This is a genomic window from Streptomyces silvae (genome assembly GCF_016745505.1).
Lineage (GTDB): Bacteria > Actinomycetota > Actinomycetes > Streptomycetales > Streptomycetaceae > Streptomyces > Streptomyces silvae.
On sequence record NZ_JAERUC010000102.1, the window covers coordinates 1 to 56,399 of the forward strand.

A 56,399-nucleotide genomic window follows, 5' to 3' on the forward strand; every position below is an offset into this window, starting at 1 on the left:
ACCGGCCGGCCGGGTGTGCGCCGACCCCGTCCCCACGGTGCGGCGCGCGGGTGGACCGCCGTCATCCGCTCGGGCGACGGTCCACGTTCATCAGGTCCCGTTTCCTTCGGGAGCGGGCGGGGACGCGGGGATTCCGAGTGCCGGAAGCACGGCGCACTCGATGAAGCGGGCGAGGAAGGTGTCCTCCGGGTAGCGCCCCTCCAGGAGCGACCGGGCGCGCATGATGCCGAGCACCTGGGCCGCCACGTACTCGGCCGCGGGGTTGTCGGCCGCGATCTCGCCGCGCCGCACGGCGCGTTCGACCATCTCGTCGATCGAGGCGATGGCCGGGGTGATCAGCGTCGAGTGCAGGGCGCACAGCAGGTCGGGGTTCTGGAGGGCGGCGTGGCTGAGCGCGTGCATCAGCGCGGTGTCCTTGCCGGACGTGGCGTCCACCACCCGCGCCGCCTCGTGCAGGTCGCCGCTCAGGGTCCCGGTGTCGATGTCCGAGAACAGCGTTCTCCGTGTGCCGTGCAGCGCCGCCACGACCAGCTCGGGCTTGGAGCCCCACTGGCGGTAGAGGGTGGACTTCCCGCACCGCGTCCGCGAGGCGACGCCCTCCATGGTCAGGGACTCGTAACCACTCTCACGCAGGAGGTCCAGCACGGCGGTGTAGAGCTCCTGTGCCCGCTCCGGTGTGATCTTCGACCGGCGTGACGTGGCTGCTGACTCCTGCGCTGAACCGGGCGACGGCATCTGCTTCCCTCTCTGCGGCCCTGTGGCTGGGGATCCTCGATACGACAGTGTACCGATACGCCAGTGTACCGATACGCCGCCGTATCGGTACACTGGCGTATCGATACGGCATGGAGTCGCCATGCCGACGTCGTCACAGCGCATCGTCAGCAAAGGGGCACGGGGTGATGTACACCCGCAGGGAGCCTGCGGAGCGGGAGCCGGACGCATCGGCCCGACCGCCCCTCGTCCGGGAACTGCTTCTGACAGCCGGACTCTTCCTCGTCTACAAACTCGGCCGGCAGGCCGCGAACGGCCATGTCGATGAGGCCTTCCACAACGCAGGGGACGTCTGGGGCTTCGAACGAGCCCTCGGCCTTCCCGGCGAAGGAGCGGTACAAGGCCTCCTGCTGCACAGCCACACGCTCGTCCAGGCGGCGAACACCTACTACGCGACCGTGCACTTCCCGGCCACGGTGGCGTTCCTGGTGTGGCTGTACTGGCGCCGCCCGCGCCACTACGTCTGGTCACGCCGCGTCCTCGCCGCGCTCACCGGCGCCGCGCTCGTCCTGCACCTGCTCTTCCCGCTGGCCCCGCCGCGCATGCTGCACGCCGCCGGCCTCGTCGACACCGGACAGGTCTACGGCCCCACGGTGTACGGGGACACCCCGGCGACCGACTCGATGGCCAACCAGTTCGCGGCCATGCCCTCGCTGCACTTCGGCTGGGCCCTGGCGGTCGCCGTCGGGCTGATCGTCGCCACCCGCTCGCGGTGGCGCCTGCTGTGGCTGCTGCACCCGCTGCTCACCCTGGTCGTCGTGGTGGGCACCGCCAACCACTACTGGCTCGACGCGATCGCGGTCTCCGCCCTGCTCTCCGTCGCCTACGCCGCGCTGAGGCTGCCGCGTGAACCGGTCCTCACGCACCTGCCGTGGCCGGCGTCCTTCCCGGTCCAGCGCGGCTCCACGGAGCCGGCCTACGTGCCGTCGGAGTCCGCCTACGCACCGTCGGGAGCGCGCCGATGAACGCCACGCTCATAGCCGTCGCGCTCTCCCTCGTCTCCGCCGGCGCCTACGCGGCCGCCGCCGTGGCACAGGCCCGGCTCGCCGGCCGGACCGACCCCGCCGCCGGAGCGCTGAGCATGATGGGCCGCGGCGCCTGGTGGTCGGCGGTCGGCCTCAACGCGGGCGGTGCGCTGCTGCACGTCGCCGCGCTGAAGTACGGACCGCTCACCCTCGTCCAGCCGCTCGGCGCGCTCACGCTCGTCGCCGCCGTACCGCTCGGGGCCCGCTCCGCCGGCCGCCGGGTCAGCCGTACGGAGTGGCGCGGCACGCTCCTCACCCTCGTCGGCCTCGCCGCGCTGCTCCTGGCCGCGGGCGGCGCCGCGCCCCACGACACCCTGAGCCTCCCCGAGGCCCTGGGCGTCGGGGCCGTCACCATGGCCCTGGTCGCCACGCTCGGCCGCCCCGGCGCCCGGCCCGGCCTGCGGCACGCCGCCGCCTCGGGTATCACGTCCGGGGTCGCCTCCGCGCTCACCCAGACCCTGACGGTCGCCGCGACCGACCATGCGGGCCCGCTGCTGAGCTGGCGCCTGGTGACGGTGGCGGTGCTGGTCTCCTTCTTCGCGCTGGGCGGCCTGATGCTGTCCCAGACCGCCTACCGGGGCGGCCTCGGAGCCCCGCTCGCCGTCGTCACCCTCGCCAACCCGGTCGCCGCCGCCGCGATCGGCCTGATCCTCCTCGGCGAACGCGTCCAGGGCGGGGTCCTCGGCCTGATCCCGGCGCTCATCGGTGCCGCGGCCGCCGTCCAGGGCGTGGTCCTGCTCAGCCGGGCGCAGGCGCGCACCGCCGACGGGGCGCCACCGGACCCCGCCGGGCCCGCCCCCACGGCGGCCGTCACCAGGCCGCCGTCGCCGTCGAGGGTCGTCATCACCGCCCCGTCGGTCAGCGCTCCACGGCCCGCCGAGCCCCTGACGCTGCGCCCGGAGCCCGTCGGCACCGCGGGCGGCCCCGGCTAGGGCGTGGGAGCGTCCGGGGAGCCGCCCTCCGGTCCCGGGCCGTCCAGCTCGTCGATCGCCCTGGTCAGCCAGCCCGTCCAGAACGTCTCCAGGTCGATGCCCCCGCGCAGCACCAGACGGCGCAGCCGGTCCTCGTCCGCGGTCCGCTCCGGCGGGAAGTCCCGCCGCTCGATCTCCAGGTACTCCGCCAGCTGTTCCCGGTGCAGCGCCAGGTGCCTGCGCAGCTCCCCGGCCAGCCCCGGGGCGCCCACCACGGCGGCCGCCCGCATCCTCAGCAGCAGCGGATCGCGCACCGGCCGCGGATCCTCGGCGAGCGCCACCCACTCCCTCAGCGCCTCGCGTCCGGCGGGCAGCACCTCGTACTCCTTCTTCTGCCCGCGGGCGGGCCGCGCCGCCGGCAGCACCCGGATGTGGCCGGCCTGCTCCAGCTTTCCCAGCTCGCGGTAGATCTGCTGGTGCGTGGACGGCCAGAAGTAGCCGATCGACCGGTCGAACCTGCGCGTCAGCTCCAGACCCGACGACGGCTTCTCGAGCAGGGCGGTGAGGATCGCGTGCGGGAGTGACATGGTCAGCATCCTAGGGACGGCGCAGGCGGCGGCTCACAGCCCGGCGGCGAGCTCCGTGCCCTGGCGGATCGCCCGCTTGGCGTCCAGCTCGGCGGCCACGTCGGCGCCGCCGATCAGATGCACCGCGCGGCCCGCGGCACGCAGCTCCTCGTACAGCTCGCGCCGAGGCTCCTGACCCGCGCACAGCACCACGGTGTCGACCGGCAGCAGGTGCTGCTCGCCGTCCACGGTCAGGTGCAGGCCCTCGTCGTCGATCAGGTCGTACGAGGCGCCCGCGATCATCGTCACCCCGCGGTGGCGCAGCTCGGTGCGGTGGATCCAGCCGGTCGTCTTGCCGAGCCCGGCCCCGACCTTGCTCGCCTTGCGCTGGATGAGATGGACCGTACGCGGGGACTTCGGGCGCTCCGGGGCCCGCAGCCCGCCCCGGTCCGCGTAGTCCGTGTCCACACCCCACTGCCGGAAGAAGACCTCCGGGTCCAGGCTCGCCGCGTCGCCCCCGTCGGTCAGGAACTCGGCGACGTCGAAGCCGATGCCGCCCGCCCCGACGACCGCCACCCGGTCGCCGACCTCGGCGCCGTCCCGCAGGACGTCCAGATAGCTGACCACGCTGGGGTGCCCGACGCCGGGGATCGCGGGGGAGCGGGGCTCGACACCGGTGGCCAGGACGACCTCGTCGAAGCCGTCGAGCGCCTCGGGCGTGGCCCGGGTGCCGAGCCGGAGCTCCACCCCCTCCTCGGTGAGCCTGGTGCGGAAGTACCGCAGCGTCTCCGCGAACTCCTCCTTGCCGGGGACCCGGCGGGCAACGTTCAGCTGGCCGCCGATCTCGTCGGCCGCGTCGAACAGGGTCACCGCGTGCCCCCGCTCGGAGGCCGTGACCGCGCAGGCCAGCCCGGCGGGACCGGCGCCGACCACCGCGACGCGCTTACGGGTGCGGGTCGGCGAGAGCACCAGCTCGGTCTCGTGGCAGGCGCGCGGATTCACCAGGCACGAGGTGATCTGCAGGCTGAAGATGTGGTCCAGGCAGGCCTGGTTGCAGCCGATGCACGTGTTGATGGCGTCGGCGCGGCCCTCGGCGGCCTTGGCGACGAAGTCGGGGTCGGCGAGGAAGGGCCTGGCCATCGACACCATGTCCGCCCGCCCCGAGGCGAGGACCTCCTCGGCCAGCTCCGGGGTGTTGATGCGGTTGCTGGTCACCAGCGGCACGGAGACCGCGCCCCGCACCTTCTCCGTCACCCAGGTGAAGGCGCCGCGCGGCACCGAGGTGGCGATGGTCGGGATGCGGGCTTCGTGCCAGCCGATCCCGGTGTTGATGATGGTCGCCCCGGCCGCCTCGATCTCACGGGCGAGGTGGACGACCTCCTCCAGCGTGGAGCCGCCGGGCACCAGGTCCAGCATGGACAGCCGGTAGATCAGGATGAAGTCGGGGCCGACCCGCTCCCGGACGCGGCGCACGATCTCGACGGGGAAGCGGATGCGGTTCTCGTACGAGCCGCCCCAGCGGTCCTCGCGGTGGTTCGTCGCCGCGACGATGAACTCGTTGATCAGATAGCCCTCGGAGCCCATGATCTCGACGCCGTCGTAGCCCGCGCGACGCGCCAGCTCCGCGGCCCGGACGAAGTCCTCGACGGTCTCCTCGACCTCGTCGTCGGTGAGGGCGTGCGGGGTGAAACCGCTGATCGGGGCCTTGAGCGCGCTCGGCGCCACCAGATCGGGGTGATGGGCGTAGCGCCCGAAGTGCAGGATCTGCATCGCGATCCGCCCGCCCGCCGCGTGCACCGCCGCCGTGACCTCGCGGTGCTGCTCAGCCTCGGCCTCGGTCGTCATCTTCGCGCCGCCGGGGAAGGAGCACGCGCGCTCGCCGGGCGCGATCCCTCCGGTGACCATGAGGCCCACCCCGCCGCGTGCGCGGGCCGCGTAGAACGCGGCCATCCGCTCGAAGCCGCGTTCGACCTCCTCCAGACCGATGTGCATAGACCCCATCAGCACCCGGTTCGGGAGCGTGGTGAATCCGAGGTCGAGGGGGCTCAGCAGGGTGGGGTACGGGCTCATCCGGGTCTCCTCGCAGGTGTCGTCGAGCCAGTTGTAGACCACCCGTCCACCGTTGTGCAACTAGTTGCACAATGGCGTACGTCGCAGTCGCCGCAAGGCCCGGCGCACGGATGGCGTAACAGCACCCGGCCCGGCCGCCCGGTCCGGACGAGAGTGGATCCGTACGGCTCACCGCCACTGCTCCTCCCTGTCGTCAGGAGACACCCCATGGCCTGCATCAACCGGCGTGACCTCGGACTCCTCGCACTCAGGGTCGGCACGGGCGCCGTCCTGGCCGCCCACGGGAGCCAGAAGCTGGGCGGGTGGTTCGGCGGCGGAGGCATCGAGGGCACCACCGCAGCGATGGAGGCCATGGGCTTCCACCCGCCCAAGCACAGCGCCCTGGCGGCCGGACTCGGTGAGGCCGGCAGCGGGGTCCTGCTGGCGCTGGGCCTCGCCACCCCCGCGGCGGGCGCCGCCGCGGCCGGCACGATGGCGGGCGCCGTCGCCGTGCACGCGCCCGCGGGCTTCTTCGCCATGGGTGGCGGCTACGAGTACCCGGCGTTCCTCGGCTTCGTCGCCGCAGCGATCGGGGTGACAGGAGCCGGCCGCTACTCCCTGGACCACGCCACCGGGCACGTCCTCGACCGCCCGTGGGTCATGGCCCTCGCCTTCGCGGGTAGCGCCCTCGGCGCGGCCGCCGTGGTCGGCCGCCGCGCCAAGGGGCAGGCGGCGCAGGGCGATCAGCCGGACGAGGGCGCGTGACTTTCCCGCATTGATCGTCGTTTCAGGGGCATCCGGCAGTGCATGAATGCGAACGCACTGTCGATGAATGCACGCGGCCGGGCGAGACGAGCCTCCCGCAGCCGAGCCGTGGACGTGGGTGCCCGCGCGGGCTTCGTGGCGCGCGGGGTGATCTACGTCCTGGTGGGGACCCTGGCCCTGCGCATCGCCTTCTCCGACGGAGGCGGACAGCAGGCCGACCGCGGCGGTGCCATCGCCGAGATAGCGGGGAAGCCCTTCGGGAGCATCCTGCTGTGGGTTCTCGGGGTGGCCCTGGCGGGGATGGCGCTGTGGCGGCTGTCCGAGGCGTTCTTCGGCCAGGCCGGCCCCGACGGCCACAAGGCCGGCAAGCGCGCCGTGGCCGCGGCGCGCTTCGTGTTCTACGCCTTCGTGTCGTACTCCGTCCTCTCCTACGCGGCGGGCGACAAGGGCAGCGGCAGCGGATCGAGCGACCGGCAGACCGACGACGTCACGGCGCGGGCCCTCGAATGGACCGGCGGCCAGTGGATCGTGGGGATCGCGGGCGTCGGTGTGATCGGCGCGGGACTCTGGATGGCCTACCGCGCCCTCACCCGCAAGTACCACAAGCATCTGAAGACGGGGGAGATGACGCGGAGGAGCCGTCAGGCCGTCGACGTCGTCGGCGTCTTCGGCGGCACCGTCCGGGGCGCGGTCTTCGCGACGGCGGGCGGATTCGCCGTCGCGGCCGCGGTCCGGCACGAACCGGGCCGCGCCAAGGGCATGGACGACACCCTGCGCTCCTTCACCGAGACCCCCGCCGGGCCCTGGCTCCTCGTCCTCATCGCCATCGGCCTGGCCGCCTTCGGCCTCTTCTCGTGGGCCAACGCCCGCTGGCGCAAGATCTGACCCGGACGCGACCCCGGCCCGTCCGGGGTCAGTCCAGCCCCCGGGCCTCCTTGAACCTGGCCAGCCCCTCCGGGAGCGCGACGACGGGCTCCGGGTAGTCGTGGCGGGCGCGCTCCCGCTCCGGCAGTTTCCACGGCTCGTGCACGGCCGGCCCCGAGATCCCCGCGAGCTCGGGCACCCAACGGCGTACGTACGCACCCTCCGGGTCGTACCGCCTGGCCTGCGTCACCGGGTTGAGCACCCGGTTGGGCCGGCTGTCCGTGCCCGTCCCCGCCACCCACTGCCAGTTCAGCTGGTTGTTCGCGATGTCCCCGTCGACGAGCAGCTCCAGGAAGTGACGCGCCCCGGTGCGCCAGTCCACGTACAGCGTCTTGGCGAGGAAGCTCGCGGTCAGCAGCCGCCCCCGGTTGTGCATCCAGCCCTCGTGGAGCAGCTGGCGCATGGCGGCGTCGACCACGGGATAGCCGGTGCGGCCCTCCTTCCAGGCGGCCGTGTCCTCCTCCGCCGACCGCCCGGTCCGCCAACGGTCCTGCCGCGGACGGTAGTCCGAGCGGGAGGCCGCCGGGCGGGCGGCCAGGACCTGGTGGTGGAAGTCCCGCCAGCACACCTGCCGTACGAAGGCCTCCGCGCCCGGACCGCCGGCGGCGCGGGCGCGGTGGACCAGCTCGGTGGGGGAGAGCGTGCCGAAGTGGAGGTGCGGCGAGAGCCGTGAGGTGGCGTCGCCCGCGAGGTCGTCGTGGCGGTCCTCGTACGCCGCGAGCCCCTGACGTCGCCACGCCGCGAACAGCCTGCGCCCCTCGGTCTCCCCGCCCTCGGCGAGCTCCGGCGACAGCCCTCGTACACCGGCCCGCGACGGCAGGGCGGCGGACCCGAGCCCCTGCGGGACACGCACGGCGCGGGGGGCCCGGAACGGGGAGCGGAGCCCTTCCCCGGACCACCGGCGGAAGTACGGGGTGAAGACGGCGAAGTGGTCCCTGCCCGCCCCCGACGGGACCACTCCGCCCGGTGCGACCACCGTGCCCACCGCGTCGTGCACGCTCAGCCGGCAGCCCACGGACGCGAGGGCCTCGCGCAGCCGCTCCTCCCGGCGCTGTGCGTACGCGCTGACGCCCGCCGCCACATGGAGCGAGTCCGCCCCCGCCTCGGAGGCGATCCGGGCGGCCTCCTCGGCCACCTCTCCCTCACGGAGGATCAGGCGCCCGCCGCGCTCCCGGAGTCCCGTGTCCAGGTCCCGGAGGCAGTCGGCCAGGAACGCGCGCCGGTTCGGAGCGGCGAACCCGGCCGCCTCCACCCCGTCGTCCAGCACGAACAGGGGCACCACCTCGTCGGCCGAGGCGAGCGCCGAGTGCAGCGGCGGATGGTCGTGCAGCCGCAGGTCCGAGGTGAACAGGACGATCGCCACCGTCATGCCGCACCACCCGTGGGTCCCCGGCCGGCGGCCAGCGCGATGTTGCGCGCCATCCCGCCGAAGACGACCGCGTGGAACGGCGACACGCTCCACCAGTACGCGTGACCCAGCAGCCCCGACGGATGGAAGACGGCACGCTGCCGGTACCGCGAACCGCCGCCCTCGCGCTCCTCGACGTACATCTCCAGCCAGGCCAGGCCCGGCAGCCGCATCTCCGCGCGCAGCCGGAGCAGCCGGCCGGGCTCGATCTCCTCGACCCGCCAGAAGTCCAGCGAGTCCCCGACCCGCAGCCGCTGGGCGTCCCGCCTGCCCCGGCGCAGCCCGACCCCGCCGACCAGCCGGTCCAGCCAGCCCCTGACGGCCCAGGCGAGCGGGAGGGAGTACCAGCCGTTCTCACCGCCGATCCCCTCGACGACCCGCCACAGGGCCTCGGGTGAGGCGTCCACGTCGCGCTCGCGCACATCGGTGTAGAGGCTCCCGCCCGCCCAGTCCGGGTCGGTGGGGAGCGGATCGCTGGGAATGCCCGGGGTGGAGGCGGAGGACCACCGGGTGGTCACCCTCGCCTCCCGCACCCGCTGCAACGCGAGCGAGAGCGCCGTGGCGAAGGAGAACGGCTGTCCGGGGCCGTCGGGGACATGGTCGGCGATGTCGTGTTCGTGGCAGACGACCTCGTAGCGCAGGGACTCGGCCAGCGGGCGGGCGATCGAGGCGGGCACGGGGGTGACCAGCCCGACCCAGTGGCTGGACAGGCCCGGTGACAGCATCGGCACCGGCAGGATGACCCGGTGCGGGAGCCCGGCCACCTCCGCGTACTTCTGCATCATGGCGCGGTACGTCATGACGTCGGGCCCGCCGATGTCGAAGGTGCGGTTCACCTCGGCGGGCATGCGCGCGCTGCCCACGAGGTAACGCAGGACGTCCCGTACGGCGATGGGCTGGATCCGGGTCGACACCCAGCTCGGGGTGACCATGACCGGGAGCCGCTCGGTGAGGTAGCGCAGCATCTCGAAGGAGGCCGAACCCGAACCGATGATGACCGCGGCGCGCAGCGCGGTCGTCGGCACGGCCGAGTCGAGCAGGATGCGCCCGACCTCGGCGCGCGACCGCAGATGGGCGGAGAGCTCCCGCTCGGGGACACCGGCCGGGGTCAGCCCGCCCAGATAGACGATGCGCCGGACGCCGGCGGCCTCGGCCTGCTCACCGAAGACGCGTGCCGCCTCGCGGTCCGTCCGCTCGAAGCCCGCCCCCGAAGTGAGCGCGTGGACCAGGTAGTAGGCGACGTCGATGTCGCGCATCGCCGCGCCCAGGGACTCCGCGTCGGTCACATCCCCCTTGGCCACCTCGACCTGGCCCGCCCACGGGAGGTCCCGCAGCTTCTCCGGGGTCCGCGCCAGACAGCGCACCCGGTGGCCGGCCTCCAGGAGTTCGGGGACGAGGCGGCCCCCGATGTATCCCGTCGCGCCCGTCACCAGACACCGCAGTCCGCCGCTGTCGTCCTTGCTCTCCATGACCCCTCGCTCCGGCTCGTGTCTCCTTCTCTCCACGGTGCCCCCTGCGGGGAGATCCACCGGTCGCGAGGATGCGGACACGCCGAAGCCCACCCCACCGGGTGGCGGAGCGGGCGGGGTTCAGCGAGGTCCGGGCTTCTCCGTGGCCGTACCGCGGATGACGCGCGGGTCGTGCGCTCCGCCGGCCGGCGGGTCCGCCGGGACGGTGGGGGAGACGCCGTCGGACTTCAGGGCCCGCGCCTCGCTCTTCAGGATCCGGGCCGACTTGCCCAGGGAGCGGGCGAGTTCGGGGAGCTTCCTGGCACCGAAGATCAGGACGACGATGATGAGGAAGATCGCGATCTCGCTGATTCCGAACATGACGGCTGTCTTCTCCCTGAATGGGTGTGAGGCGCTCTCCCGGTGGCCCCGGGCATCGCGGGACCTCGGCGGCGCGCCAAATCTACAGCACTGTAGAAGCCGGCGGCAGGGCTTCTCCGGCCAGGTCCGGGCGCTCGCCGCCCCCCCTTCCCCCGCGTCGCCCGTGGCCGGCATGCGCCCGCCACGCGCAGTCGCGCGCGCCCTAGGATGGGGCGGTGGACAGTGCAGACGACCCTCGCGACGGACCGAACGCGGATGCGGCGGCCGGGGTGTCGGAGCTCCAGGCCGTCGCCGTGGAGCTGCGCCGGATGAACAGTGAGGTCAACCGGCTGATCCACGCCTTCGCGCACGCACAGGGACTGCACGCGACGGATGTGCACGCGCTCGGCGCGATCCTCGACGCCGAGACACCTCTGACGCCGGGCCGGCTGCGGGAACACCTCGGGCTGACGTCCGGCGCGGTCACCGCGTGCCTCGACCGGCTGGAGCGTTCGGGGCACATCAGGCGCGCGCGGGAGAGCGCGGACCGCCGTGTCGTCCATCTGTACTACGAGCCGGCGGCCAAGGCGGTCGCGCGTTCGTTCTTCATGCCCCTCGCGCAGGCCGCGGCCGGTGCCTGTTCCGCCTCCGAGCCCCAGGAGCTGGAGGCCGCGCTCCGCTTCCTCGGCCGGATGAACGGCGAACTCGTCCGCATGCAGGTCCCTCGCCGCTGAACCGCCCCGCCGGTGGGAGGGTGGATCGTGCCCCCATGTAATCTCAATCGTTGAGATACATCATGATTGAGAGATCGCGGCCGACCCAGGAGTGCCATGTCCACCGCATCGAGGCCGGTCCGCCGGCTGGTCCTAGTCCCTGTGTTCCTCGTCCTCGCCTGGCTCGTCGTCGGGGGCGCGTTCGGCCCGTACGCCGGGAAGCTCGGGGAGGTGGCCACCAACGACCAGGCCGCGTTCCTGCCGCAGAGCGCCGAGTCCACGCGGGTCATCGACGCCCAGAAGGCCTTCAGCAAGCAGGAGACGGTGCCCGCCATCGTCGTCTGGTCGTCGGACGGCGGTGAGAAGCTCGGCCCCGAACAGCAGAAGGCGGCGACGGCCGCCCTCGCCTCGGCCGAGGACGGGCCCGGAGTGGCCGGCGGGGTGAGCCCCGCGCTGCTGTCCGAGGACCGCAAGGCACTGGAAGGCGTCGTCCAGCTCAGGCCGGACCTGGGTGACGAACTCCCCGACGCCCTCGCGCACATCCGGAGCGCCGCGGAAGGCGTCCCGGGGACGGTGGTCGGGATCGCGGGCCCCGCGGCCTCCCAGGCGGACCTCTCCGACGCCTTCGCCGGGATCGACGGACTCCTGCTGGGCGTCGCCCTGGTGACCGTGCTCGTCATCCTGCTCCTGGTCTACCGCAGCGTCCTGCTCCCGCTGATCATCATCATCGGCGCGGTCTTCGCGCTCGCCGTGGCCTGCGCGATCGTCTACGTCCTGGCCGACCACGACATGGTCCGGGTCGACGGACAGGTCCAGGGCATCCTGTCGATCCTGGTCATCGGAGCCGCCACCGACTACGCGCTGCTGCTCACCGCGCGGTTCCGCGAGGAACTCGGCCGCCGGCCCGACCGGTGGACCGCGATGCGTGCGGCACTCCGTGAGTCCGCCGGGCCGATCACGGCCAGCGCCGCGACCGTGGCCCTGGGGCTGCTCGCCCTCCTGCTCAGCGACCTCACCAACAACCGCGCGCTCGGACCCGTGGGTGCCATCGGCATCGTCTGCTCCGTGCTGAGCGCCCTCACCTTCCTGCCCGCCGTCCTGGTGCTGCTCGGCAGGGCCGCGTACTGGCCGTCGGGCCCCAAGAAGGGGCAGGCGGAGCCCGATTCGGGCTCGAAGGGGATCTGGTCGAGGATCGCGGGGCTGGTCGACCGCTCCCCGCGCAAGGTGTGGGCCGTCACGCTGATCGGTCTCCTGGCCTGCGCCGCCTTCATGCCCACGCTGAACTCCAAGGGCGTACCCCTGAAGGAGATCTTCGTCAACGACGCGCCGTCCGTCTCCGCGCAGGAGACCCTGGGCCGTCACTTCCCCGGCGGATCCGGGAACCCCGCCGTCGTGATCGCGGACGCGGACCGCTCGCGGCAGGTGGTCGCCGCCGCCGAGAAGGTGCCCGGGGTCGCGAACGTCTCGCTCATGACGGCCTCCGGGCGCCCGGGCGGCGGGGAGCCGCTCGTGGTCGACGGCCGGGTCCGGGTCGACGCCACCCTGACCGACGCCGCGGACAGCGACGCGGCCAAGAGGACGGTGACCCGGCTGCGCGAGGCGGTCCACGCCGTTCCCGGCGCACAGGCGCTCGTCGGCGGCTACACCGCCCAGCAGTACGACACCCAGCGGACCGCCGAACACGACCGCAACATCATCGTGCCGGTGGTGCTGGTCATCATCCTCGTCATCCTGATCGGCCTGCTCCGCTCCCTGCTGATGCCGCTGATCCTGGTGGCCACGGTCGCGCTCAACTTCCTGGCCACGCTCGGCGTCGCGTCGCTGGTCTTCGAGCACGTCTTCGGCTTCAGCGGGACCGACTCCTCCGTACCGCTGTACGGATTCGTCTTCCTGGTCGCCCTCGGTGTGGACTACAACATCTTCCTGATGTCCCGGGTCCGCGAGGAGTCCCTGATCCACGGCACCCGGCAGGGCGTGCTGCGCGGACTGACCACCACGGGCGGGGTCATCACCTCGGCGGGCGTCGTCCTGGCGGCCACCTTCGCCGCCCTGGGCGTGATCCCCCTGGCCTTCCTGGTCCAGGTCGCCTTCATCGTCGCGTTCGGCGTCCTGCTGGACACCCTCGTCGTGCGCTCGCTCCTGGTGCCCGCCCTGGTCATGGACATCGGGCGTACCGCCTGGTGGCCGGGGGTGCTGAGCCGGGCACCGCAGGAGGAGCCGGCGGGCCGCCGGGAGTCCCAGCCGTAGGGCGGCGGGTGTGTCCCGGTGGGACAGTTGTCCCGCCGGGACATTTAAAGGTGTACGCTGCATCTATGAACGGGACAGGAAGTGAACCGGACCGGCGCGGCCGCAAGGCGCGCAGGACCCGGGACACGCTGGCGCAGTGCGCGTTCGACCTCGTGCTCGAACGCGGCCTGCGGAATGTGACCGTCGAGGAGATCGCGCAGGCGGCCGACGTCGACCGGCGCACCTTCAGCCGGTACTTCCCGAACAAGGAGGCCGCCGTCCTCGACGCAATGCGGGGCGACGGTGACAGGATCAACCGAGCGCTCCGCGAGCGCCCTCCGGCCGAGCCGCCGCTCACCGCCTACCGCCGTGCCGTCCTCGACTGGCTCGACGACACGGAGGCGCGGCCCTGGCACCTGCGGCCACGCATCTTCGACCTGCTGGTCATGGCCGAGGAGGAACCCACTCTGTACGCGGCGTTCCACCACATCCGGGTGGACGCCCAGGAGGAGTCGGTGGCGATTCTCGCGGAACGGCTCGGTGTCGACCCACGACGGGACCTCCGGCCCGCCGTGGCCGTCGCCGCGGGAGCCGGAGCGCTCCTCGCGGCCCAGGCGGCATGGGTGAGGGGCGGCCGGCCGGCCGCCCTGCCCGAGTTCGTCGTACACGCATTCGACGCCCTCTCCGCGGACCTGCTGGAATCCCGGCAGGACGGGCCGGCGCCCCACAGCACCACCCAAGGAAGTACCTCATGAGCACCACCCTCCCCACCGCCCCCGAGGCGGAGTTCGCCGGCAAGGTCGCCCTCGTCACCGGAGGCGCGTCCGGCATCGGCCTCGCCCTCTCCCGGCGGCTCGCCGCGAGCGGCGCGACCGTCGTCGTCGCCGACCACGACGAGGAGAACGCCCGCAAGGCCGCCGCAGAGCTGGAGGCCACCGGCGCCCGCGCCGCCGCGGTCGCCCTCGACGTCACCGACCCCGCCTCCGTCGAGGCCGGCGTACGGTTCGCCGTCGACACCTTCGGCGCCCTGCACCTCGCCGTGAACAACGCCGGCATCGGCGGCCCCGCGCTGCCGACCGGCGCCTACGGGATCGACGACTGGAACCGGGTCGTCGCCACCAACCTCAGCGGCGTCTTCTACTCGATGCGCTACGAACTCCCGGCCCTCCTGGCGGCGGGCGGCGGCGCCGTCGTCAACGTCTCGTCGATCCTCGGCACCAACGGCTTCGCGAACTCCCCGGCCTACGTCGCCGCCAAGCACGGAGTCGTCGGCCTCACCAAGACCGCCGCCCTGGAGTACGCGGCACAGAACATCCGTATCAACGCGGTCGGCCCGGGCTTCATCGACACCCCGCTGCTCCGCGACACCGACGGGCCCGCCCGCGACCACCTCATCTCCCTGCACCCGGCGGGCCGCCTCGGCACGTCCGAGGAGGTCGCCGAACTGGTCGCCTTCCTGCTCTCCGACCGTGCCTCCTTCATCCACGGCAGCTACCACCTGGTGGACGGCGGCTACTCCGCCTCCTGATCCCCCCGGTGGCGGACCGCCACCCGGAGCGTCACAAAGGAAGTACGGAGAACGAAGGAGAGCCATGAAAGCCGTCCAGTACCGCACCGTCGGCGCCGCCCCCGAGGTCGTCGAGATACCCGAGCCCGTCGCGGGGCCCGGCCAGATCCTGCTGAAGGTCAGTGCCGCGGGTGTCTGCCACTCGGACATCGCCGTGATGAGCTGGCCCGCCGAGGGCTTCCCCTACGAGCTGCCGCTCACGCTCGGTCACGAGGGCGTCGGCACGGTCGCCGCCCTCGGCGAGGGCGCCGAGGGCGTCTCGGTGGGGGACGCGGTCGCCGTCTACGGCCCATGGGGCTGCGGCACCTGCGTGAACTGCGCGGAAGGCCGGGAGAACTACTGCCTCCGCGCGGCGGACCTCGGCATCCACCCGCCCGGGCTCGGCAACCCGGGCGCCATGGCCGAGTACATGATCGTCGACGACGCCCGTCATCTGACGCCCATCGGCGACCTGGACCCGGTCAAGACCGTCTCGCTCACCGACGCTGGCCTCACGCCGTACCACGCGATCAAGCGCTCGCTGCCGAAGCTCACCCCCGGAGCCACCGCCGTGGTCATCGGCACCGGCGGACTCGGCCACGTCGCCATCCAGCTCCTGCGCGCCATGACCGCCGTACGGGTCATCGCGCTGGACGTCACCGAGGAGAAGCTGGCACTCGCCCGGACCGTGGGCGCGCACGAGGCGGTGCTGTCCGACGAGAACGCCGCCGCGAAGGTCCGCGAACTCACCGGCGGCATCGGGGCCGAGGTCGTCCTCGACTTCGTCGGCGCCGAGCCGACCGTGAAGACGGGCGGAGCGGTCGCCTCCGTCGACAGCGACGTCACCATCGTCGGGATCGGCGGCGGCCTGCTGCCCGTCGGATTCGGCGTCCTGCCCTTCGCCACGTCGGTCTCCGCGCCGTACTGGGGTTCGCGCAGGGAGCTTGCCGAGGTCATCGAGCTCGCCCACGCCGGAGCCGTGGACGTCCACGTCGAGACGTACTCCATCGACGAGGCACCGCTCGCCTACGAGCGGCTGCACGCGGGCAAGATCAACGGCCGCGCGGTCATCCTGCCGAACGGCTGACACCGCGAGGAACGGCTCGCCGGGACGCCCTCGGAAGGGCACCCGGCGAGCCGTTCGCGCGTCCGGACCGTGGCCGGTCCGCGTGATCGGCCCGCGTCCCGGCCCGTGCGCTCAGGAGCCGCTCGGAGCGGCCTCCACCACGTCCGACCGGGTCAGCCGCACAGGCTCGGTCCCCGACGCGCTGTGCCGCTCCGCCCAGTTCTCCAGAGCCGTACGGCAGGCGTGGTCCAGATGGTGCAGCCCGGACAGGTCCAGCGCGATGGGCCGGTCCGTGGGCAGGGACTCCAGGCTGTCGAGTATCTTCGGCAGCCGCAGGAAGGTCGCGTTGCCCGACAGACGCGCCCGCACGAGGTCGTCACTGCTGTCGACGACCTCCAGCCGGATGTGCGAGGCATCCCACGCCGCCTTGGCCACCGACAGGGCGAGACCGGTCAGCACACCCTCGAACATGTTCACCGTGACGATCGCCACCGCCGTGACCACCAGGATCAGCGCCTCGCCGCGGTGTTCGCGCCACAGCACCACCAGCGAGCGCAACGGGATCAGCTTCCATCCGGCGTGGATCAGGATGCCGGCCAGGGCGGGCAGCGGGATCAGCTCCAGTGCGGACGGCAGGAGCGCCGCGAACAGCAGCAGCCACAGGCCGTGCAGCACCCGGGAGGCCCGGGTCCGCGCACCCGCCTGCACATTGGCCGAACTGCGCACGATGACCGCGGTCATCGGCAGCGCCCCGAGGATCCCGCACACGGTGTTCCCCGTGCCCTGGGCCATCAGCTCCTTGTCGTACTCGGTACGCGGACCGTCGTGCAGCCGGTCCACCGCTGCCGCGCTGAACAGGCTCTCCGCGGAGGCGATCAGGGTGAAGGCGGCCACCGTGCCGAGCAGGCTCAGGCTCGCGAGCCCGCCGAACTCGGAGAGCGCGGGGGCCTGCACGGCGTCGAGCAGGCCCTGGACCTGAACCGTCCTGACCGGGAGGCCGAACGCCCACGTCACGAGGGTGGCCAGGACCACCGCGGCGAGTGCGCCGGGAACGGCCCTCACCCGCTTCGGCATCCTGGTCCATCCCACCATCAGGGCGATGGTCGCGGCGCCGAGCGCGAGCGAGGCCAGAGCCGTGGGGCTGGACACGGTGTCGGCCAGCAGCCCCGGAATGCCGGCCATCTTGCCCGTACCGGAGAGCGGCGCTTCGACGCCTGCGGCCGCGTAGAGCTGACCCGCGATCAGGACGAGCCCGATGCCCGCGAGCATCCCTTCGACGACCGAGACGGAGATGGCGCGGAACCAGCGGCCGAGCCGCAGGGCGCCCATGGCCAGTTGGAGGAGCCCCGCCGTCAGCACGATCACCCCGAGCGCCGGCAGCCCGAAGGACTGGACGGCCTCGAAGACGAGCACGGTGAGACCGGCGGCGGGGCCCGACACCTGGAGACTGCTGCCGCGCATGACTCCGGTGACGAGACCGCCCACGATGCCGGTGATCAGCCCCAGTTCGGCCGGGACGCCCGAGGCGACGGCTACGCCCACGCACAGCGGAAGGGCGACGAGGAAGACGACGAGTGACGCGGCGAAATCCTGCCGCAGGTGGGGAAACGAGGTGACCCGGTCCATGGCGGCCCTCATCCCGTGCGGAAGGGGGCCGAGCGCACGTCGCCGGGCGGGGGTGCCCAGCCGCTGCTGTCGCTGCCGCCCGGGACTTCGGCCGGGGAGTGATCGACGAGAGAATGCATACCAGTGGTTCCTCCTGGCGCGCCGGGGGACGGCGCGTCGGCATACGTATGAGAACTGAGGGCCTGTGAGGGCAGCGCGACATGGCCCCGTGCCGGTGGGTCCGGTCCCTCAGGACGGAAGCCGGGACGGAGGCAGGGGGATCAGAAGGTCGAGCGCCGCAGGGCAGCTCAGCAGCGGAACACCTGGAGAGCGGGGGAGGAGTGCGCCGTGGTCGATCTGGAGGAGTGGTGGGCGTTGCCCATCGCGGCGACAGCGGCCGGTGCGAGCATTCCGTCGGCGTCCCCGGCGACCATGGAACGCGACGGTGCGTCAGGGCCGGGAACGGTCGCCGAGCGATGCCGGTCACGCTGGCGCAGAAGGCCGTTCGACTCGCCCCCGCGATCGGGTGTGCCGCACGTGCCGTACTCCCCGTGCGACTCTCCCGCGGTGGCATCCGGGAGCGCGCCCGCCGCCCGAATGCCCGGGGCGGAGGCGTGAGCGTCCGCCGAGTGGGTGCCGGGGGACGGAGCCAGGAGGAAGCCCATCAGGAACGCGAGTACGAACCGGACCGCCGTTACGCGCACCCTTCACCTCCTCATGGCCTTCATCCTTCCTCGGGGACGCTAACAGTCCGGAGGGCTTATGAAGTTAACCCTTTGCGAAGAGTCCGAAAGTCGATGCCCATCGAGCCGAATTGTCTGACGCGGCAGGGATGCTTCTCAGCATTCGAGACCATCGGTGCTGGTGGGGCGGTGCGCATGCCGGTGGAGTGTTACGTGGCATATTCGTACAGCGGTTCGGCTTGCGGGGTTCCGGGTGACCCTGCGGCGAATTCGCTCGCCCGGGCGCACCCTCCCCATTCCTGTGGCTCATTGCCATGTTTTCGCCAGGCTGATTTCGGCGCTTGCGATCCCCTCGCGAATGCCGAGCTGAACCTGGCCCGGGCCTCCCGGCCCATTCGGAATCGGGCCCGCGCCGGGTCGGCATAATGAGGGCGGCGAGCCGGGCGGCCCGTAACCTTCGGCCCCGATCAGGTTGCACGAGCAGGGAGATGGCGATGGGCGCACAGGACACGGCGGAGCGGCTGCGGGCGATCAACGCCGAACTGTCCGGGCTGTTCTACGAGCGGGACGACGTCATACGGACGCTGACGGTGGCGATGCTGGCCGGTCAGCACGCGCTCCTGCTGGGGCCTCCCGGCACCGCCAAGTCGGAGCTGGCGCGCGAGCTGACGGGCCGGATCGAGAGCGCGAACTACTGGGAGATCCTGCTCAGCAAGTTCACCGCGCCCACCAGGATGTTCGGCCCCATCGACGTGGGGGCGCTGAGCCGCGGCGAGTACCGGCAGATATTCGACGGCCGGGCGACGACCGCGCACATCGCGTTCATCGACGAGATCTTCAAGTGCTCGACCGCGGCCCTGAACGAGACCCTCGGGCTGCTCAACGAGCGCATCTACCACCCGGAGAACGGCGGTGAGCCCATCCACTGCCCCCTGATCAGCGCGATCACCGCGTCCAACGAGCTGCCCACCGGCGACGACAGCGCCGCGATCTACGACCGGCTGCTGGTGCGGCTCGAGGTGGGATACCTCGCCGACCCCTCCCACTTCGCCGGCCTGGTGCGCTCCGCCGTCGCCGCCCCCGCCGTCACCGCCCGGACCACGGTGCAACTGTCCGAGCTCCAGCAGGCCGTGACCGACGCCGTGCCGGCCGTGGGGGTCCCGGACGCGATCGTCGACGCCGTCTGCACCCTGCGGGCCGCCCTGCGCCGCAAGGAACTGATCGCCTCCGACCGGCGCTGGCGCCAGTCGGTCCGGCTGCTCCAGGCCAGCGCCTTCCTGGACGGCCGCGACGCTGTGGACCGGAACGACCTGTCGGTGCTCACCCATGTGCTGTGGGACTCGCCCGCCGAGCGTCCCACCGTGGAGCGCGAGGTCCTGCACCTGGTCAACCCCGATGCCAAGGAGGCCCTCGACCTCGCCGACGCCATCGAGGAGCTGGAGGCCGAACTCGACGCGAAGGCCGGCCAGTCCCGCGAGGCCCTGGCCGACTGGGCGATACGGGAAGCGATGACCAAGCTCAACATGGCCGGCAAGAAGCTGGAGCGACTCCGCGGGGAGGCCGAGACCGCCGACCGCTCCACCACCGCCGTCGAACGCGTGATCATCCTCCAGCGCGCCGTCCACGCCCGTGTCCTGACCGAGGCCCTCGGCGTGGACGCGAGCCTCGTGCAGGCCCAGCTCTGAGCGGCGGGGACACGGCCATGGGCGAGCCCCTGAGAGGCATGGCGGAGCTGACGGACCGGGCCGGGAAGTGGCTGGGCACGGCCTCGGGCACCGGGGGGAGCGGGGCGATGACCGCGGTGGCCGCCGACCGGTTCGACACGATGGCCTGGCGCGACGCCTACGCCGCGACCGCCGGGCTCCGGCAGCTCGCGTACGACCTGAACCAGCGCCACGACCACACCGAGGACCTGCTCACCGACGTGTTCCTGGCCGCTTACAAGGTCGGCCCGCACGTACGGGACCGGGCCGGCATGGACCCCTCCCGTCTCGTCAACCACCAGGTCGTCACGGCCCTGACGGACAGTCCCGAATTCACCGGGCTGCACCGCGAGACGTCCGGCGACCCCTACGCCGCCGCCATGGCCGTACTCGCCCAGGCCGACGCCCTGCGCGCCATGCTGGAGCGGGCCGAGGACGCCGCCGAGCGGATCCGGCAGGCGGAGGCCGCCCGGGAGGAGGCGGAGCGGACGGCCGCCGATGTCGGGGGCGCGCTCCAGCAGGCCGCCGGAGAGGCTGACGAGGACGGCACGGTGCCGGAAGGACCCGCCGACGCCCTGGCACAGGCCATCGAGCGGGCCGAGGCCGCCGACGCCGCCGCCCGGCAGGCCGCCAGGGAAGCGGGGCAGGCACTCGCCGCGGCGGCCCCCGGCATCCGTGCCGCCGCCCGGAGCGGCAGCGCCAGGGCGGCCGAACAGTCCCGTGAGGAGGCCGAGCTGATGCGCGCGTGGGGGCTCGGACCGGGCGAGCTTGAGCGGATGCCGTTCGGCCGGCGGGCCCAGCTCGCCGAGCGGCTGCGCTCGGGCCGGCTGGGGCGGTTCGCGGACCTCATCGGCCGGTTCCGGCAGATGGCCGCCGGCGAGAGCGCCCGCAGGATCGAGCACGCCCGCGGCGAACTGGTCGGGATCACCCTGGGCGACGACCTCTCCCGGGTCATCCCCTCCGAGCTGGCCAACCTCGGCGTCCCCGCCATGCGGAGCGTGTTCGCCGCGAGGTACGCCGAGGCACGGCTGATGCTGTACGACAGCCGGGGGGAGCAGAGCACGGGGAAGGGCGCCGTCATCGCCTGCGTCGACTGCTCCAACTCCATGAGCCGCCCCGGCCCCGGCGGGATCACCGGCGAGGCATGGTCCAAGGCGTGCGCCCTGGCCCTGCTGGACCAGGCCCGCAGGGAGAAGCGCGACTTCGTCGGCATCCTGTTCTCCTCCGCCGAGTCGCTGAAGGTGTGCCGCTTCCCGGCCTCCGAGCCCGCCGGCATCGAGGACGTGATCGACTTCGCCGAGCACTTCTTCGGGGGCGGCACCGACTACCGGGCGCCCCTGTCGGCGGCCGTCGGGCTGCTGGAGAAGGAGTACAACGCCGACGGCCGCAGGCGCGGAGACATCGTGATGATCACCGACGGGGAGTGCGAGGTCACCGAGGGGTGGATGCGCGGCTGGAACGAGGCCAAGCACACGCTCGGCTTCCGCTCCTTCGGACTGGCCGTCGGCGTCCCACGGGCCACCGGGCCCGGCACGGTCCTGGACGCCCTCTGCGACAACCTCCGCGGCATCGAGGACCTCACCGACGTCCACGCCGCCGGGGACCTCTTCCGGATCATCTGACCGCCGGGCCCCTTCCGGGCCGTCCGACTGCCGGGCCCCATCCTGGTGGTCCGGCCGACGGACGGGGGGCCGGCCGACGGATCTCTTCCGGGCCGGCGGACCACCGGGCGTCTTCCGGTCAGCCGACCGTGCCCGGGACGAAGTCCGCGAGCTGCTCGGCGGTGCGGGGCCCGGGCGCCGTGGAGCCCAGCAGACCCTGCGCGCGCAGCAGCCGGGCGCTCGCGACGCCCCACGGCAGCCGCAGCCCCGCCTCCCGCAGCAGATCCGTACGGGCCAGCATCGCGGGCGCGGGCCCGGCGCGGACACCCGAGGGCGTGAGCAGCGCGGCGTCGTCCGCCCACCGCAGGGCGAGATCGACGTCGTGGGTGGCCATCATGACCGTGGTGCCGCTCTCCCGGAGCGTGCCGAGCGTGGCCAGCAGCCGCTCCTGGCCGTCCGGATCGAGCCCGGCCGTCGGCTCGTCGAGGATCAGCACACGGGGCCTCATCGCGACCGCCCCCGCGATGGCGGCCCGTTTGCGCTGCCCGTACGAGAGCAGATGGGTCGGCCGGTCCGCCAGGGCGGTGATGTCGAGCGCGGTGAGCGCCTCCTCCACCCGGACCCGGACCTCGGCGTCCGGCAGGCCGAGGTTCAACGGCCCGAACGACACGTCCTGGGACACGGACGCGGCGAACAGCTGGTCGTCCGGGTCCTGCACCACCAGCTGGACCGTGGTGCGCAGCCGCGTCAGCCCCTTGCGGTCGTACGTCACCGGCTGCCCCTCGACCGTCAACTGCCCCTCGCGCGGCCGCAGCCCGCCGCTGAGCAGCCGCATCAGCGTGGTCTTCCCACTGCCGTTCCGGCCGAGCAGGGCGAGCGCGCGCCCGGCGTATGCCTCGAAGTCGAGGCCGCTGAGCACGGTGGGGCCGTCCTCGTACGCGAAGGACACGCCCCGCAGGGCCAGCAGCACGGGGTCACTCATGACAAGGGCCTTTCCAGGGCGAAGGTCAGGACGGTCAGGACCGCGAGCAGGGTGACGCTCACGGACACGAACCGGACGGAGACACGGGCATCGGGCACCAGCACGCGCAGGGTTCCGTCGTAGCCGCGCCCGGCGAGCCCCGCCTGGAGCCGGGCCGCACGGTCGAAGGCCCTGACGAAGGCGGTGGCGCCGAGCCCCGCCAGCGAGCGCCAGGCGGCGGCCCGGGTGGTGTGCCCGAGCCGGGCCGCCTGGGCCTCCCGGATCCGGCGTACCGAGTCCAGGAGCAGGAAGCTCATCCGGTACGTCACCAGCGCGACGTCCACCACCGGCGCCGGCACCCCCGCCTTGACCAGGCGGGGCAGCAGATCGGACATCGGGGTGGTGAAGGCGAACAGCAGGACCCCGAGGGACGCCGCCGAGGTGCGCAGCAGCAGCTCCCCGGCACGTACCGGCCCTCCGTCCGCCAGGGCCACGAACCCGTCGGGGCCGCCCACCTGCACGAGGAGCGTGACCGCCCCGGTGATGCAGAAACCCAGGGGAACCCGGTACGCGCGCCACAACTGACGGGCGGGCACACCGGCCGGCCCCAGCAGCACGGCGACGGCGGTGAGGAGGATCAGGGCGGCGCCCGGCCAGGGCGGCAGGGAGATCGCCAGAACGGTCAGACCGAGACCGAGCACGGCCTTGTCCACGGGATGGCGGCGGCGCCAGCGAGAGCTGTGCGCCGCCGCGTCGATCGGCAGCACGCGCTCAGTTCCCCCGGGCCGCGGACTCCCCGGCGACGTCGCCGTCCTGCTGCGCGACCGCCCGCAGCTCGCCCTGACGGCGCCCGCGCCGGAGGCCGAAGTAGTAGGCGAGGACGCCCGCGCCGAGCGCGGCCTGAAGGGCGAACAGCGCCGACTCGATCTCGCCGGACGGCGGTTCGTACAGCGGGGAGAACCAGGGCTCGTAGTCGGGGTCGATCTCGGTGATCGCCGTCTCGGCCTGGGCGTCGGCCCCCGTGAACGGCTCCTTCTCGCCGTCGCCGAGGCCGAGGGCCAGCGGCAGGACGGCCAGTGCCGCCACCACGACCAGCAGGAGGGCGTTGATCTTCGTGTTCCTGTTCATCGGGCCACCGCCTCGGTCTCGGCCGTCCTGGTCCGGTTCTGCCTGCCTGAGAGGAACACGCCCAGCCGGGTCAGGTCCCCCTTGCTGGACTGCACGAGGAGGCGCATGACCAGCACCGTCAGGAGACCCTCGCTCACCGCGAGCGGGATCTGCGTGACCGCGAAGATGGAGCCGAACTTGCCGAGCGCGCCCAGGAACCCGCTGCCCGGGTCCGGGAAGGCGAGCGCCAGCTGCACGCTGGTGACGCAGTAGGTCGACAGGTCGGCGACGAACGCGCCGAAGAACACCGCCACCATCAGCGGTACGTCGTACCGCCGCAGCACCTTGTAGACCGCGTACCCCGCCCAGGGCCCGACGATCGCCATCGAGAAGACGTTGGCGCCCAGCGTGGTCAGACCGCCGTGGGCGAGCAGGAGCGCCTGGAACAGCAGGGTGATGGTGCCCAGCACCGCCATGATCGGCGGACGGAACAGGATGGCCCCCAGCCCGGTGCCCGTGGGATGCGAGCAACTCCCGGTCACGGACGGGATCTTGAGTGCGGACAGGACGAACGTGAAGGCCCCGGAAGCCCCCAGGAGCAGCGTGCTCTCAGGGTTCTCCCTGACCTCACGCGTGAGTGACCGGACTCCGTGGACGACGAACGGCGCGGACGCGACACCCCAGGCGATCGCGTGCGCCGGAGGCAGAAAACCCTCGGCTATGTGCATGGCTCAGCAGACCCTCTCCAGCACCTCGTGGATGGTTGAAGTGCCTTGGCCGGTCTCCTGGCTTACGGGTACCACCGCCCGAACTCCGCCTTCCCGGGTCACAAGGACCCAGTGGCTGCCCGCGAGGGCCGGAGCCGGACTTCCCGATCACAGTGGCGAGGGCCGCACCGGCATCACACCGATTTCCCGATCACCAAGGCGTGGTGACAGTAGTGCCAGGTGGGGGACGTTGACAAGCGCGCCTGACACCCCGGGGAGAGGCCGAGTGCGCTGGTGACAGCGGTGCGGGCGCCACGGGAGAGCGGGAGCTACGGCCGTCCTCCGCAGCCGGTCGCCGAAGGCCGTGGACGGCCGCTCGCCCTGGAGCACATGGCCGGCGTTCTCCTGCCCCGACTGCGGCGACCGGACCACTTCGCCGGTGAGCAACGTCACGGCATCTACCGGCGGCGTCCCCAGGCGGAGACCATCGGGGCCGTGGCGAGGTCCAGCTGTCCGGTGGCGACGTGGGCCAGATGGCGGTCGATGTCCTCGTCGGTCGCGATGCCCGCCGCCACGAGCCGGCCCCGGATCTGCCGTACGGTCGCCGCCTCAAGCACGGTGCAGGCCGGCGAGGTGATCGGGAAGTAGGCATCCGCCTGTACGTCGAGCAGGCCGGCCTCACGCAGGAGCCGCGGCAGTGTCCGGCCGTACGAGAGATCGGCGCCGCGCGCCGCCATGAGTTCACGGAACCCGGACCGCAGCCGGTTGGCCAGCCGCTGCTCCGGTCCCGACTCGTCGGGGCACAGCAGAGGCTGCAACCCAGGATCGGCGTCCTCCAGAAGCAGCACACCACCGGGGCGCAGCGCCTGGACCATGCGGCGCAGCGCCTCGGCGCGGTCGACGACGTGCACCAGGACCAGCCGGGCGTGCACCAGGTCGAAACCGCCCGGCGGCGGAGGATCGGCGGCGACGTCGTGGCGCAGGACCTCGACGACGTCGGAGGCCGCCTCCTCGGCCCAGGACACGTCGATGTCCGTACAGACCACGTGCCCCGCCGCTCCCACGCGCTCGGCGAGGCCCGCGGGCACGGAGGGACCGCCGGCTCCGACCTCCCAGCACCGCATGCCCTCGGTGATGCCGATCCGGTCGACGTGCCGGAACGTCACCGGGTCGAACAGCTCGGCCAGCGCACCGAACCGGATGCCCGCCTCCGACTGCTGGTTGTCCAGCAGATACCCGTGCTCGGTGCCGTGCTCCGCCATGCCCTGCCCTGCCGTTCCTCGCCGCCCGCCGGACCCGCAGTCCACCACGCGCGGACGGCCCGATGCCAGCCGCGCTGCCGGCCGCGGGGTGCCCACCTAGGTGAGCTCGGCGGTGATCATGACATGCTCCTCGCGGGAGGAAAGGCGAACGCCGAACCCGGTGAGCACCGCTCCTCCCCGCATCGTTCCGCGGCGGATCGGGCGACAGGACAGAACATGAACGGCCCGGCCGGTCCCTCCGGCAGGCCGGCGGGACGGACGGTGGGAGAGATGGCGGAGGCGGCGGACATGGCGGTCACACCCAGGGCGGCGAGGACGAGGAGCAGACGTCCGCGGCCACTGCTGGTGACGGTGGCGCTGCTGCTGTCCGGGGGCCCGGCCGGCCTCGTCGTGCCGGACCGGGCGGCGGCGTCATGACGATCCGCGTACTGATCGCCGACGACCAGGCCATGGTCCGGGCCGGGTTCGCGATGATCCTCTCCGCCGAGGACGACATCGAGGTCGTGGGGGAGGCGGCGGACGGGGTGCTCGCCGTGGAGCTCTCCGAGCGCCACCGGCCCGACGTGGTGCTCATGGACATCCGCATGCCCCGCATGGACGGGCTGGAGGCCCTGCGCAGGCTGACCCGCCCCGGCACCGTGAACCCGCCGAAGGTCGTCGTGGTCACGACGTTCGACGACGACGAGTACGTCCAGCGCGCCCTGGGCGAGGGCGCCTCCGGCTTCCTGATCAAGGACTCCGGACCCGCCCTGCTGGTCGAGGCCATCAGGGCGGCCGCCTCCGGCGAGGCACTGGTGAGCCCGGCCATCACCGTCCGGCTGCTGCGCCGGCTCACCAGCACGGTGCCCGCGCCCAAGGAACCCCACACCGCGCTCTCCGCACGGGAGAAGGACCTGGTGCGCCTGGTGGCCAGAGGACTGACCAACGCCGAGATCGCCGCCGAACTGTCCATCTCCGTGGGCACGGTGAAGACCCACCTCGGCAATGTGCAGACGAAACTCACCGCCCGTAACCGGGTGGAGATCGCGGCCTGGGCCTGGGAGTCCGGCCTGGTCGACGGCCGGGGATGAGCCCCGGCCGGACACCGGCCCGTACCGGCGGGGCCGCTGTCCGGGCAGTCGTTCCGGGGCAGAGGGCGAGCGCTCGGCGACCGGGCTCCGCCCTTCCGCGTCGGTGGGATGTCGGCGGCCCGGCGGGGGCCGTAGGTGATACGTCGGTGGCCGGTGGAAACGTGACCGGCGAGTTGCCCGAGGAGCGGCCACCGCCGCCTTCAACGGCTCCTCCGACGCCACAGGCTCCGACAGCAAGGGACCCCGCCACCATGCCGACCCCATCCTCCGCCCCGCCCTGGGACGTCCGGCGACCGCCCGGTGCCGACGGCCGTGTCTTCCTGGTCACCGGCGGCAACGCCGGCATCGGGTACTTCGTCGCGGAACAGCTGTCGGCGACCGGCGCCACCGTCGTCCTCGGCAGCCGTGACCCCGCCAAGGCCGAGGCCGCCATGGCCTCGATCCGTGCGCATGTCCCCGGTGCGCGCGTACGGGCCGTACGGCTGGACCTCGCCGACCTCTCGTCGCTCGACACGGTGGCGGACTCGCTGGAGGAGGACCGCCTCGACGCGGTGGTCCACAACGCGGGCGTCGCACTCGACGACCCGCCGCGCGAGGAGACCGGGGAGGGTCACGAGCTCATGTTCGGCACGAACCACCTCGGGCACTTCGTCCTGACCCACCGGTTGATGCCGCTGCTGTCGGCCGCGCCCGCGGCCCGCGTCGTGACCATGGGCAGCTTCGCCGCGAAGTCCGAGCGGATCGACATCGACGATCTGCAGTCCCGGAAGGACTACCGGCCCAAACGCACCTACGGGCGCTCCAAGTTGGCACAGATGTACTTCGGCGTCGAACTCGACCGCCGGCTGCGCGCCGCAGGCAGCACGGTCGCGAGTGTGGTGGCTCATCCAGGCGGTGCGCTGGACTCCCTCACCCCGTCACGGTCACCGGTCCACGTGCGAACGGCCGGCGCCCGGCTGGCCGCGTCGCCCGCGGCCCTCGTCCTCCAGGGCAAGGACGCCGGCGCGTGGCCCGCGGTCCGGGCGGTACTCGATCCGGCGGTGGCCGGCGGCCAGTTGTGGGGGCCGCGCGTCTTCGGTCTGCGGGGCGAGCCCCGGCGTGAACCCCTGTGGGACCACCTCGCCGACCCCGTCGTCGCGGCACGGTTGTGGGACGCGAGCCGCGATCTGACCGGAGCGGACCCCGGCACCGTCCCCGGGTAGCCCGGGCCGGTGCCGGGGCCCACCCGCCGGCCGTACCGCCGGTCGCACGGACGGTCGTACCGCCGGTCGTACCACCGGGCGTCAGTGCTTGCTGGGCGCCTTGTGCCCGGACGGCTTCACCGTCCAGGTCAGGCTCTCGGCGGTCTCCGCGAGCACCCGGGGGTCACGGATCGAGGTGGTCCGGTCTGCGGACCTGACCGTCACGGTGTGCGCCCTGCCGTCCGCCGCGACGCCCAGCCCGGCGGGTGTCACAGCGGTGAGGCCCTGCGCCCGCCTCACCTGTACGCCGTCGACGTACCAGCGGAGCTCCGGTGCCGCCAGGCCGGTGAGCTCGGCCCGGGAGACCTTGATGGCAGCGGTCCTGAGGACCGCGCTGCTCCTGCTCGTACCGCTGCTCAGGGCGTTGGCCTCGCGGTAGAAGCCGGCGATCATGGCCTCGCGCCCGGGGAGGTTGAAGTCCCTGGCGTCCAGGGCCCGCATCAGCGAGTTGGAGGTCGGGCGGTAGATCCCGTACGGGTAGTAGCTGCTGCCCTCGTACGTGCCGACGGTGCCGCCGGTGGGGTCGGTCTCGCCGAGCCACCGGTACCACTTGGTCCGGTCGGCGGCCATCCGATCCGTGGTGAGGATGCTGGAGTTGATGTCGGGGAGTTCGCCGCCCGACCAGGTGCCGTAACTGTCGTACGTGTACTCGTCCGCCAGGAGGCCCACCGAGTGGCCGATCTCATGGGCGGCGATCATGCTCGACTGCGCGTTGTCCGAGGAGAGGGTCGAGACGCCGTCGAACGGATAGCCCTCCGCCTCCAGACCCGAGTAGCCCGCGCCGCCGTACTTCGTGGAGTTGGACACGACCACGACCAGGTCGGCCTCGGGGGCCTTGGCGGCGTAGGACGCGACCTTGTCGATGTCGGCGCAGATCAGCCGCTCGGTGTCCGAGCACCAGAAGTAGCTGCCGAGCGCGGTGTTCCTGGTGACGTCGGCGGTGGGGTCACCGGTGATCCCGGACTCGGCGGACACGGCGTCGACGGTCCACACGTTCATCAGACCCTGATAGCTGGAGTAGGGCTCGATGCCGGTGATGTCCCCCCACTTCGCCGCCGCCGCCGCGTGGAAGGCGTCCTGCTGGTCCGCCGTGTAGCCGTCACCGATGATCACCACGTCGAGCCGGTCGGCCGACGGACCGGTGACGGCCAGCTCTCCGACCTCCCCGTCCGTCGTGCCCGCGGTGGGTGCCGCGCTCCGGTGCGCGGCACCGCCGGTCGCCGCCTCCGTGCTGGCCGGGACCTCGGTCCGCCGTCCCTCGCCGCCGGGCTCGGGGAAGTATTCGACGGTGACGTGCGGCTCGTCGACGGCCTCCGGGCCCACGGCGGCTGCCGGAGCGGCGAGGGCGGTCCCGAGCATCGCCGCGAGCGCGACGCTCACGGATATGGCGGCAACTTTGCTCTTGTGCATGTCAATCCTCACTCTGGATTCCAGCTCGGAGGTGAAGTGGAGCGCTGGGGCGGGGTGTTCTGCCGAAGAGCGGGGGAGTGCGGCCGGGAGATGCGTACGCGGGTGGCCGCCGCATTAAGTCCTCGGTTGAATGCGTTTGAGTTGGCGTTTAACTTAGGCTGCCTCGCGGGAGCGCACAACGGCCTTGGGGGCGTGAGGTGTTGCTTTTGAGTAACCGGGTCACCCGTGAACGGACGTCGACGGACATAGTTGGCATCGCGGCCGGCAGCTCCACCGCTCGGCAGTCACAGAGGTACGAAGCGGCCGGTGCTCACCGGCGGACACAGGACGAGGGGCCGCCATGACGGGAACCAGCAGGGTGACGATCACCGGGGATGACGCCCCGGGCCGTCCGGGCGTGGACCACGGGGACGCGCCGGACTCGCCCGCCGCGATCGGCCGCAGGCTGAAGCAGCTCCGCAGGGACCGCGCGCTGACCCAGCGACAGCTCGCCGAGCCCGTCTACACCTCCGCCTATGTCTCGACCCTGGAAGCCGGCAAGGTGCGGCCCTCCGAAGCCGCCCTCCGGCACATCGCCGAACGGCTCGGCGTCGACTACGAGGAGCTCGCCACCGGCAGGCCGACCCATATCGCCACAGCCCTGCGGCTACGGCTGGCCGAGGCTCAGCGGGTCCTGGCCATGGAGGACGCCGCCGACGCGCACGCGGCGTACGAGCAGATCCTCGGGCAGGCTGACGAGTACGGGCTCCCGCAGGAACGGGCGGCCGCACTCGTGGGCCTGGGGGAATGCGCCCTGGAGACGGGTGAACTGACCGATGCCCTGGCCCGGTTCGAAGCCGCCGAACACGCCCTGGCCGGCGAACCGCTCCCCGCCCGCGCGCGAGCGGTCCGAGGACGCTCGGTCGCCCACTACCTCGCAGGTGAACTGCGGTACGCCTGCTACCTGCTGGAAAGCGCCATCGACGCGCTGAACACGTCCGGGCTGCACGACCCCGTCGCACTGCTCCAGCTCTACACGGCTTCGATCGCCCCGTACATGGACATGGGGGCCCACGCCCGCGCCGCGCAGGCCGCCGAACTCGCCCTCGCCCTGGTGCCCCAGGTGACCGACCCCGCCCTGGTCGCCACCATGCACCGGACCGTGGCCCGCACCCTGATCGCCGAGGGCAGGGTCGACGCGGCCCAGATGTCGTTGGCGCGGGCCACCGAGCTCTACCAGCAGCTGCAGATCCGTACCGAACTGGCCCATTGCCACTGGATGAGGGGGTACGTCTGCGCACAGCACGGCGACCTCGCACAGGCGGAGAAGGAGCTGCGCACCGCGCACTCGATGCTGGTGTCCAAGCGGGCCGCCCTGTACGTCTCCCAGGTGGAGGTCGAGCTCGCCGACGTGCTGCGCAGGAGGGGGAAGCCCGCGGAGGCCGCCGAGCTCCTGGAGAGCCTGCTGGTGGGCCTCCAGCACGGCCGTGGCGCCCTGCACGCCGGGGGCGCCCACCGGCTGCTCGGGATGATCGCGGAAGAGGCCGGGGACGTCGAAGCCGCCGAGCAGCACTACGCCACCGCCCTCTCCCTGCTCGAACAGACGGGCGCCGCCGGGGACATCGCCGACATCTGCCGGCTGTTCGGCGACCTGATGCGCAGCGAGGGCCGGACCGAGGAAGCGCTGAACGCCTACCGGACCGGGCTCGGCCACCGCGCCGGACCGGGCACCACCACGCTCGGCCCCGCCCCCGCCCGGCCGCCGTTCGCCCCCTGGACCTGACGGCCGCCGGCCACCGCGGGGATCCTCACTGCGGGCCGACGCCCTCCGCCGGGTGGGGTGCCGGGGCGTGACCGGTCTGCTGCGAGGGGATCGGCGGGGCGACGGCCCCGTACTGGGCGGCCTGGGCGGTGAACATCCCCCGGTAGATGCCGTCGGGCCGGGTCATCAGCTGCTCATGCGTTCCTTCCTCGGCCACTCGGCCCTGGTCGAGCACATAGATACGGTCGGCGTTGGCCGTGGCCGCGAGCCGGTGGGTCACCAGAACGACCGCGTGACCCTCCTCCGCGAGAGACCACAGACCCTCGAACGCGGCGATCTCCGCATGCGGGTCGAGCGCCGAGGTGGGTTCGTCCACCAGAAGGAAGGGGGCCTCCCGGTACAGGCTCCGCGCCGTGCCGAGCTTCTGCCACTGCCCGCCCGAGAGCTGGACCCCGCGCTCGTAACCCTTGTGGACGATGGAATCCCAGCCGTGGCGCAGGCTCTCGATCAGCTCGAGGACACCGGCGGACCGCGCGGCGGACTTCACCCGGGACATGTTGCGGACGCGGTCGCCTGCGCCGATCGCCACATTCGCGGCGGCCGTCATCTCCCAGCGGGGGAAGTCCTGCGCGAGCAGCCCCACGAGGGCGAAGACCTCCGCTCGGTCGGCGTCCCGGAGGTCGACCCGGTCGGAGCCGTCGCCGTCCTGCCACCACACCTGGCCGTCGGAGGGCAGCAGCAGCCCGGACAGCATCTTCGTCAGCGTGGTCTTCCCGGAACCGTTCGCCCCGACCAGGGCCGTCACCTCACCGCGGCGGACGTGCAGGCTGACGTCCCGCACGGCGGGGGAGTCGGCCCCGGGATAGGTGTACGACACGTGCTCCAGGCGGATCTGACGGACACGGGCAGGCAGGGCGGCACCGGTCGTGGGGATGGCGTTCTCCGTGGCCAGGGCGATGGCGTCCTCGGTGTCCGTGAGGAAGAGCAACTCCTCGTAGAGCCGGTTGACCTGCTGGACGAGCGAGGTCAGCCGGGCGGTCGACGCGCGGATCGCGAGGACCGCGGTGCCGCCGACGGCGAGGGGCAGGGAACCGTCGGCGAGCAGCCACCACAGCACCCCGTAGCAGGCGAGGGACGCGACCCCCGCGAACCCGCCGGCCACCAGGTCCGTCGAGGCCTGCGCACGGGCGAGGCGCCGCTGCTCCGCCTCGGTCTGGTGGGACATCTCCTCGTAGCTGCTCAGCAGCTTCGTCCCGGCGGCGTGCACACGGATCTCGCCCTGCGCGTGCGGGCGGGTCAGGAAGCCCAGGAGCGAGGCGATGGCCCGGCGGTGGTCGATCCAGTGCAGCTTCGAGACGTACTCACGGCGTGCGGAACTGACCGCGCCCCACCCCTTGGGCAGGGCGATCACCAGCAGCATGGGCAGCAGCAGCCAGTGCAGCGAGGCCAGGACGACGGCGGCCGCCACCATCGAGATGAGGACGTTGCCGACGCCCACCGACAGCATCAGCATGCTGCGGGCCGAGTCCGTGCCGAACCGGCCTGCCTCCAGCACCCGTTGGACCTCGGGACGCTCCGTCGCCTCCAGCTCGACGCGGGTGACGGCCGTGTAGTAGCGCGCGGAGACGGCCCGCTCCACCTGTGGCTCCAGCCGGCCGGACATCGCCGTCGACCACGCCGTCAGCAGGGCCGCGGCCACCGCGGTCGCCGCCAGGGCGGCCAGGGCCGGCAGGGCATCGCGCAGCTTGTCGGCCGTCGGCCCCTCCGCGAACAGATTCGTGAGCACGCTGTTGACCGCGACCAGTCCCCACGCCGCGGCCACCCCCTGCCCGAGCTGCGCGGCCACCACGCCGGCCATCGCCCGCCGGTCCGTCCGCCAGCCGGTACGGAGGACCAGGGTGACCATGCGCGGCAGCGCGGCCGCCATGTGCCGGAACGAGAGCCTGGTCAGCGGGCCCACATGACGTACGAAGGACTGGTCGTAGCGCAGACGTCCTCCGTACAGCTCGTGCTCCGCGTCCGAGACCGTGTCCTCGGCCTGCTTGCTCTTCGCGTCGGGGGTGTCCTGGCGGTCGCGGCGTGTGCCGGTGCGTGTCAACGTCGCTCCTTCCTGGCGGTCGGTGGGTGGGATCGTCAGGTTCAACGAGCCCGCCCCTTTTTCGAACACATGTCTTTCGGCCGAGTCCCGGATCCCGGCCCCGCGCGGCTGCCGAAAGGTGCGGGGTGCATGGGCCCTTGCGCCGCAAGAGGCGAGCCACGAGTGGGTGTTGGCCGAAACGCCGTCGACCGCGATATGCGTCCGCGGCCGGTGTCGAGGGGTCCGACCACCTCGGTGATCGGAGCGAAAAACGGTCGGCAGTGCTGTCGCCTCTGCGTGGGAGCCTCGCGTCATCAGATGGCCCAGGCGTACGTGACAGCTGCCGAGGGCACCGCGCAGGGGCGCACCGTACGCCCGTGACCGACAGGCGGCCGGCGGCGCGGGACCGTGTGATCCAATGTCCGCGGCGCCTGGACGCTGCGGAGGGAGCACGGAGCATGTCGACGGCCATACCCGTACCCGACGGCTGGAGGCCTTTCTTCAGCAGTTGGGACGAGATCCGGCACGGCTACCACGCGGGCGACAAGGACGAGGCGGTGCGGGACTGCGCCGACCGGCTCGACGCGACGTGGCCGGGGTCCGGGAGCGATCCCGTGCTGTTCTGGACGCTGGGCATGCTGCTGCTCGCCCCCTACGTCGCCTTCGGCAGCCCCGGTACGGGAGTCGAGGACAGGGCCGTCGCCGTACTGCGCCGGGTCGCGCGCGGCGGCGACGGCCGGGTGTGCGCGCACGGCTGGCATCCGTACGAGGCCGACGTGGACGAGGTGCTGGAGCGCCTTCCCGCCTTCCTGGACCGGTTGAGCGCCCCGATGGAGCAGGCCCTCGACGACCTGCTTCCCGAGGATCTGCTTCCGGCGGACCACCTGGACGGCCTGGAGGACGAGGAGGCCGAACCGGCGAACCTCTCCGGGCCCGAGATCCTCGCCCGCTGGCAGTGCCCGTGTGCCGTACCGGGATTCGCCCGTGCGGCCCTCGACTACCTGGGAGCAACGGTCCGCTGAGGGCGGCACATGACCGGGTCGGGAGGGCTTGACCCTCACACCGTGTCAGGCGCTGAGGTCGGAGACATCATGTTCACCATCGGAGACTTCGCCCGGCACGGCCGCGTATCGGTCCGCATGCTGCGTCACTACGACGCCACCGGACTGCTGCGCCCGGCCCATGTCGACCCCGCCACCGGCTACCGGTACTACGCGGCTGCCCAGCTCGCCCGCCTCAACCGTGTCATCGCGCTGAAAGAGCTCGGTCTGACCCTTCAGCAGGTCCAGCAGATCCTGGACGAGAAGGTCACCACCGAGGAACTGCGCGCCATGCTGCGGCTGCGTCGGGCCGAGTTGGAGGGCGCGATGACCGCCGCGGCGGCGCGGCTCGTCCAGGTCGAGGCGAGGCTCCGGTCGATCGAGAGCGAGGGGCGCATGCCCACCAACGACGTCGTCATCAGGAGCATCCCCGCGGTCCGGGTGGCGGAGCTGACCGCGACCGCCGCCGGCTTCGAGCCCGAGGCGATCAGCCCGGTCATCGGGCCGCTGTACGACGAGCTGTTCCGGCGCCTGGACGCGGCCGGGATCAAGCCGACGGGGCCCGGTGTCGCCTCCTACGAGGACGCCCCGGAGGGCGGTGGAAGGATCACCGTCCACGCTGCCGTCCAGGTCGCGGCGCCGCTCCAGGACGGTGCCTTCCGGGTGCTCGACCTGCCGCCCGCGGAACGTGCGGCGACCATCGTGCACCGCGGTTCGATGGACACCGTGCTGCCCACGGCCCAGGCGCTGGCCGTCTGGATCGACGAGAACGGGTACCGGTCGGCCGGCCACCCCCGCGAGGTCAGCCTCGAATGCCCGGACGACCAGGACGACTGGGTGACCGAACTCCAGGCGCCGGTGATCAATCCCTGAGCCCCGCGCCAGGCCCCCCTGGCATCGCCAGGGGGGAACCCCGACCTCCCGTTCCGCGCGGCCCGCGGTGTGGCGCGGGTCACCGGAACCCCTCCGCCCGGCCGGAGAGACAGGTGGTGTGAGCTGTGATGAACACGGAGATCGGGAGCGCATGCGTGCACGAATCAGGGCGGGTGACCGCGAAGCGTTCGCCGCGCTCTACGAGGAGTACGCGCGGGCGGTCTACAACCACGCCTACCGGCTGACGGGCGACTGGTGGACGGCCGAGGAGGTGCTGTCCGAGACCTTCCTGGCCGCCTGGCGCACCCGGCAGGCCATCGAGCCGGAGGGCGACTCGCTCCGGCCGTGGCTGCTCGGGATCGCCACGAACAAGGCGCGCAACGCGAACCGAGGCAGAGGGCGGCGCCTGGCGTTCCTGGCCCGTCGCCCCGCGCCGGAACCGGTGGCGGACATCGCGGACGCCACGGCCGGACGCGTCGATGACGCACGACGGCTGGCCGCGGTCCAGCGGGCACTGGGCGGGCTCCGACGCCAGGAGCGTGAGGTGCTCGTCCTCTGCGTCTGGTCCGGGCTGGACTACGCCGAGGCCGCCGAGGCCCTGGGTGTCCCGGTCGGCACCGTACGGTCACGGCTGTCCCGGGCTCGCACCCGGCTGCGCCGGCTCACCGACGATGAGCTCGGCAGGGCGCCCGACGGACCCGCGCGGGAGGCGCTCCCCGGAGAGCGGGGGGCGCGCTCCGGGGAGCGGGGAACGCGGGGCGGGGAGCGGGAAGCGCCCGCCGGGGAACGGGGAGCGCGTGCCGGGGAACGGGGAGCGGTCGCCGGGGACGCGGTCCGGTTCGGCCGGGAACCACGCCCCGGCCGTGGAGAGGTAGAGAGCAGGGCCGCGTTCGTGGCCCTGCCCATCCAGGAGGAAGCCCGATGAACGACCGTACCTCCGGCCCCGAGCGGGCCGAACGCGAGGAACTGGCCCGGCTGTTGCCGGTCCCGGCCGAACGGGACCTGCCTCCGGGCCGTCATCTCCACCACAAGGACAACCTGATGCGTCTGATCGACCAGGACGGCGACCGCACCACCGCACGCCCCCGCCCTCGCCTCCTGCGCCCTGCCGTCCTGCTGCCCGCCGCCGGACTGGCCCTGGGCGGGGTGCTGCTCACCACGCTCGCCCTGACCGGCCAGGACAGCACCCCGGCACCGGCCGCCGCGGGCACCGGATCCCAGGCCGCCGCCCCGCGCGGCGCGGCCGTACTGCTCGACCGGATCGCGTCGGTCGCCGAGAAGAGCGACGAACAGACGGTCACCGGCGACCAGTTCGTGTACGTCAGGACACTTCAGTCGGGGAACGAGGGCGAATACGGCGGCCCGGTGAGGATGAGCGAGCCCGGGGAGCGTGAGGTCTGGATGGCGCAGAAGCCGGGGCCGGTGGTCGACGAGGGCCTGATCCACGAGGACGGCAGGTACTACCCGATCACCGTCGGGGTTCCGGACGGCGAGACCCCCGTCGGCTACCCGGCGGGCCTCAACCGGCCGACGTACGCCTGGCTGGCCTCCTTGCCCACCGACCCCGACACCCTGCTCCGGCGGCTCACCACCGAGATCACCCGGGACCAGGACGCGCGCGACACCCCGGCAGAGGACCGGGACCCGGACCAGGACGCCTTCGACGCCATCGGTGAGCTGCTGCGGGAGACGGTGATGCCGCCGAAGACCGCGGCCGCCCTCTACAAGGCCGCGGCGAAGATCCCCGGCGTGTCCGAGGACCCCGACGCGGTGGACGCGGCCGGCCGGCACGGCATCGGCGTGGCCCGCGACGACACCCGGGCCGGCTGGCGCACCGCCTGGATCTTCGACTCGACCACCCTGGAATACCTGGGCGAGCGGAGCTACCTCATCAGGGACACCGAGATGGGTAAGAAGGGCACCCCGATCAGTAAGTCGGCGGTGCTGGAGCGCGGGGTCGTGGACGCCCTCCGCGAGAGGCCGTCGGCCGGGAAGCCGTCGGCGACCTGATCCGCCAAGGAGCTGCCGGGGCGCGGCGAAGCGCCCCGGCAGACCTCGCTCCGCGCGGGGGTCCGTCATCGAGGGCCGAGGCGACTGCTTCGTCCCGGTATCAGGCCAGGCCCCCTCGTCCGCGTACCCTCGTCCCCGTGCCCGCACCGTCCCCGCATCACGTCGCCGTCCTCGTGCTCGAAGGCGCGAAGCCCCTCGACGTCGGCATTCCCGCGCAGGTGTTCACGACCCGCGCGAGCATGCCGTACGAAGTCCGGGTGTGCGGCGCGGAATCCGGTCTCGTGACCGGCGGAGACGGCCTCTCGTACTCCGTCGCCCACGGCCTGGACGCCCTTGAATGGGCCGACATCGTCTTCGTCCCCGGCTACCGGTTTCCTGACCGCGACGACCCGCCCCAGGCCGTCGTCGACGCGCTGACCGGTGCCCACGACCGGGGCGCCCGGCTCGCCGCCATCTCGACGGGCGCCTTCGCGCTGGCCGCCACGGGTCTGCTCGACGGCAAGCGCGCCACCACGCACTGGCATTACACGCGGGCCCTGGCGGCGAGGTATCCGCTGGTCCGGGTCGACGAGAACGTGCTGTTCGTCGACGAGGGCAGCGTGCTGACGTCGGCCGGTGCCGCCTCGGGCATCGACCTGTGCCTGCACATCCTGCGTGGCGATCTCGGGGTGGCCGCGTCGAACCACGCGGCCAGGCGCCTGGTGGCAGCCCCCTACCGCAGCGGCGGACAGGCGCAGTACGTGCCGCGGAGCGTGCCCGAGCCGCTCGGCGAGCGGTTCGCCGCGACCCGGGAGTGGGCCCTGCACCGGCTCGGCGAGGCCCTCACCCTCGACACACTCGCCCGGCACGCGGCGGTGTCACCGCGCACGTTCTCGCGACGCTTCGCCGAGGACACGGGGTACACGCCGATGCAGTGGGTCATGCGCGCCCGCATCGACATGGCCCGCGAACTGCTCGAACTGTCCCAGCGGAGCGTCGAGCAGATCGCCGCCGACGTCGGACTCGGCACCGGCACCAATCTCCGGCTGCACTTCCACCGCATCCTCGGCACCACGCCGAGCGAGTACCGGCGCACCTTCGCCCAGGGGGAGTGACCCGTCGCGCAGGCGGTGGCGCGATCCTTTCGGACCGTGGCGATCACGCCGCTGTCACCGGCGGACGCCCCGCGCGAACCTGGATGGCGAACCCGAAGGGACACCACTCATGACTCGCATCGCCATCAACGGATTCGGCCGCATCGGACGCAATGTGCTGCGCGCGCTGCTCGAACGCGACAGCGCCCTGGAAGTCGTCGCCGTCAACGACCTCACCGAGCCCACCGCCCTCGCGCGGCTGCTCGCCTTCGACTCGACGGCGGGCCGCCTCGGCCGCCCGGTGAAGGCCGAGGGGGACACCCTCGTCGTCGACGGCCGTCGCATCGCCGTGCTCGCCGAGCGTGAGCCGGCACGGCTGCCGTGGGCCGAGCTGGACGTCGACATCGTGCTCGAGGCGACCGGCCGCTTCACCTCCGCCACGGCCGCCCGCGCCCACATCGACGCGGGCGCGAAGAAGGTGCTGATCAGCGCACCGGCGACCGGCGCCGACGTCACGCTCGCGTACGGCGTCAACACCGACGCGTACGACCCGGCCGCGCACACGATCGTCTCGAACGCCTCGTGCACCACCAACGCGCTCGCCCCGCTGGCCAAGGTGCTCGACGATCTCGCCGGCATCGAGCACGGCTTCATGACGACGGTGCACGCCTACACGCAGGAGCAGAACCTCCAGGACGGCCCGCACCGTGACGCCCGCCGCGCCCGCGCCGCTGGTGTCAACATCGTGCCGACCACGACGGGCGCGGCCAAGGCGATCGGTCTCGTGCTGCCGAACCTCGACGGCAAGCTGTCGGGCGACTCGATCCGCGTACCGGTACCGGTGGGCTCGATCGTGGAGCTCAACACGACCGTCGCCCGCGAGGTGACGCGCGAGGACGTGCTGGCCGCGTACAGGGCGGCGGCCGAAGGGCCGCTCGCAGGCGTCCTGGAGTACTCGGAGGACCCGCTCGTGTCGTCCGACATCACGGGCAACCCCGCCTCCTCGATCTTCGACTCGGCCCTGACCCGCGTCGACGGCCGCCACGTCAAGGTGGTCGCCTGGTACGACAACGAGTGGGGCTTCTCGAACCGTGTGATCGACACGCTCCAGCTCCTCGCCGCCTGACGGGGCGGAAGACGGGTGGCGATGCCCCCTGTGAGTGACCGAGCGCTCGGCCCCGGAGACACGGGGGAGGGGGAGGGGCGCTCCGTCACGCCAGGGTGACTCGCATCCCGCCCTCGGCCAGCACATCGAGCAGGACGCCGAACAGGTCGTACGGCTCACCGTCCGGCGTCAGGGCGCGGGACAGGTGGGTGCGCGCGACCTCGGCGTCCCGCCAGAGCAGGGTGGCGGGCGAGGTGTAGCCGAAGGTGCCGCGCAGGCAGTCGGCGAGGGCGTCCAGGCATCCGCCGAAATAGCCGCCGGGTCCGTTCACCGCCTCGCCGAGCGCCAGGTAGAGGCCCGGGACATCGGTGATCCGCCGGCCGTCGAGCTCGTACGCATGACCGGCCGACCGGTCGTGCGAGATACGTCGGCAGGCCCCCTCCCGGACGAGGTCCAGCCATGCCCCACGCTGCCGGGTGTCGAGGCCGGCCCAGGCGCCGGTCCTCCTCGGCGGCCCGGCGAGCCATCGCTCCCACACCGGCCGGGCATGCTCCGGAAGCGGCGTGACGAACGTGCCGGACAGCTCCAGATCGATCAGATCCACGCCATGCGCCGCCGGGGACCAGCCGCTGACGGCGCCCCACAGCAGCAGCTCGGCGAGTGGGTCGCCCCAATCGTCCCGTATCTCCAGGGCGGTCTGCTCCAGTTCCAGCGACCGCCGGGTCCCGGCCGCCAGACGTGTCCGCAGCTCGTCGCCCTGGGCGAACCCCCGCAGTACGAGAGGGGGGTCCGCCCGCTCGGGCGGCAGGACGCGGCCGAACTCCCTGCAGGAGCCGAGCCACCGGAGCCCGTCATGCAGCCGGACGGGGCCCCGGTGGCCCTCGGGCGGACCCTCGTAGTCGTCCAGGCCGGTGAGCACGAGGCCGTCCGTGCCGGGGTGCGGCCCGAGGCTCTCCGCGTCCTCCAGGAGCCAGGGACCGAGCATCCGGTCCTCCGGCACCAGCCACACCCGGCTGCCGGCCCAGCCGCGCACCTCGGCTCCTTCCGGAAGCCACGCGTGCAGTTCGTACGTCGCGCGCCGGGCCTCGCCGAAGAGTCCGTCCACCTCGGTGCAGACCCCCCAGACCCGGCCTTGCTCCGTGTCCGTCAGCGCGTAGCGACTCCGCCCGCCATGGCCCTTGTCCTCATGCACGGTGTGATCGTGCCCGGACAGGCCGTCCGAGGCAAAGCCCTTTCCGCGCATGTGCCATGACACTTCGAGGCGGACGGCCGGTGGGCGGGGCCGTCCCGCGACCCCACCCACCGCGTCCGACGGCCCGGCCTCACTTCAGGTGCCGGCCGAAGAACCGGTCCCCGTCCTCCACCTCGAACCACGGGGTGCCGGTGTGCCCGCCCGTGTTGGCGTGCAGTGTCTTCTCCTCGGTGCCGAAGGCGTCGAACAGGTCCAGGGCCCGCTGCCTGGGGTTCCCTTCGTCGTCCCACTGCAGCAGGAGCAGCAGGGGAACGCTGACCTGCCGGGCCTCCTCGCGCTGGGCGCGCGGAACGTAGCCCCCGGCGAAGAAGCCGGCGGCCGCGATGCGCGGATCGGCCACCGCGAGCCGGATGCCGAGGGCCATCCACCCCGAGTACCCGACGGGGCCGCCGATCCCGGGCAGGGAGAGCAGGGCGTCCAGGGTGGTCCGCCATTCCGGGGCCGCCTTCTCGACCAGCGGCCCGATGAAGGACTCGAAGATCTCGTCGACCGGTTCCCCGGCCTGCATCGCCCGGCGGATGTCCGCGCGGGCCTGCTCGTCGGCGGCGGAACGGGGCCGGTCACCGCACCCGGCGGCGTCGATGGTGGCCACCGCGTAGCCGTGCGCCGCGGAGTGCCGGGCGCGGGCCACCAGCCTGGGTTCCCGCTTGGGCAGGCCGTTGTTGTGAGCCATCAGGATCAGCGGGACCGGTACGTCGGATTCGGGCGTCCACAGGGTGCCGGGGATCTCGCCGAGGGTGAATTCGCGTGCGAGAACGCCGTCGTCGAGGCGTTGCTCGGAGATGAAGTGCATGGTCGTACCTTTCGGAGCGCTCTGTAACGGCGCTCCCGGACGACCTATCGCCCGACCGTGACCCCGGAGAGGAGCACCCATGTCGAAACTGCGTTCACGGGTACCACCTCCTCGTTCTCTCGCACGGCCTCCGGAAAGATAGCAGCGGCCACCGTGGTCCGGCCAACGGGTTTTCGCGTGGGGCGGCGCCGTGACCGGTCCACCACGACCGACCCCGGGCGCTACCCGCTGCCCCGCAGATAGCGGGTGAGCATGTCCACCAGTTCGTTCTCGAACGACTCGACCGGGACCGTCTGCGGCGCGGCCATGAGCTTGTGCGTGTTCGCCTCCACGGTGAACACGATGAGCTCGGCCGCCGTCGGGAGGTCACGTACGCGGACATCCGCGTGCCGGGCGAGGAGGTCGCGGACCTGCTCCACGCGGTCACGCCCGTGCCGGTCGATCGTGTCGAGCAACTCCTGCGAGAACGACGCCTCTTCGATCATGATGCGCAACAGCTGCGGGTCGTCGCGGTGGTTGTCGATCGCGTCGCGGACCAGGGCGCGCACCATCGTCTCCAGGGTTCCCTCGGACAGATCGAGCCGGTCGGCCTGCGTCCAGGTGCCACGGTCGATGTGGCGCACCACCAGCTCGGCCAGGACGGCGTCCTTGTTCGGGAAGTACTGGTACAGCGACCCGATGGAGATCCGCGCGTGCTCGGCGATGCGGTTGGTGGTGCCGGCGGCGTATCCGTACTCGGCGAAAACGTGAGCAGCGGAGGCGAGGATGCGCTCGCGGGTGAGCTCGGCGCGGACCTGACGGGGCTTGCGACGTGGCTGGAGACGGCGGTCGGCCGACGGCATCGGCAGGACTCCTCAGTGCTCGGAATGCGAGTAGTCAAAGAGCTGAACTATTGCTCACAATAGTGCCATGAACTGCGGAAACGCCGCCTCTGTCGTTGGGAGAGGCGCGCCGTGGATCCGGCATGGCTCCCGTTGGGGCGAGCCGGCGCAGCTCCGGCTGCCGGCGTCCGGCCGATCGGCCCGGGAACGAGAGGAATTCCTGTGAAGCACGTACGCCCTTCCGCCCCGCACCGGCTGGAAGCGGTGGCCGACCTGGATGCGGTCATCGGCCGCCCGGCGCCGATGATCATGATCAAGCAGATCAGCGCGCTCGACGAGGGCTGCCGGACCGTCCTGGCCCTCTGCCCGGTCGCGGCCTTCGGCTACCGGGACAGCGACGGGACCAGCAGGACGACGTTCGTCGGCGGCACGCCGGGGTTCGCACGAGCGCTCTCGCCCACCCGGATCTCGTTCCCCCTGGCCGGTGCGGGCGATCCGCGCGGTCGGGGCCCCCGCGCCGGTACGGGCGATCCGCACGGTCCGGTCTCGCTCTTCTTCCTGCTGCCGGGCGTCGGCGAGATCCTGCGCGTCAACGGCACGGCGGCCGGCCGTAAGGACGGGCAGGTTCTCGTCGACGTCACGGAGGCGTACGTCCACTGCGCGCAGGCCGTCCTGCGCTCCGGACTGTGGCAGTCCCCGCAGGGTGCGTCCGCCCCCGCGCCCCCTCTCGCGGACGACGGACCCCTGTCCGGGCCGGGCGTCGCCGACTTCCTGGCCGCGGCACCGTTCCTGGCCCTGTCCACCTGGGACGCCTCCGGCGGCAGCGACACCAGTCCGCGCGGGGACCGGCAGGCGGTGGCGCGGATCCTGGACGGCCGCACCCTCGTCATCCCGGACCGCAAGGGCAACAAGCGTGCTGACACCCTGCACAACCTGCTGCAGGACGACCGTCTCTCCTTCGCGGCGCTCGTGCCGGGGCGCAGCGGTGTGCTGCACGTCCACGGCCGCGGCGCGATCACCGACGATCCCGCGCTGCTGGAGACGATGGCACTGCGCGGGATGCCTCCGCATCTGGCGCTGCTCATCGACGTCGAGCACGCGGAGGTGACCGGCAACGACGCACTGGTGCGCTCACGGCTGTGGAGCCCCGGCGCGCACCCGGATCCCGCCACCATGCCGGACCTGATGGCGCTGGGAGCGGAACACCTCGCCTCCAACGCCTCCGCCTCCCCGGGCGGTCCGCCCGCGTTCCTGCTCAGGGCCGTCGGAGCGATTCCCGGGGTGAGCCGCCTGCTGCGGCGGGTGATGGACCGCGCCTACCGTTCCGGGCTGCGGAAGGAGGGGTACGAGGACATCCGGCCCCAGGGGTTCTCCCGCCCGGCGGGCGCTGACACAGGTGAAGGCGGAAGCGGGCATCCCCTGCGGGAGGTACGCGTCGCCGAGATCCGCAGGGAGACCCCGAGCACGATCACCCTCGCACTCGAAGACGTCGGCGGGGACCCGCGACCGTTCGACTTCCGGCCCGGCCAGTACTTCACCCTCGTCGCCGACATCGACGGCCGCCCGGTCCGCCGGGCCTACTCGGCCTCGTCCGCGCCGGGTTCGTCCCGGCTCGAGGTCACCGTCAAGCACGTCGGGAGCGGCCGGTTCTCCACCCATGTGCACCGAGGCCTCCGCGTGGACGACCGCCTCGCGGTGCGCGGTCCGTCGGGCTCCTTCCACGCCGGGCCACGGCCCCCGAGCGACACCGTGCTCATCGCGGCCGGCAGCGGGGTGACCCCCATGATGAGCATGATCCGCGCACGGATCGCCGACCGGACGGGGAGGGACCGGATCGCACTGCTGTGCAGCAGCCGGGATGCCGAGGAGATCATCTTCGCCGTTGAACTCGCGCGGCTGGCACAGGACTTCCCCGACCGGCTCTCGGTCACCCATGTCCTGACCCGCCGGGACGGGCGGCTCGACGCCGCCGGAGTGGAGCGTTGGCTCGCCCGCCGGTCCCCGGCAGCGGACGCGCACTACTACGTCTGCGGCCCCGAACCGCTGATGGACGTCGTCCGGAGCGTCCTGGCCGGCCGCGGGGTACCGGACGAGCAGGTGCACCGCGAGCGCTACACCAGCGTCGCCGACACCGGAAGCGCGATGACCGTGCCACAGGAGATGATCGTCGAGGAGGACGGCCGCACCCTCGGCACGGTGATGGTCGAGCCCGGCCAGACGCTGCTCGACGCGGGACTCGCCGCGGGACTGGCGATGCCGCACTCCTGCACGGTCGGGAACTGCGGGGACTGCATGGTGCGGCTGCGCAGCGGGGAAGTCGCACAGAACGAGCCGAACTGCCTGACACCGCAACAGAGGTCCGAAGGCTATGTGCTGACCTGCGTGGGCTGCCCGCTGTCCGGGGTCACCGTCGACATCGCAGAGCCGTGACGCGAGCGGGGCGGGGGTCCGTGCCCCTGCCCCGTCGTCGGCTGTGGGGTGGATGATGTCGAGGAGGTGTGTGCGACATGTGAGGTGTGATCTTCGTATATGCGGTGGGTGTTAGCCTGCCTGCGGTCGTAATCGAACATGTACGGGGGAGAGCGGTGGGCTTCGACGGCTACCAGGCCAAGGCGGGTATGACCGGTCAGGCCCAGCAACTCGACGACGCCGGTACGGACATGGACGGCGTCCGCTCGGCCGTGAAGTCCCGCACGACCTACTCGTACGACGAGGCCGGCGGCGCCGACGCCGCGTCGGCGATCAACGCGTTCGTCAAGGCGTGGGAGGCCGAGGCCAAGACACTGGCCTCCGCGCTCCACGAGCTCGGCAGCAAGGTGCAGTTGGCCAAGAACACCTACCACGGCAGCGACGGCCTGGTGAAGAGGGAGACGGACAGCGTCTCCGTCCCCGACACATCGACGCAGGGCCGGCGCACCGCCTCGGCCCTGTCGAGCTACTGAGGCCGGGCCGATGTCCTTCTTCCCCTCTCCTTTCGAATCCCCTGAACTCCGCCTCGCGTGGCTCGCCGGCCTGTCCAAGAAGATGCTCGGTGCCGGGAGCAAGAACGAGGTCCTCGACCTGATCGGCGACGCGCTGTCGGTGCCCGAACCGGGCGGCGACCAGGGGACGCTGGAGCGCCTGGCCGATCTCTACCGCGGTCAGGTCGGCCCCGTCGGCGACGTCTTCGACCAGGTCGACCGGGTGGGCCGTAAAGGCCTTCCGGAGGTATGGGTCGGCGACACGAGCGTCCTGGCCTCCGCCGCCGTGAACGCCGCCGGGCGGGCCGCGACCCAGATGACCGAGGCGTTCCACGGCGGCGCGACGGTGCTGCTGACGCTGGCCGACGCGGTCGGCGCCGCGCAGCGCAAGGACGCACGGGGGCGCGGCCAGCTGCTGGAACAGCGGAAGCTGCTCGGCGGCAAGGACGGGTTCTTCGACGACCTCCACGAGAACGACGAGGAGGAGTGGGACCGTAAGAACGCCGCCCACTTCAGCTCGTACGCGGTCGACCTGATGCACGAGGCCGTGTCCGACGCGCAGGAGGCCGCCCGCATCGCGGCCCGGGACCTGAACAAGTGGGCCGCCGAGGCTCGGGCCGGGAAGATGGAGACCAGCGAACTCACCTCCGTCGACAAGCTGATGCTCGCCGACACCGGTGTCGCCGGCGCCGACGCCGAGCTGAACGAGATCCTCAAGGCCGCCGAGCTGGAGCGCGCGTCGGCGCGCATGGACCTGCTGAGCCTCGACGACGAGATGGCCATGGAGCGGATGCTGGCGAAGTCGGAGACGCCGCAGGAGCGGGCCTATCTGATGAAGGCCCTCGCCGCCGGTCACAGCGTTGCCGAGATCGAGGAGTTCCAGGGCAAGATCCACGGCAAGGACCCCGACTGGATGCGCCGCCACCTCACTCCGGTGGTCACCGAGGCGGACAGCATGGACGACGAGGGCCTGGCGCCGGACGGCTCGAACAACAACAAGGACTACGCCACGTTCGACGGCCAGCGGTGGGTCCAGGGCGGCGACGGCTCCGAGGGCACCTGCGTGGCCTCGTCCACCGTCACCTCCCGCGCCATGGTCGACCCCTTGTACGCGCTCGACCTCACCGGTGGTCCCGACGGGCAGCAGGACGACCCCGAGGCCTTCAAGCAGCGGCTGGTGGCCGAACAGCACCGGCTGCACACCGAAGGCGACGGCGGTGAGAACTGGGGCGGCATGGGCCCCGAGGGGCAGGAGCGGATCAACGACTCCACTGTCGGCAGTGCCACCGGCAACGACTACGAGCGCCAGGACCTGGACAGCGCCGCCGACCGCAGGGCGGTCCTCACCGAAGTCGAGAGGTCGGTGGCGCAGGGGCGGCCGGTGCCGGTCGACGTCTCAGGTGAGGAGGGCGCCCACGCGATGACCATCATCGCCCAGGAAGGTGACATGCTTCAGGTGTACAACCCCTGGGGCTCGACCACCTGGGTCAGCGAGGACGACTTCATCAACGGCCACATGGGCAAGGCTTCCAGCAGTGATCTCCCCAATGCGTACAGTGTCTATCTTCCCCGGTAGCAGGAGCGGTGCCGCGATCGCGGCGGCCGCGCTCCTCGCTCTCGCCACGGGCTGCGGCCCGGGCACCGACGGACCGGCCGGCGGCTCCCCGGGCACCGCGGACGGCCCCACGAGCTACACGGCGAAGGACACCGACATCACCGCCGAGCCGGGCGAGCGCTTCGCGGTCACCGTCGACCAGAACGCCTCCACCCGCGAGTACTGGTATCTGGTCGACCCCGAGCCCGACAGCTCGGTGCTGGTCAGCCGCGGCCGGGACCACGCCTCGGACTCCGGCGACGGGGCGGGGGCCGGCGGACGGCTCGCCTTCACCTTCGAGGCCAAGGGCAAGGGCGTCACCCGGTTCACGCTGCTGCACTGCACGTTCACCACGTGCCAGGGCAACACCTCCGAGCTGCCCCCCGAGACCACCGCGCCCTCCGACACCCCGGCCACGGAGGCGACCCCCTCCCAGGCTCCCGAACGCATCACCTACACCGTCACCGTCGACTGAACCGCAGCGGCCGGTCAGCGCAGACGAGATATCCGAGGTCCCGCCATGAACGACGCCCCGCCCCCGCCCGACCGTACGGACGACGAGCTGGCCACGCTCGACATCACCGTCCTGCTGCGTTACGGCCTCACCGCCGAACCCGGCCCCCGGCGCACCGCCCTGATGGGCGACGGTGCGGCGGCCGCCGCCGTCATCCTCGACCGGCTCGGCACCGAGCCCCGCTCGGTCGCCTTCCTCGCCGACACCGTGCGCGCCGGCGGGCTGGCCCGCGCCATGGAGCTGCCCGAGCCGCTGCCCCGCCGGGAGGCGGCCGACCTCGTCAGGGAGTGGCTGCGGGCCGGCGCCGAACTCGTGGGCGGCATCGCCGCCGACGACACCGCGGCGACCTGGCTGCGCGCCGTCGCGACCATCATCGAACTGAAGCAGCTGACCCGGGCGCGCGGCCAGGGCACCTGACCTTCTCCGGTGAACCCGGCGGTTCGGGGGCTCCGGCTTCACCGGCCGTCCAGGACCCTCCGCGCGGCGCGGACCAAAGCGGCGTTGTCCCCGGCTGCCGAACCGTCAGGCAGCACCAGGACGTCTTCGAGGCCGACCCTGGTGTCCAGGCCGAGCCGTGCCGCAGCCCGCAGGACCGGCCACGCTCCGCCGTCCTCCCCGTGCAGGAGCACGGGCGCCGCGAGTCCCCGGCCCAGCTCCCGCACCAGGCTCTCCGCGGTACCCGCCGCCGTCCGGGGATCGGTGTCGGTGACCTCGGCGAGCACGCGCAGCACATGGGACGACAGCGGTGACGCCAGGAATCCGCGGGCCGCGTCGGTACCGGAGTAGATGCCGGCCTCGACACCGATACCGAGGCCCCGCAGCACATGGGCCACCGCCTCGGCACCGGGCTCGTGCCAGTTCACCGAGGCATGGTCGGGCAGCACCGTCCAGGCGCGGATGAGATCGGCGCGACGCCGGGGATCGGGAACCGCCCACGCCCCCGTCGTCACTCCCACCCGCACATGCCCCGGTACGGCGGCACGCACCGCCGTGACCGCCGCACCCACCAGCTCGGGCGCCAAGGAGTCCCGGCCGTCGGCGTCCTTGGGGTGCAGATGCACGTCCTCGGCCCCGGCGGCGACAGCCCGCTCCGCCGCAGCGGCCAGTTCCTCGGGCGTCACCGGGAGAGCGCCGAACTCGGCACGGTCACGGGCACCGTTCACACACACCTGCAACATGGGCGGCACTCTGCCAGATCCGGTGCCCGCTCTTCTCGGCGCTCCGCCGGTGCCGGTCAGGTGAGGTTCTTCAGGAACCTCGCCGCCACCGGCCCCGCGTCGGCTCCGCCGGAACCGCCGTCCTCCAGCATCACGCACCAGGCCAGATCGCTGTCGCCCTGGTAGCCGATCATCCAGGCATGGGTGCGCGGGGGCTTCTCCTCGCCGAACTCGGCCGTCCCGGTCTTGGCGTGCGGTTCCCCGGGAATGCCGGTCAGGGCGCTTCCCGCGCCGTAGGTCACGGTCGCCCGCATCATCTCGCGCAGGGCTCCGGTCACGGACGGGTCGAGCCGCGCCGTCGCCTCGTGCTTCTTCTTGACCGCTCCGGGCACCAGCACCGGCTGTTTGAAGGTGCCCTCCTTCACCGTCGCCGCGATGGAAGCCATCACCAGGGGCGATGCCTGCACCCGGGCCTGGCCGATGGTGGACGCCGCGAGGTCGTTGTCCGACGTCGTCACCGGGACCGACCCGTCGTACGTGACGTCCCCGACGTCCCACTCGCCACCGATCCCGAAGGCCTCCGCCGTGTCGTGCAGGGCGGAGCCGCCCGCCTTGGCGCGGTTCTCCACGAACATGGTGTTGCAGGACTTCGCGAAGGAGTCCTTGAACGTCGACCCCGCCGGCAGCGTGAACTGGTTCTGGTTCTCGAACCGCTGCCCGTCGACACGGGTGAACTTCGGACACGCCACGACGTCCGACGGCTTCATGCCCGCCTTCAGCATGGCCGCCGCCGTGACCACCTTGAACGTCGACCCGGGCGGATAGCGCCCGGCCAGCGCCCGGTTGATCCCCCCGGCCGGACGGCTGGAGACCGCCAGGACGTTGCCCGTCGACGGCTCCAGGGCGATCAGGGCCGCGTTCACCTCCAGGCCCTCCATCGCCGCCGCCGCCGCACCCTGGACCTTCGGGTCGATCGTGGTCCTCACGGGTGTGCCGGGCTTCGCGGAGCTCTTGGTGAGGGACGCCTCCGCCTCACCGGACTGCCGGTCGGCGATCACCACCTCACTGGTGGCCGCACCCCCGCCGCCCCGCAACTGCTTGTCGTACCGTGCTTCCAGCCCGAACGTGCCCTTGCCCTGCTCGTCGACCGAGCCGCGCAGCGAGGCGGCCTGCAGGTCGTCACCGTTGGCGTCGAGCACGGCGGCACGCTTCGCGACCGCCTTGAGCGCGAGCGTCTTGCCGGGCACCAGCCGTGGATGGACCATCGGGGAGCCGAACTCCACGACCCACTTCCCCGCCTTCCCGGTCAGGGCCGCTTCCGACTCGTAGCGGAATTCGCCCACGGCGGGGACGGCGAACCGCGCGGTGTACGGGACGACCACCTTGCCCTGGTCGTCCTTCTTCCCGTCGCCCGCCGTCAGCTTCGCCCCGGTGGGTTTCAGATTGGTCATCACGGAGGTCAGCAGTGACTCCGCGGTCCGGGGTGAGTCGGACAGCGCCCCGGCCTTCGCGGCCTCGCCCGCCGCCCAGGCGTCGAGGAACGACTGGAGCTGTTCCGTCGCCGCGACCACGTCGGGGTCCCGCTCGGGCCCGTCCCCGGACCACGCGTTGTACCCCCACCACCCCGCGCCGGACGCGAGGACGACGGCCATCGCCACGCCCAGTAACGGCCCTCTGCGTGCACCGCCCCGGCGTACGCGGTCATGACGTGCCATCTGCTGCAAGGTGGGGTCCGACACTTGGCGTGGTCTCCTTGTCGACTGCGGGTTCCTGGCGCGGCCGGACCGCCTCCGGCCACCTGCCCGACACGCTAACCGCTGTCCGCGGGCGCCGGGCCCCCATGAAGAGTGGTGGAAGAGTGAGCCGAGAGCGGGCAGCACGACGAGTGGGCCGGTGGTGCCCCGCACCGTCGCGGAGCACCACCGGCCCACCGGGCGGTCGAGGGGGCGAGGTCAGTTGCGCGGAGTGAAAGCGACCACGTCGCCGGCCTGCTCCCCGCCGGAGAGCTGACCGAAGCGGTCGGTGCGGATGTAGACCCGGTGCAGCCACCGGTCCGCCCCGTCCCAACGCGGCGTGAACGGCGTACGGGCGTGCGTCGTACGGAAGTTGTCGATGATCAGTACGTCACCGGGCACGAGGTGCACGGCCTCGGTGACCTCGTCCAGCGCCTTGGACAGCGACTCCACGGCCTCGACGTCCCGGGGGTCCTCGGGGGCCAGCAGCTCCCGGTCGTACCCCAGCAGCGGGTCGGCAGGATCGCCGTACAACGGCTTCACCTCGGCTATCGCGCCCGGGTCCTCGACACCGCCCCTGAAGGCCACGTCGACACAGCAGGGCACCTTGCGGTCGAACAGGTGGGCCCGGAAGCCCTCCGGGACCAGCGGCAGCGCCTTGCGGATCGAGCCGACCAGGGTCGCCGCCCTGCGCTCGTGGTCGGCACGGGAGCAGGCCAGCATCACGTAGTTGGGCTGGAGCTGGTGGTACGCCATCTCCGTGTGGAACTCCAGCAGGGTCTCGGAGGTCTCCGAGGACAGGTGGTGCGCACCGGGCGAGGGGTACACGTCGTGGTAGACGGTGCCGCTGCGCAGCTCCTGGTAACCGGTGTGCAGGCCCAGCCGGCGGCCCACGACGCCGAGCATCGCCTCCATGGTCAGCAGAGGGCGCTCCACCGGCGCGGGCGTGGACTCGGGGGTGCGCGGGAGCCGGTCCTCCGGCTCCACCGGCAGTCCGCGCAGCAGGAGGTAGCCGTCCTCGTTGCCGGAGGCGTTGAAGGCGTCGAGCGCCTCGGCCACCGGGGCGGGGAGTTCTCCGGACGCCTCCTTCGCGGCAGCCAGGAAGGCCGGAAGGTCCGCACGTGGCACCGCCGGCAGGCGCGAGGCGAGTTCCAGGAGTTCGTCGCGGAGAGAGGAGCAGTCGATGACGGTCACGCGTCGTTCCTTCCTTTGATGTGAGCGCGGGCGTACTGGTAGAGCAGTTCCGCGCCTATCTCGGTCGCCAGGACGGAGGTGATCCCGGCGTGGTCGTAGAGGGGCGAGACTTCCATGACGTCGAAACCGACCGGCCGCAGCTCGCCCACGCAGCGCAGCAGGCCCAGCACCTCGCGGGAGGAGAGCCCGCCGGGAGCGGGGGTGCCGGTGCCCGGGGCGAAGGCCGGGTCGGCGACGTCGACGTCGACCGACACGTAGACCGGACGGTCACCGATGAGCTCCTGGACGAGCGCACGGGTCCCGGCGACACCGGTCTCCACGAACTCGTCCGTCGTGACGATTCGCACCCCCTTGCCCCGTGCGTAGTCCAGCGAGTCGGGCTGTGGGTTGTGGCCCCTGATGCCGATCTGCACCGTGCGGGCAGGGTCGATGAGCCCTTCGTCGATGCCGTGGCGGAAGGGGGTGCCGTGGTGGAACTCCCCTCCGTAGAAGGCGGGGTTGGTGTCGGAGTGTGCGTCCAGATGGACCACCGCGACGGGCCCGTGCTGCTCGGCCACGGCACGCAGGGCGGCCAGGGTGAGCGAGTGGTCGCCGCCGAGCATCAGGAAGGCCGCGTTGTCCTGGAGGAGGTCACGCAGATGGCGGTGGGCGGTCTCCATGGCGATGTGCATGTTGAACGGGGTGAGGTCGATGTCCCCGCCGTCCACACAGCTGATGAGGTCGAAGGTGCCGGGCCCCCGGTCGATCCCGACCCCGTGGATCAGGCCGGACTCGTTGCGGATGGCCCGCGGGCCGAAGCGGGCCCCCGGCCGGTAGCTGGTACCTCCGTCGTAAGGGGCGCCGATGACGACGACGTCACGCCCACTGGGGTGCGGGTCGTGCGGCAGGCGCATGAAGGTGGGGATCTGCGCGTAGCGGGGCGAGATCGCGGTGTCGACACGTTCCACGCGTCATCCCTCCTGTCGGACCGGCCGCCGGCCGGTCCGGGATCCGGGGCGGTTCACTCGGTCTCCTTCAGCCGTGCGGCCACCTGGTCCACCGCGTCGGTGGTGCTGACGACGGCGGGATCGAGGCCTTCGACGACCACCCGGTCGAAGATCTCCCGCACCACCAGGGACTTGGCCCGGTGCACATCGGCGTCCGGCACTCCGGCGTCCATCAGCAGAAGGCTGAAGGAGGACGTCGTCCCCGACCCCTCGTGCACCCCGAGCTTCGGCCGGTTGACCGTCTCCTGGGGGAGCAGAGCGCTCATCGCCTCGCGCAGGACCCATTTGTCGCGGCCGTAACGGCGTTTGAGTCCGGCCTCCAGCGACACCAGCAGGTCCAGGACGTCGCGGTCCCAGTACGGGTGCGTCGACCAGTGGCCCTGGATGCCGGAGAGCACCGGAGTCATCTCGTTGAGGCCGTCGAAGGTGGCCATGTCGTACGCCACCGCCGTGTCCAGCTGGGGCAGCCGGTCCTCCCGGTGCATGCCGGCGAGCGGGATGTCGGCCCCGTAACCGGTGAGTATCCGGCGGGGCGGCCCGTCGAGCGCCCGGTACAGGGCGGTGAGCGGGAGCAGGTACTCGATGATGTCCGGGTCGACGGACTCGGACGCCCAGACCGCGTAGGGGAGCTGGCCGAGGAGGTCCGCGGTCGGGACGGTGATCTCCCGGTGGGCGGAGCCGAGATGGCCGGCGACCACGCGGGCCTCGGCGAACTCGTCCGCGGTGTCCGTCCCCATGGACAGGGTGTCCAGGGGGCCGCGTGTGTGTGCGGCGGCGAGCGCGGCGACCCCGGAGGAATCGATACCTCCGGAGAGTACGACCAGCGGCGTCGTGCCGCCGGCCGTACGTGCCCTGACGGCCCGTTCCAGCGTCGTGCGCACGGCGGCGGTCGCCTCCGCCTCCGACATGACCCGCCGTGACAGCGGAGGTGCCCAGGTCCGCGAGGTGACGGCGGTTCCGGTCCGTACGTCGAGGTCCAGGACCGTTCCGGCGGGCACCTGGTGGACACCCGGCACCCGTCGGACCCTGGGCGCGTCGGCGACGGGCCGCCCGGCCGGCGGGGTGTCGGCCGTCGACGGGACGAGGGCCTTGATCTCCGTGGCGGCGAGGACGCGCCCCGGCGCCGGGAGGGTGTAGAGCGGTACGGAACCCGCGTGGTCGGTGGCCAGCAGCACCCGGTTCCCGAGCGCGGCGGCCGCCGCGAACCGGCCGTTGAGCAGCCGGAACGCGTGCAGGTCGTACACGCCCAGGAGAGCGCGCACGAGCTGCGCGTCCGTGCGGACGTCGCTGCCGGACGGGAGGAGGGTGAGCAGCTCCTCCCTGTTGTACAGCTCGCCCGCCAGGACGAGCGCCGTGTCGCCGAAGCGGGCCACGGCGTCCTCGGCGGAACCCGAGTGGACGAGCACGGCGTCGAGGGTCTGGGTGCGGAGGGCTTCGGCCGTGGACTCATGGGCGCCCAGGGTGGCGAAGACGGGCCCCGGGGCCCGGCCCACGCCCTGTCGGGCGGAGACCAGGAACCCCGTGGCCGCGGGGAGTGTGGGTGTCATGATCAGATGCTCAGGGCACCGAAGCCGCCGGACGTGAAGTCGTAGTTCACCGGGACCTCGATCAGGAACGGCCGGCCGAGCCCCGCTCCCTTGCGCAGGGCGGCGAGCAGGTCCTCACGCGTACCGGCCTTGACGGCCTCGACGCCGTTGGCGCGGGCGAGTTCGGTGAAGTCCACCCCGGTGAACTTGACGGCCGGGTCGTGGGAGCGCTGGTGGCCCAGGTTCTGGTAGAGCTCGATCAGCCCGTTGGTGTCGTTGTTGACGACGACCGTCACGATGGGCAGGTTGAGCCGCGCGATCGTCTCCAGGTCGGCGCTGTTGGAGTGGAAGCCGCCGTCGCCCGCGATGAGGAAGGTGGGCTGACCGGGGCGGGCCATCTGCGCGCCGATGGCAGCGGGGATGCCGTAGCCGAAGCTGGAGCAGCCGGCGGAGGTCAGGAAGCCGAAGGGCTGGTCGGCGCGGGCGAAGAGCACCCCGTAGTGCCGGAAGAACCCGATGTCCGAGACGATCGTGCCCTCACCGGGGGCGGCCATCTCCGCCATGACCGTGTTCATGGAGTCCATCACCTGGTGCACCCGCATGCCGTCGTCGTACTCGGTGGGGTCGGCCAGGAACTCCGCGACCCGCTCGCGGAGCGGGGCGATGTCGTGGGGCGTCTTCTTCGCGACCTCGGCGGTGGCGGAGTCCAGGTGCTCGACGAAGGCCAGCACGTCGGTGACGACGTCGACGTCCGGGCGGTAGACCCGGGGGATCGGGTTCACCGTCGGGGAGATGCGAACGGTCTGCTTCTCGCCGCCGCGGTCCCACATCGACGGACGCAGGTCCTCGGCGTAGTCGTACCCGAGCGTCACGATCACGTCGGCGGGACCGAAGAGGGTCTCGAGGGCGGGGAAGGACAGGATGCCGTCCATGTAACCGGTGACCGCACCGTAGTTGAGGTGGTGGCCGTGCGGCAGGACGCCCTTGGCGATGTACGTGGTGATGACGGGGACGTCCAGGCGCTCGGCCAGGGCCCGGATCGCGGGGACGGCGCCGGAGCGGATGGCCGCCGCGCCGACGACGAACACCGGGTGCTCGGCACCGGCGACCAGGGCGGCGGCCTTGTCGGCGGCGGCCTGCCAGTCGGCGTGGACGGCCCCGACCGGCTTGGCCGGGGTGTGCGCGGCCGGGTGCGTGACCGAGGCGTCGATGTCGGCGCCGAGCAGGTCGACCGGGATGGAGATGAAGCTGGGGCCCACGGGCTCGGTCATCGCCGCGGCGACGGCGGAGTCCACCAGGTCGGTGATCTCGTCGGGGCGCTGGAGCTCGACCGCGTACTTCGTCATGGGGCGCATGACGGAGACGGAGTCCAGGCACTGGTGCGTGTCGTTGGGGAAGATGTCGTGCGACTCGGACTGCGCGGCCAGCGCGATGACGGGCGAGCGGTCCAGGATCGAGGTCGCCACGCCGGTGGCGAGGTTCGTCATGCCGGGACCGAGCGTGGCCCAGCAGGCCTGCGGCCGGCCGGTGATGCGGGCCAGGACGTCGGCCGCGACACCGGCCGTGAACTCGTGCCGGGTGAGCACGAAGTCGATCCCCGGCGCCTCGTCGAAGAGGATGGAGGCGGCTTCGCGGCCCACGACGCCGAACACCGTCTCCACTCCGTGCTCGTGGAGACGCTTGAGCAGTGCGTGTGCGGCCGTGGGGTTGCCACTGGGCTTGGTCGATACACGGGACATACGGCGTCGTCTCCAGGATGTCGACGGGAAGCGGAATGCCGTCACCGTGCCGGTGGGATCTCTCCACCGCCTCTCCAGCGCCTATCCGACCGCGCTGTAGTGCACTTCGAGGCGGCGGGCTTCCGGTTCCGGTCCTGCGCGCGCACCTTCTGTGATAGATGAATAGACATACAGTCCGGTGCATAAAGAAGTACAGAGGGAAGAAGGCGATCATGACCGGTACGACGGACCGGGACCCCGAGGGGTTCGTGGTGCACACCGCTCCCGCAGGTCTCTCGGACGACGGGCGGGACGACTTCACGGTGCTGGCATCGACCGTTCCCGCCCAGGTCAGCGCGGTGTTCACCAAGTCCCGCTTTGCCGGGCCGAGCGTGGTGCTCAGCCGGGCGTCGGCGGCCGGCGGGCAGGCGCGCGGGGTCGTGGTCCTCGCCCGCAACGCGAATGTCGCCACCGGCGCGGAGGGCGAGAGCAACGCCCGGGAGGTACGGGACAGCGTGGCCGCGGCCACCGGGATCCCGGAGGACGACCTGCTGATCGCCTCCACCGGGGTGATCGGCCTGCAATACCCCATGGAGCAGATCCGCGCCCACATCAAGACGCTCGCGTGGCCCTTTCCGGACGGCGGGTTCGACCGCGCGGCGCGGGCCATCATGACGACCGACACCCGGCCGAAGGAGGTCAGGGTGCGCTGTGGCGCGGCGACGCTCGTCGGCATCGCCAAGGGCGTCGGCATGCTCGAACCCGACATGGCGACACTGCTGACCTTCTTCGCCACCGACGCACGGCTGCCCGGGGACGAGCAGGACCGCATCTTCCGCAGCGTCATGGACCGGACCTTCAACGCGGTGTCCATCGACACCGACACGTCGACCAGCGACACGGCAGTGCTCTTCGCCAACGGGCTGGCCGGCGAGGTGGATCCGGCGGAGTTCGAGGAGGCGCTGCACGAAGTGGCCCTCGCCCTGGTGAAGAACATCGCGTCCGACGGTGAGGGGGCCAGCAAGCTGATCGAGGTGCGGGTCACGGGGGCCCGGGACGCGGCCCAGGCCAAGCGTGTCGGCAAGACCGTGGTCAACTCGC

51 protein-coding genes and 1 riboswitch (1 of these 52 running past the window's edge) are annotated in these 56,399 nt (G+C 72.3%); of the genes, 27 read left to right on the top strand and 24 right to left on the bottom strand.

Annotated features, from left to right (window positions below; translation table 11 throughout):
- Nucleotides 1-90 precede the first annotated feature (90 nt).
- Nucleotides 91-735, bottom strand: a complete 645-nt coding sequence (locus JKV81_RS15715) for a TetR/AcrR family transcriptional regulator (RefSeq protein WP_202076418.1) — start codon at nt 733-735, stop codon at nt 91-93.
- Nucleotides 736-899: 164 nt separating this feature from the next.
- Between JKV81_RS15715 and JKV81_RS15720 the strand changes: the two genes are divergently transcribed.
- Complete coding sequence (locus JKV81_RS15720; protein WP_307820546.1) at nt 900-1,739, top strand: phosphatase PAP2 family protein; 840 nt, start codon at nt 900-902, stop codon at nt 1,737-1,739.
- A complete protein-coding gene (locus JKV81_RS15725) occupies nt 1,736-2,731 on the top strand; it encodes a DMT family protein (RefSeq protein WP_202076419.1) in 996 nt (331 codons plus the stop codon). The genes JKV81_RS15720 and JKV81_RS15725 overlap by 4 nt, the downstream gene beginning before the upstream one ends.
- Here the strand turns inward: JKV81_RS15725 and JKV81_RS15730 are convergent.
- Together JKV81_RS15730 and JKV81_RS15735 are read right to left on the bottom strand one after the other, a co-directional pair.
- Nucleotides 2,728-3,297 carry a PadR family transcriptional regulator gene (locus tag JKV81_RS15730; RefSeq protein ID WP_202076420.1) on the bottom strand — a complete coding sequence of 190 codons (570 nt, stop codon included), beginning with the start codon at nt 3,295-3,297 and terminating at the stop codon, nt 2,728-2,730. The two genes, JKV81_RS15725 and JKV81_RS15730, sit on opposite strands and share 4 nt — an antisense overlap.
- A gap of 33 nt (nt 3,298-3,330) precedes the next feature.
- Nucleotides 3,331-5,346 carry an NADPH-dependent 2,4-dienoyl-CoA reductase gene (locus JKV81_RS15735; protein WP_202076440.1) on the bottom strand — a complete coding sequence of 672 codons (2,016 nt, stop codon included), beginning with the start codon at nt 5,344-5,346 and terminating at the stop codon, nt 3,331-3,333.
- Between the two features lie 207 nt (nt 5,347-5,553).
- Here JKV81_RS15735 and JKV81_RS15740 point away from each other — a divergent pair, with 207 nt between their 5' ends.
- Together JKV81_RS15740 and JKV81_RS15745 are read left to right on the top strand one after the other, a co-directional pair.
- On the top strand, nt 5,554-6,090 hold the full coding sequence (locus JKV81_RS15740) for a DoxX family protein (RefSeq protein ID WP_129259803.1): 537 nt from the start codon (nt 5,554-5,556) through the stop codon (nt 6,088-6,090).
- 63 nt (nt 6,091-6,153) lie between these two features.
- Entirely contained in the window at nt 6,154-6,975 is an 822-nt protein-coding gene (locus tag JKV81_RS15745; protein WP_372444174.1) for a DUF1206 domain-containing protein, read from the top strand.
- A 28-nt stretch (nt 6,976-7,003) separates the two neighbouring features.
- Here the strand turns inward: JKV81_RS15745 and JKV81_RS15750 are convergent, their stop codons facing one another.
- The 3 genes from JKV81_RS15750 to JKV81_RS15760 form a co-directional block, all read right to left on the bottom strand.
- Nucleotides 7,004-8,383 carry a cryptochrome/photolyase family protein gene (locus JKV81_RS15750; RefSeq protein ID WP_202076422.1) on the bottom strand — a complete coding sequence of 460 codons (1,380 nt, stop codon included), beginning with the start codon at nt 8,381-8,383 and terminating at the stop codon, nt 7,004-7,006.
- Nucleotides 8,380-9,891 (bottom strand): SDR family oxidoreductase, encoded by a 1,512-nt coding sequence (locus tag JKV81_RS15755; protein ID WP_129259805.1) that lies wholly within the window; start codon nt 9,889-9,891, stop codon nt 8,380-8,382. The genes JKV81_RS15750 and JKV81_RS15755 overlap by 4 nt, the downstream gene beginning before the upstream one ends.
- Nucleotides 9,892-10,011: 120 nt before the next feature.
- A complete protein-coding gene (locus tag JKV81_RS15760) occupies nt 10,012-10,251 on the bottom strand; it encodes a twin-arginine translocase TatA/TatE family subunit (protein WP_124279060.1) in 240 nt (79 codons plus the stop codon).
- A 215-nt stretch (nt 10,252-10,466) separates the two neighbouring features.
- Here JKV81_RS15760 and JKV81_RS15765 point away from each other — a divergent pair, with 215 nt between their 5' ends.
- The 5 genes from JKV81_RS15765 to JKV81_RS15785 all read left to right on the top strand — a co-directional run bounded on the left by JKV81_RS15765 (nt 10,467) and on the right by JKV81_RS15785 (nt 15,802).
- On the top strand, nt 10,467-10,964 hold the full coding sequence (locus tag JKV81_RS15765; protein WP_241748336.1) for a MarR family winged helix-turn-helix transcriptional regulator: 498 nt from the start codon (nt 10,467-10,469) through the stop codon (nt 10,962-10,964).
- Nucleotides 10,965-11,060: 96 nt separating this feature from the next.
- The gene (locus JKV81_RS15770) at nt 11,061-13,190 is read left to right on the top strand and encodes an MMPL family transporter (RefSeq protein WP_202076423.1); all 2,130 of its coding nucleotides are present in this window, start codon (nt 11,061-11,063) and stop codon (nt 13,188-13,190) included.
- A 65-nt stretch (nt 13,191-13,255) separates the two neighbouring features.
- Complete coding sequence (locus JKV81_RS15775) at nt 13,256-13,924, top strand: TetR family transcriptional regulator (RefSeq protein WP_202076424.1); 669 nt, start codon at nt 13,256-13,258, stop codon at nt 13,922-13,924.
- Entirely contained in the window at nt 13,921-14,697 is a 777-nt protein-coding gene (locus JKV81_RS15780) for an SDR family NAD(P)-dependent oxidoreductase (RefSeq protein WP_202076425.1), read from the top strand. The genes JKV81_RS15775 and JKV81_RS15780 overlap by 4 nt, the downstream gene beginning before the upstream one ends.
- A gap of 64 nt (nt 14,698-14,761) precedes the next feature.
- The gene (locus JKV81_RS15785) at nt 14,762-15,802 is read left to right on the top strand and encodes an NAD(P)-dependent alcohol dehydrogenase (protein ID WP_202076426.1); all 1,041 of its coding nucleotides are present in this window, start codon (nt 14,762-14,764) and stop codon (nt 15,800-15,802) included.
- Nucleotides 15,803-15,913: 111 nt separating this feature from the next.
- Here JKV81_RS15785 and JKV81_RS15790 read toward each other — a convergent pair whose 3' ends face one another.
- Nucleotides 15,914-17,407, bottom strand: a complete 1,494-nt coding sequence (locus JKV81_RS15790) for a SulP family inorganic anion transporter (RefSeq protein WP_129259810.1) — start codon at nt 17,405-17,407, stop codon at nt 15,914-15,916.
- Between the two features lie 287 nt (nt 17,408-17,694).
- A complete protein-coding gene (locus JKV81_RS15795) occupies nt 17,695-18,090 on the bottom strand; it encodes a hypothetical protein (RefSeq protein WP_124279066.1) in 396 nt (131 codons plus the stop codon).
- A gap of 467 nt (nt 18,091-18,557) precedes the next feature.
- Here JKV81_RS15795 and JKV81_RS15800 point away from each other — a divergent pair, with 467 nt between their 5' ends.
- Both JKV81_RS15800 and JKV81_RS15805 read left to right on the top strand, forming a co-directional pair.
- Nucleotides 18,558-19,754 (top strand): AAA family ATPase, encoded by a 1,197-nt coding sequence (locus JKV81_RS15800; protein ID WP_372444172.1) that lies wholly within the window; start codon nt 18,558-18,560, stop codon nt 19,752-19,754.
- 17 nt (nt 19,755-19,771) lie between these two features.
- A complete protein-coding gene (locus tag JKV81_RS15805) occupies nt 19,772-21,394 on the top strand; it encodes a VWA domain-containing protein (protein ID WP_202076428.1) in 1,623 nt (540 codons plus the stop codon).
- A gap of 118 nt (nt 21,395-21,512) precedes the next feature.
- Here JKV81_RS15805 and JKV81_RS15810 read toward each other — a convergent pair whose 3' ends face one another.
- The 5 genes from JKV81_RS15810 to JKV81_RS15830 form a co-directional block, all read right to left on the bottom strand.
- On the bottom strand, nt 21,513-22,355 hold the full coding sequence (locus JKV81_RS15810; RefSeq protein ID WP_202076429.1) for an energy-coupling factor ABC transporter ATP-binding protein: 843 nt from the start codon (nt 22,353-22,355) through the stop codon (nt 21,513-21,515).
- On the bottom strand, nt 22,352-23,101 hold the full coding sequence (cbiQ, locus tag JKV81_RS15815) for a cobalt ECF transporter T component CbiQ (protein WP_129259814.1): 750 nt from the start codon (nt 23,099-23,101) through the stop codon (nt 22,352-22,354). Before cbiQ ends, JKV81_RS15810 begins: the two co-directional genes overlap by 4 nt.
- Before the next feature lie 4 nt (nt 23,102-23,105).
- The gene (locus tag JKV81_RS15820; protein ID WP_099175597.1) at nt 23,106-23,462 is read right to left on the bottom strand and encodes an energy-coupling factor ABC transporter substrate-binding protein; all 357 of its coding nucleotides are present in this window, start codon (nt 23,460-23,462) and stop codon (nt 23,106-23,108) included.
- Entirely contained in the window at nt 23,459-24,169 is a 711-nt protein-coding gene (locus tag JKV81_RS15825) for an energy-coupling factor ABC transporter permease (RefSeq protein WP_202076430.1), read from the bottom strand. Before JKV81_RS15825 ends, JKV81_RS15820 begins: the two co-directional genes overlap by 4 nt.
- A gap of 30 nt (nt 24,170-24,199) precedes the next feature.
- Nucleotides 24,200-24,382: riboswitch (cobalamin riboswitch) on the bottom strand.
- A gap of 224 nt (nt 24,383-24,606) precedes the next feature.
- Entirely contained in the window at nt 24,607-25,410 is an 804-nt protein-coding gene (locus JKV81_RS15830) for a class I SAM-dependent methyltransferase (RefSeq protein ID WP_202076431.1), read from the bottom strand.
- A gap of 288 nt (nt 25,411-25,698) precedes the next feature.
- Here JKV81_RS15830 and JKV81_RS36550 point away from each other — a divergent pair, with 288 nt between their 5' ends.
- The 3 genes from JKV81_RS36550 to JKV81_RS15840 all read left to right on the top strand — a co-directional run bounded on the left by JKV81_RS36550 (nt 25,699) and on the right by JKV81_RS15840 (nt 27,682).
- Nucleotides 25,699-25,827: a hypothetical protein gene (locus tag JKV81_RS36550; protein ID WP_268980747.1), complete on the top strand. Its 129-nt coding sequence runs from the start codon at nt 25,699-25,701 to the stop codon at nt 25,825-25,827.
- A complete protein-coding gene (locus JKV81_RS15835; protein ID WP_129259818.1) occupies nt 25,824-26,480 on the top strand; it encodes a response regulator in 657 nt (218 codons plus the stop codon). Before JKV81_RS36550 ends, JKV81_RS15835 begins: the two co-directional genes overlap by 4 nt.
- A gap of 251 nt (nt 26,481-26,731) precedes the next feature.
- Nucleotides 26,732-27,682, top strand: coding sequence for an SDR family NAD(P)-dependent oxidoreductase (locus JKV81_RS15840; protein WP_202076432.1), 951 nt, complete (start codon nt 26,732-26,734; stop codon nt 27,680-27,682).
- Nucleotides 27,683-27,763: 81 nt separating this feature from the next.
- Here the strand turns inward: JKV81_RS15840 and JKV81_RS15845 are convergent, their stop codons facing one another.
- Nucleotides 27,764-29,131 carry a M64 family metallopeptidase gene (locus JKV81_RS15845; protein WP_202076433.1) on the bottom strand — a complete coding sequence of 456 codons (1,368 nt, stop codon included), beginning with the start codon at nt 29,129-29,131 and terminating at the stop codon, nt 27,764-27,766.
- Nucleotides 29,132-29,471: 340 nt separating this feature from the next.
- Between JKV81_RS15845 and JKV81_RS15850 the strand changes: the two genes are divergently transcribed.
- On the top strand, nt 29,472-30,893 hold the full coding sequence (locus tag JKV81_RS15850) for a tetratricopeptide repeat protein (RefSeq protein WP_202076434.1): 1,422 nt from the start codon (nt 29,472-29,474) through the stop codon (nt 30,891-30,893).
- Nucleotides 30,894-30,918: 25 nt separating this feature from the next.
- Here JKV81_RS15850 and JKV81_RS15855 read toward each other — a convergent pair whose 3' ends face one another.
- Nucleotides 30,919-32,970: an ATP-binding cassette domain-containing protein gene (locus JKV81_RS15855; RefSeq protein ID WP_129259822.1), complete on the bottom strand. Its 2,052-nt coding sequence runs from the start codon at nt 32,968-32,970 to the stop codon at nt 30,919-30,921.
- Between the two features lie 437 nt (nt 32,971-33,407).
- On the opposite strand from JKV81_RS15855, the gene JKV81_RS15860 reads away from it, so the two are divergent.
- The 6 genes from JKV81_RS15860 (at nt 33,408) to gap (ending at nt 39,071) form a co-directional block, all read left to right on the top strand.
- Complete coding sequence (locus tag JKV81_RS15860; RefSeq protein WP_164992610.1) at nt 33,408-33,971, top strand: hypothetical protein; 564 nt, start codon at nt 33,408-33,410, stop codon at nt 33,969-33,971.
- A 69-nt stretch (nt 33,972-34,040) separates the two neighbouring features.
- A complete protein-coding gene (locus JKV81_RS15865; protein WP_129259823.1) occupies nt 34,041-34,862 on the top strand; it encodes a MerR family transcriptional regulator in 822 nt (273 codons plus the stop codon).
- A 151-nt stretch (nt 34,863-35,013) separates the two neighbouring features.
- Nucleotides 35,014-35,787: an RNA polymerase sigma factor gene (locus tag JKV81_RS15870; RefSeq protein ID WP_129259824.1), complete on the top strand. Its 774-nt coding sequence runs from the start codon at nt 35,014-35,016 to the stop codon at nt 35,785-35,787.
- Nucleotides 35,784-36,872 carry a CU044_5270 family protein gene (locus tag JKV81_RS15875; protein ID WP_202076435.1) on the top strand — a complete coding sequence of 363 codons (1,089 nt, stop codon included), beginning with the start codon at nt 35,784-35,786 and terminating at the stop codon, nt 36,870-36,872. Before JKV81_RS15870 ends, JKV81_RS15875 begins: the two co-directional genes overlap by 4 nt.
- Nucleotides 36,873-37,009: 137 nt before the next feature.
- A complete protein-coding gene (locus JKV81_RS15880) occupies nt 37,010-37,966 on the top strand; it encodes a GlxA family transcriptional regulator (protein ID WP_129259826.1) in 957 nt (318 codons plus the stop codon).
- A gap of 109 nt (nt 37,967-38,075) precedes the next feature.
- On the top strand, nt 38,076-39,071 hold the full coding sequence (gap, locus tag JKV81_RS15885) for a type I glyceraldehyde-3-phosphate dehydrogenase (protein ID WP_129259827.1): 996 nt from the start codon (nt 38,076-38,078) through the stop codon (nt 39,069-39,071).
- A gap of 85 nt (nt 39,072-39,156) precedes the next feature.
- On the opposite strand, the gene JKV81_RS15890 is transcribed toward gap, so the two are convergent.
- The 3 genes from JKV81_RS15890 to JKV81_RS15900 form a co-directional block, all read right to left on the bottom strand.
- Nucleotides 39,157-40,242, bottom strand: coding sequence for a barstar family protein (locus tag JKV81_RS15890; RefSeq protein WP_307820547.1), 1,086 nt, complete (start codon nt 40,240-40,242; stop codon nt 39,157-39,159).
- Nucleotides 40,243-40,372: 130 nt separating this feature from the next.
- Nucleotides 40,373-41,095 carry a dienelactone hydrolase family protein gene (locus tag JKV81_RS15895; protein WP_129259829.1) on the bottom strand — a complete coding sequence of 241 codons (723 nt, stop codon included), beginning with the start codon at nt 41,093-41,095 and terminating at the stop codon, nt 40,373-40,375.
- Nucleotides 41,096-41,316: 221 nt separating this feature from the next.
- A complete protein-coding gene (locus JKV81_RS15900) occupies nt 41,317-41,937 on the bottom strand; it encodes a TetR/AcrR family transcriptional regulator (protein WP_129259830.1) in 621 nt (206 codons plus the stop codon).
- Between the two features lie 201 nt (nt 41,938-42,138).
- Between JKV81_RS15900 and JKV81_RS15905 the strand changes: the two genes are divergently transcribed.
- The 5 genes from JKV81_RS15905 (at nt 42,139) to JKV81_RS15925 (ending at nt 47,401) form a co-directional block, all read left to right on the top strand.
- A complete protein-coding gene (locus tag JKV81_RS15905; protein WP_307820548.1) occupies nt 42,139-44,346 on the top strand; it encodes a 2Fe-2S iron-sulfur cluster-binding protein in 2,208 nt (735 codons plus the stop codon).
- 155 nt (nt 44,347-44,501) lie between these two features.
- A complete protein-coding gene (locus JKV81_RS15910; RefSeq protein ID WP_124279087.1) occupies nt 44,502-44,858 on the top strand; it encodes a hypothetical protein in 357 nt (118 codons plus the stop codon).
- A 10-nt stretch (nt 44,859-44,868) separates the two neighbouring features.
- Nucleotides 44,869-46,452 (top strand): peptidoglycan-binding protein, encoded by a 1,584-nt coding sequence (locus JKV81_RS15915; RefSeq protein ID WP_129259831.1) that lies wholly within the window; start codon nt 44,869-44,871, stop codon nt 46,450-46,452.
- Entirely contained in the window at nt 46,424-46,945 is a 522-nt protein-coding gene (locus tag JKV81_RS15920; protein ID WP_202076437.1) for a protease inhibitor I42 family protein, read from the top strand. Before JKV81_RS15915 ends, JKV81_RS15920 begins: the two co-directional genes overlap by 29 nt.
- Nucleotides 46,946-46,990: 45 nt before the next feature.
- On the top strand, nt 46,991-47,401 hold the full coding sequence (locus JKV81_RS15925; RefSeq protein ID WP_202076438.1) for a hypothetical protein: 411 nt from the start codon (nt 46,991-46,993) through the stop codon (nt 47,399-47,401).
- A 38-nt stretch (nt 47,402-47,439) separates the two neighbouring features.
- On the opposite strand, the gene JKV81_RS15930 is transcribed toward JKV81_RS15925, so the two are convergent.
- The 6 genes from JKV81_RS15930 to JKV81_RS15955 all read right to left on the bottom strand — a co-directional run bounded on the left by JKV81_RS15930 (nt 47,440) and on the right by JKV81_RS15955 (nt 55,319).
- Nucleotides 47,440-48,162 (bottom strand): 3-keto-5-aminohexanoate cleavage protein, encoded by a 723-nt coding sequence (locus JKV81_RS15930; RefSeq protein ID WP_202076439.1) that lies wholly within the window; start codon nt 48,160-48,162, stop codon nt 47,440-47,442.
- 56 nt (nt 48,163-48,218) lie between these two features.
- On the bottom strand, nt 48,219-49,880 hold the full coding sequence (locus JKV81_RS15935) for a penicillin-binding transpeptidase domain-containing protein (RefSeq protein ID WP_307820549.1): 1,662 nt from the start codon (nt 49,878-49,880) through the stop codon (nt 48,219-48,221).
- 213 nt (nt 49,881-50,093) lie between these two features.
- Nucleotides 50,094-51,068 carry a clavaminate synthase Cs1 gene (cs1, locus tag JKV81_RS15940; protein ID WP_129259836.1) on the bottom strand — a complete coding sequence of 325 codons (975 nt, stop codon included), beginning with the start codon at nt 51,066-51,068 and terminating at the stop codon, nt 50,094-50,096.
- Nucleotides 51,065-52,015 carry an agmatinase gene (gene speB / locus JKV81_RS15945; protein WP_129259837.1) on the bottom strand — a complete coding sequence of 317 codons (951 nt, stop codon included), beginning with the start codon at nt 52,013-52,015 and terminating at the stop codon, nt 51,065-51,067. The genes cs1 and speB overlap by 4 nt, the downstream gene beginning before the upstream one ends.
- 53 nt (nt 52,016-52,068) lie before the next feature.
- On the bottom strand, nt 52,069-53,604 hold the full coding sequence (locus JKV81_RS15950) for an asparagine synthase-related protein (RefSeq protein WP_202076443.1): 1,536 nt from the start codon (nt 53,602-53,604) through the stop codon (nt 52,069-52,071).
- Nucleotides 53,604-55,319, bottom strand: a complete 1,716-nt coding sequence (locus JKV81_RS15955) for a thiamine pyrophosphate-binding protein (RefSeq protein WP_129259839.1) — start codon at nt 55,317-55,319, stop codon at nt 53,604-53,606. Before JKV81_RS15955 ends, JKV81_RS15950 begins: the two co-directional genes overlap by 1 nt.
- 212 nt (nt 55,320-55,531) lie before the next feature.
- On the opposite strand from JKV81_RS15955, the gene argJ reads away from it, so the two are divergent.
- On the top strand, nt 55,532-56,399 hold the 5' portion of the coding sequence (gene argJ / locus JKV81_RS15960; RefSeq protein ID WP_129259840.1) for a bifunctional glutamate N-acetyltransferase/amino-acid acetyltransferase ArgJ. The gene runs 311 nt beyond the window's last position; only the first 868 of its 1,179 coding nucleotides appear in the window; it begins with the start codon at nt 55,532-55,534; its stop codon lies off the right edge, out of view.

What these genes read in the sequence shown, in the direction of transcription:
- JKV81_RS15725 (WP_202076419.1), top strand. Translation starts at nt 1,736, where the DNA reads ATGAACGCCACGCTCATAGCCGTCGCGCTCTCCCTCGTCTCCGCCGGC.
- JKV81_RS15760 (WP_124279060.1), bottom strand. Translation starts at nt 10,251, where the DNA reads ATGTTCGGAATCAGCGAGATCGCGATCTTCCTCATCATCGTCGTCCTG.
- JKV81_RS15915 (WP_129259831.1), top strand. Translation starts at nt 44,869, where the DNA reads ATGTCCTTCTTCCCCTCTCCTTTCGAATCCCCTGAACTCCGCCTCGCG.
- JKV81_RS15840 (WP_202076432.1), top strand. Translation starts at nt 26,732, where the DNA reads ATGCCGACCCCATCCTCCGCCCCGCCCTGGGACGTCCGGCGACCGCCC.
- JKV81_RS15920 (WP_202076437.1), top strand. Translation starts at nt 46,424, where the DNA reads ATGCGTACAGTGTCTATCTTCCCCGGTAGCAGGAGCGGTGCCGCGATC.
- JKV81_RS15895 (WP_129259829.1), bottom strand. Translation starts at nt 41,095, where the DNA reads ATGCACTTCATCTCCGAGCAACGCCTCGACGACGGCGTTCTCGCACGC.
- JKV81_RS15715 (WP_202076418.1), bottom strand. Translation starts at nt 735, where the DNA reads ATGCCGTCGCCCGGTTCAGCGCAGGAGTCAGCAGCCACGTCACGCCGG.
- JKV81_RS15800 (WP_372444172.1), top strand. Translation starts at nt 18,558, where the DNA reads ATGGCGATGGGCGCACAGGACACGGCGGAGCGGCTGCGGGCGATCAAC.
- JKV81_RS15900 (WP_129259830.1), bottom strand. Translation starts at nt 41,937, where the DNA reads ATGCCGTCGGCCGACCGCCGTCTCCAGCCACGTCGCAAGCCCCGTCAG.
- JKV81_RS15875 (WP_202076435.1), top strand. Translation starts at nt 35,784, where the DNA reads ATGAACGACCGTACCTCCGGCCCCGAGCGGGCCGAACGCGAGGAACTG.
- JKV81_RS15835 (WP_129259818.1), top strand. Translation starts at nt 25,824, where the DNA reads ATGACGATCCGCGTACTGATCGCCGACGACCAGGCCATGGTCCGGGCC.
- JKV81_RS15785 (WP_202076426.1), top strand. Translation starts at nt 14,762, where the DNA reads ATGAAAGCCGTCCAGTACCGCACCGTCGGCGCCGCCCCCGAGGTCGTC.
- JKV81_RS15850 (WP_202076434.1), top strand. Translation starts at nt 29,472, where the DNA reads ATGACGGGAACCAGCAGGGTGACGATCACCGGGGATGACGCCCCGGGC.
- JKV81_RS15780 (WP_202076425.1), top strand. Translation starts at nt 13,921, where the DNA reads ATGAGCACCACCCTCCCCACCGCCCCCGAGGCGGAGTTCGCCGGCAAG.
- JKV81_RS36550 (WP_268980747.1), top strand. Translation starts at nt 25,699, where the DNA reads ATGGCGGTCACACCCAGGGCGGCGAGGACGAGGAGCAGACGTCCGCGG.
- JKV81_RS15775 (WP_202076424.1), top strand. Translation starts at nt 13,256, where the DNA reads ATGAACGGGACAGGAAGTGAACCGGACCGGCGCGGCCGCAAGGCGCGC.
- JKV81_RS15810 (WP_202076429.1), bottom strand. Translation starts at nt 22,355, where the DNA reads ATGAGTGACCCCGTGCTGCTGGCCCTGCGGGGCGTGTCCTTCGCGTAC.
- JKV81_RS15925 (WP_202076438.1), top strand. Translation starts at nt 46,991, where the DNA reads ATGAACGACGCCCCGCCCCCGCCCGACCGTACGGACGACGAGCTGGCC.
- JKV81_RS15735 (WP_202076440.1), bottom strand. Translation starts at nt 5,346, where the DNA reads ATGAGCCCGTACCCCACCCTGCTGAGCCCCCTCGACCTCGGATTCACC.
- JKV81_RS15745 (WP_372444174.1), top strand. Translation starts at nt 6,154, where the DNA reads ATGAATGCACGCGGCCGGGCGAGACGAGCCTCCCGCAGCCGAGCCGTG.
- JKV81_RS15930 (WP_202076439.1), bottom strand. Translation starts at nt 48,162, where the DNA reads ATGTTGCAGGTGTGTGTGAACGGTGCCCGTGACCGTGCCGAGTTCGGC.
- JKV81_RS15730 (WP_202076420.1), bottom strand. Translation starts at nt 3,297, where the DNA reads ATGTCACTCCCGCACGCGATCCTCACCGCCCTGCTCGAGAAGCCGTCG.
- JKV81_RS15870 (WP_129259824.1), top strand. Translation starts at nt 35,014, where the DNA reads ATGCGTGCACGAATCAGGGCGGGTGACCGCGAAGCGTTCGCCGCGCTC.
- JKV81_RS15820 (WP_099175597.1), bottom strand. Translation starts at nt 23,462, where the DNA reads ATGAACAGGAACACGAAGATCAACGCCCTCCTGCTGGTCGTGGTGGCG.
- JKV81_RS15740 (WP_129259803.1), top strand. Translation starts at nt 5,554, where the DNA reads ATGGCCTGCATCAACCGGCGTGACCTCGGACTCCTCGCACTCAGGGTC.
- gap (WP_129259827.1), top strand. Translation starts at nt 38,076, where the DNA reads ATGACTCGCATCGCCATCAACGGATTCGGCCGCATCGGACGCAATGTG.
- JKV81_RS15805 (WP_202076428.1), top strand. Translation starts at nt 19,772, where the DNA reads ATGGGCGAGCCCCTGAGAGGCATGGCGGAGCTGACGGACCGGGCCGGG.
- JKV81_RS15955 (WP_129259839.1), bottom strand. Translation starts at nt 55,319, where the DNA reads ATGTCCCGTGTATCGACCAAGCCCAGTGGCAACCCCACGGCCGCACAC.
- JKV81_RS15790 (WP_129259810.1), bottom strand. Translation starts at nt 17,407, where the DNA reads ATGGACCGGGTCACCTCGTTTCCCCACCTGCGGCAGGATTTCGCCGCG.
- JKV81_RS15825 (WP_202076430.1), bottom strand. Translation starts at nt 24,169, where the DNA reads ATGCACATAGCCGAGGGTTTTCTGCCTCCGGCGCACGCGATCGCCTGG.
- JKV81_RS15860 (WP_164992610.1), top strand. Translation starts at nt 33,408, where the DNA reads ATGTCGACGGCCATACCCGTACCCGACGGCTGGAGGCCTTTCTTCAGC.
- JKV81_RS15830 (WP_202076431.1), bottom strand. Translation starts at nt 25,410, where the DNA reads ATGGCGGAGCACGGCACCGAGCACGGGTATCTGCTGGACAACCAGCAG.
- JKV81_RS15865 (WP_129259823.1), top strand. Translation starts at nt 34,041, where the DNA reads ATGTTCACCATCGGAGACTTCGCCCGGCACGGCCGCGTATCGGTCCGC.
- JKV81_RS15845 (WP_202076433.1), bottom strand. Translation starts at nt 29,131, where the DNA reads ATGCACAAGAGCAAAGTTGCCGCCATATCCGTGAGCGTCGCGCTCGCG.
- JKV81_RS15755 (WP_129259805.1), bottom strand. Translation starts at nt 9,891, where the DNA reads ATGGAGAGCAAGGACGACAGCGGCGGACTGCGGTGTCTGGTGACGGGC.
- JKV81_RS15770 (WP_202076423.1), top strand. Translation starts at nt 11,061, where the DNA reads ATGTCCACCGCATCGAGGCCGGTCCGCCGGCTGGTCCTAGTCCCTGTG.
- JKV81_RS15750 (WP_202076422.1), bottom strand. Translation starts at nt 8,383, where the DNA reads ATGACGGTGGCGATCGTCCTGTTCACCTCGGACCTGCGGCTGCACGAC.